Origin of the sequence: Anaerofilum hominis, from assembly GCF_014287275.1 — a bacterium.
Taxonomy (GTDB): Bacteria; Bacillota; Clostridia; order Oscillospirales; family Ruminococcaceae; genus Pygmaiobacter; species Pygmaiobacter hominis.
Map to the genome: position 1 here is coordinate 56,102 of NZ_JACONZ010000005.1, position 57,671 is coordinate 113,772.

Genomic DNA, 57,671 nt, shown 5'->3' on the forward strand with positions numbered 1-57,671 from the left:
AAACAATATATTTTAGTGAAGAGTTGCCTTATTTGTTGGGATCCGCACCACGTACTGGATATAGTCCCCTGTTTCGCTGCGCTCCATGCTGGCCGGTATCCCGGAGCTTTTCATCATATCCACCGCCCGGTTGACCGTGTTGACAAAAATGCGCACATCCCGCACCATGCCGCGGCGCTTGGGTTTGGAGCGTTTTTCTTTTCCTATCCGCTCCACCAGGCGCTCGGTCTCGCTCACAGTCAGTTTTTCGGCGCGGATCTTTTCCACGGCTTCCAACTGCTGGGCGCAGGTCTCCAGCCGCAGCAGCGCCCGCACATGGCGTTCTGTGAGTTCCGCTTCTTCCGCAGCCCGGCGCACCTCCGGCGCCACCGCCAGCAGCCGCAGCTTATTTGCCAGCGCGCTTTGTGAAAGGCCCAGGCGCTTGGCCCCGTCGGTCTGGGTACAGTTCCAAAGAGTAAGCAGCTGGCGCAGCGCCTCCGCCTCTTCAAAGGGGCCCAGCTGCTGGCGCTGGAGGTTTTCTTCCAGCGAGAGCACCGCTGCTTGTCCATCCTCATAGTCCGTCAGGATGGCGGGCACCTTCTCCATGCCGAGCATCCGCGCAGCCCGCACCCGCCGCTCGCCTGCCACCAGGGCATATCGGTTTTTGCCCAACTGCTGCAGGGTCACCGGCTGCAGCATGCCATTTTCCCGGATACTGGCCGCCAACGCCTGCATCTCCCGCGGGTCAAACCGGCGGCGCGCCTGCCAGGGGGACGGCTCGATCTGCTCCAGCGGCACCAGCACCACCTGCCCCGTCACCTGCAATCTGGATAAAAACATGGCTTGTCCCGCCCTTTCTCCCCGGCCGTCGGTTTTGCCTTTCACCCTCCCGGCCCGGGCCAAAAAAATCCTGTAACCGCCCCGAAGCTTTCGCTTTCCGGGAACAGTTACAGGATAACACAAAAGAATCTTAATTTCCATATATTTCCATTTACATGCTTCGACACCCCGCCGTCATTTCAGCGGGGATTTTGCGATTTTACCGCCGTTTCTGGGATATACCGTCGGGGTTTGCGATATTTTTTTAATGACGATGATGCCCCTTTCGTCACCAGCGGGCAGAGAGAAACGCCGCAGCTCCACCACCTGGCCGCCCAGTTTCTGGATCGCGGGCCGCGCCTCCTCCAGCTCTTCGGCGGCGGACTCCGCCTTCATGGCCAGAAAATATCCTCCCACCTTTACCAGCGGCAGACAATATTCCGACAGCTTGTCAAGGCGCGCCACCGCGCGGGCGGTGGCGGTGTCAAAGGTCTCCCGCCACTGCTTCCGAGCCGCCTCTTCGGCGCGCTCTTTCAAAAACTCCGCCTCCACGCCCAGCTGCCCACAGGCCCAGCGCAAAAAATCCAGCCGCTTGCCGGTGGGCTCCAGCAGCGTCAGCTGCAGCCCAGGGCAATAGATCTTTGCCACCACCCCGGGAAAGCCCGCCCCGGTGCCCACGTCCACCAGACGGCCCTGCACCTCCGGCTGGGCCGCCAGCAGCAGGGAATCGATAAAATGCTTTTCCTCGATCCCCTCCGCGTCGGTGATCGCGGTCAGGTTGACCTTTTCATTGTATTCCACCAGCAATGCGGCGTACCGATCCAGCAGGGCGGCCTGCGCTTCCGTCACAGGCACTTTGCAGCCGGCGGCCTTTGCGGCAAAACGTTTTGTGTCGATCATGATCTTTTCCCCTTTCCGTCCCGGGCGCGGCGGGCTGCCAGTTCCACCGAAAGCACCGCGATATCCGAGGGGCTGACCCCCGGGATGCGGGCCGCCTGACCCAGATTTTTCGGACGCACCTTTGACAGCTTCTCCCGCGCTTCCAGACGGATGCCCTCTATGGGCCCGTAGTCCAGCTCCGGCGGGATCTTCACCTTTTCCTGCCGGGCCAGCGCTTCGATCTTCTGCTGCTGGCGGCGGATATAGCCCTCATACTTGACTTCCGTCTCGATCTGGGCAGCCACGCGGCCGCCTACCCCCTCGCCCGGGCCGATGACCTGGACAAGCGCCGCATAGCTCACCGCCGGACGGCGCAGCAGTTCCAGCGCCGTTGCCCCGGTGACCAGTGCCGGCTCTCCCAACTGTTCCAGCATGGGGGCCGCCTCTGACGGGCGCAGAACCCTGCCGGCCAGCCGCTTGAGCTCCTGCTGTTTGACGGCCTGATCCCTCTGAAAGCTGGTCCAGCGCGCGTCGTCCACCAGGCCCAGCTCCCGTCCCAGCGGGGTGAGCCGCTCGTCCGCATTGTCCTGGCGCAGCGTGAGCCGGTACTCGCTGCGGCTGGTCATCATGCGGTAGGGGTCCAGCACCCCCTTGGTCACCAGATCGTCGATCAGCGTGCCGATATAGCTGGACTGCCGCTCCAGGATCACCGGCTCCTTTCCCTGCACGGTGCGGGCCGCGTTGATCCCCGCCACCAGCCCCTGGGCGGCGGCTTCCTCATACCCTGAGGTACCGTTGAACTGCCCGGCGCCGAACAGGCCGGGGATCCGTTTGAAAGCCAGCGAGGCATCCAGTTCCAGCGGGTCGCAGCAGTCGTACTCGATCGCATAGGCGGGCCGCATGATCTCCAGCTGCTCCAGCCCGCGGATGGTATGGTAAAAGGCGTTCTGCACCTCTTCGGGCAGAGAACTGCTCATGCCCTGCAGGTACATCTCGTCGGTGTCCTCGCCGCAGGGCTCGATAAAGATCTGGTGGCGGGGCTTGTCCCGGAAACGCATCACCTTGTCCTCAATGCTGGGGCAGTAGCGGGGCCCCACGCCCTCGATCTTGCCGCCGTAAAGGGGAGAGCGGCCGATATTGTCCAAAATGATGCGGTGGGTCTGCTCGTTGGTATAGGTGATATGGCAGACCACCTTATTGCGCAGATCGCCCCGGGTCATAAAGCTGAACGGCTCTACCGGCTCGTCTCCCGGCTGCACCTCCAGCGCGGAAAAATCAATGCTGCGGCGGTTGGCCCGGGCCGGGGTGCCGGTTTTGAACCGGCGCAGGCTCACCCCCAGCGCCCGCAGGCTGTCCGACAGTCCCAGCGCCGCGTGCTGGCCGTCCGGCCCGCTCTCGTAGCTGGCCTCCCCCACATAGATCTTTCCCGCCAGATAGGTGCCGGTGGCAAGGATCACTGCGCCGGCGCGATAGCCCGCGCACAGGCGGGTCTCCACGCCGGTGACCCTGCCGTCCTCGCTGAGCAGCCGCACCACCTCCCCCTGCTTGAGCTCCAGGTTCTGGGTGCGCTCCAACAGGCGTTTCATATACTCGTGATAGCGCTGGCGGTCGCTCTGCACCCGCAGCGAGTGCACGGCCGGCCCCTTGCCCCGGTTGAGCATGCGGCTCTGCAGAAAAGTGGCGTCGGCCGCCAGCCCCATCACCCCCCCCAGCGCGTCGATCTCCCGCACCAGATGCCCCTTTGCCGTGCCGCCGATCGAGGGGTTGCAGGGCATATTGCCGACGCCGTCCAAACTCATGGTGAACAGGGCCGTGCGGCAGCCCAGTCTGGCGGCCGCCACCGCGGCCTCAATGCCCGCGTGCCCGGCGCCCACCACGATCACGTCATAGCTTCCCAGCAGATCCATTCTCTTTCTCTCCCTTTTCCCCTGTCTTTCAGGCCCTCATCGCCGCGGACCGCCGCAGCCGCAGGGCGGCGCTTGTTTGCCCGGGCCGCAGCCGCGCACAGCCGCCAGAAGCGGGCTGTCCGACCAGATCTTTCAACCTCTCGGGTCTACTTGCCCACGCAGAATTTTGAGAACACCTCGTCGATCACCGCATCCGACGCATTTTCCCCGGTCAGCTCGTAAAGGGCGTCCAGCGCGTCGTCCACACAGACCGACACCGCGTCCAGCGCAAACCCCGCCTCGGCCGCGTCCAGCGCGTCGTCCAGCGCCTGCTTTGCCCGGGCCGCGGCCGCGCGCTGGCGCTCGTTTGCAAGCAGGGCCGCGTCCGGGTCCGGCTTTTCCGCTGCGATCAGGTCCAAAATGGCCCCGCGCAGCGCGTCGGAAAAGCCCTCTTCCCGGGCGCTGATCCGCACCAGGCGCTTGAAACAGTCCTCCACCCCGGCCGCATCGGCCCGCGGGGGGAGATCCGCCTTATTGAACACCGCGATCGCCAGCCGTCCCCGGCAGCGGGCGGCGAGAGCCAGATCATCCGGCGAGAGCGGCTGAGAAGCGTCAAAGACCGCCAGGATGAGATTGGCTTCCTCCATCTTCCGGTTGCTGCGGCGGATGCCCTCCGCCTCCACCGGGTCGTCCGTCTCCCGCAGGCCGGCCGTATCGGCCAGCAGCAGGGTGGTGCCCCCCAGCGAGACATCCTCTTCCACCACGTCGCGGGTGGTGCCCGCAATGGGGGTGACGATGGCCTTTTCATAGCCGCTCATCAGGTTGAGCAGCGTGCTTTTGCCCACGTTGGGGCTGCCCACGATGGCCGTGCGCACCCCGCGCCGCAGGATGCTGCCTCCCTCGTATCCATCCAACAGCTCTTTCAGATCTTTGCGGGCGGTCTCCAGCGCCTGCCGCAGCCGTTCGGCTGAAAGCTCCTCCACGTCCTCTTCGGGATAGTCGGTATAAGCGGCGATATGTCCCGCCAGAGCGGTAAGGATACCTGTCACCTGCTGGATGCGCCGGTACAGCGCCCCCTCCATGGCCGCTGCGGCAGCCCTGGCCCCATCCGCCCCGGTGGCCTCGATCATCTCCATCACCGCTTCGGCCTGGGTCAGAGAGATCCGCCCGTTGAGAAAAGCCCTGCGGGTAAACTCCCCGGCGGCCGCGGGGGCCGCTCCCGCCTCATAACAGGCGGCCAGAAGTTCCCGCACCACCGCCTCTCCGCCATGTACCGAAAGCTCCACCACGTCCTCGCCGGTGTAGCTTTTCGGCGCGCGGAAACAGAGCGCCACCGCCTCGTCCATGCGGCGTCCCCGCCGCTCAAAAAAGCCGTAAAGCGCGGTATAGCCCTTTGCATCCTCCAGCCTGCGGCCGGCCCGCGCCGGCCGAAAGACCTCCTGCGCCACCCGGTAGGCCGACGGCCCGGAAATGCGCACGCAGGAAATGCCCGCCTGCCCCGGCGCGGTGGCGATAGCGGCGATGGTCGACTGCTGCATGATCCTGTCTCTCCTCTCTCTGTTTTCAACCGCACGGTGCGGCGGATGTGGAAAACTTTTCTGCCGCGCAAACGGGTACCAGCGGCGGCCAGCGGGGTGACCGGGCGTTTCCCGTCCCGGACCCCGTGTCTCCGGGACAGGGCTGCAAAAGCAGTTCCTCCGGGGCGGACGCGGGCAGAACCCGGAAATTCTCTCACGCTGGCTGCGCACCGAGGTCTCTCTGTCTTGTTCCGCGCCGCACTTTCGGCGCACAGGGCCGCTTACCGGCGCGCACAGGCCCGGGGGCGGCGGCAGCTCCCAAACAGGGCCTGCTAAAATCCGCGTCCCTGCAGAGAGCGCAAAACAAAACGCGCTGCATGTGCCGCTTCTCACCGCCCCCGCCGGCAAGGGATGCTGCCGGGCCAGCCAAAAACCAGCGGGGTGACCGGGCGTTTCCCGCCCCCGAGTCCTCTTTCCTCCGCGGTAAGGCTGCAAAAGCAGCTCCTCCGGGGCGGACGCGGGCAGAACTCTGAGCATTCTCCCACGCTTATTCCGCACTGGGGCCCCCCCGCGCTTTTTTCCCGCCCTGTGCTCTGCAGCCCCGGGCGGGCAAGCCCCTGCGCTTTGGAACACGATACTATGGAACCCCTCCGGGCAGTCCTCAGCGGAGCGCCCCGGCCCCAATGCCGCTGCCCGCGGAGATCCCTTTGCGCCTTTGCCGGGGCGGGTCCCTCTGCGGCCGGGACAGTCTCAAAACAAAACGGGCGCCGGTACGCCCCGCGCCCGCGGGGACGATCCCGGACCGCCCGTTTTTGCTCTTCAGTTTACAGCTCGATCTTGCCGTACAGCGGCAGATCGAATCCCTCGTCCAGCGAGGAGGGCGCGCGCTCCGGCACCACGGGCGCATCCCCGGTGGGCTGGGGACGCGGGGGACGCTCGCGCGGTTCGCGGCGCGGGCCGCGGTCACGATCCCGGCCGCCCTTGCGGGGGCCGCCTTTTCCGCCGCCGCCGCGGCCGTAACGGTCCCCGCGCGGCGCGCGGGGCTTGTCCGGCAGGGCGTTGGGGCCGGTGGAGCGCACCACCACGCGGCGGTCGGCCCCCTCCCCTGTGGATTCGCTGGACAGCTCTTCCATCTCGCTGATGGCGGAATGGATGATCCTGCGCTCATAGGGGTTCATCGGCTCAAACATATGGCTGCGCCCGGTCTTCTGCACCTTGGCGCCCACGCGGCGGGCCAGCGCGTCCAGATCTTTTTCCCGCTTGCCGCGGTACCCGGCCACGTCCAGGCCAAACTTTTCATAGTCCCCGCCCGCGCGGTTGCCGGCAAGGCCCATCAGATAGCTCAGCGCTTCCATGGTCTCTCCGCGGCGGCCGATCAGGGCCCCTACGTTGGGACCATCCACCCGCAGGATGACCGCGCCATTCACCCGCACCGGCTCCACAGTGAAGTCCTCCACGCCCATCTGGGCGGCGACCGCTTTGAAATAAGCGACGGTGGCGTCTACCTTTTCACCGGCCGCTGGCTCTTCAGCGGGCTTTTCCTCCGCCTTTTCCGCCGCAGGGGCGGCGGGTGAGGTCTTTGCGGAGGCATCGGGCTGCGCTTTTTTCTCCTCCTGCGGGGCGGGCTTTTCCGCTGCGGGCTCCGGCTGCTGCTCCGCGGCGGCCGGGGCCTCTTCCTCGCTGCCATAGGTGACCTTTACTTTGGCAGGGGTGGACGAAAACAGGCGCCGGGTGGGCATCTCCAATACCTCGACGCTCACCTCGTCCCGGCTCAGCCCCAGCTGTGCGCAGGCTTTGTCGATCGCCTGATCCACGGTTTTTGCAGTTACGATCAATTCACTCATTGCCGTTTGCTCCTCTCCCGCGTTTATTCCTCGTCTTTGTGCAGTTTTTCGCTCTCTGCTTTCTCTTCCGCCAGCAGGCGCTCGGTCTGCTCCTCAGAATTCGCAGAGACCTTCTCCGGCTCCTGCTTCCCGCTCTTCTTTTTCTTCTTCTGTCCCTGCTCTGCCTCCAGGGCCGCCCGCTCTTCCTCTGTCAGCGGCTCGGTGCGCTCATCGGCATACCGCTCGGCGTCGATCTCCCGCGCGCGCTGCAGGCGGATGCTGGCCAGTTCGGACTCGGTGACCTCTTTTTTGATCTCCGCGCCGTCGTCGGTCTTGACGGTGACCTTCTTTTTGGCTTTCTTCGCCTTTCTCTTCTCTTCGATCTCGGCGGCAAGCTGCGCTTTCATCTTTTCGGGGTCATAGATCTTTTTGGCGATCAGGCTTTCGACGACCATCAGGATGTTGGAGACGGTATAGTAAAGGCTGAAGCCCACGGGCACGGTAAAGCCGACAAAGATGAACATGGCGCTCATGAGCCAGGGCATCCATTTCATGCTGCCCTGCATCTCCTGGCCGCTGGTCTTCTGGATGATGATCTGGCTGGCGACCATCGTCACCACCGACAGGACCGGGAAGATCAGGGTCATCCAGCCCGCAAGGCTGATGGTGGGCATGGCGGCCAGGTTCAGGTTGCCCCAGAACACATTGAAGCCCTGCACCGCGGACAGCGAGTCGCCCAGCGCGCTCATGACCGCGGAATTGCCCGTGACGACGGCGCTGATGATGCCGCTCTGCTGGGCATAGCCCGCGGCGATGGACCCCGCGTCGGCGGCGGCGGTGATGACCTCAGCGGGGATGTGCAGGATATAGGTCAGCGGGCGGTAAACGACCTCGATGATGCCGAAGATGACCACAAAGTTCAGCAGCATCGGCAGACAGCCGGCCGTGGGGGAATAGCCATATTCCTCCTGCAGCTTCATCAGCTCTTCCTGCTGCTTGTTTTTGTCCTTGGCATACTTTTTCTGGATCTCAAGGATCATCGGCTGATAGGCCGACATCCTGGCGGTCGATTTCTGCTGTTTGATGCGCAGGGGGAACATCAGCACCCGCAGCACGATGGTGAACAGCACCAGCGACAGGCCGTAGTCGCTGACAAGGAACTTGTAGATGAACTCCATGACGTACCCGAGCGGTCCGCCCAAAAATCCTAAAAACGACATAGTGACATCCTAACTGCCGCCTGCGGCGGCCTGATATTTTTGCCTCCTGGAGGGTCGCCCCTCTCAGCGGGGTTTTTTGAGATCGCGTTCGTCGCTGCGCCAGCGTCCCCTGGGGGGCACCGGGTCGTAGCCATAGCGGCCCAGCGGGTTGCAGCGCAAAATGCGCCACAGGCTGAGCAGCCCGCCTTTCAGCACGCCGTGGGTCTGGATGGCCTGCATGGCGTATTCGCTGCAGGTGGGCAAAAACCGGCAATTGTTGCCCAGTGCCGGGGAGATATACTTTTTGTAGCCGCGCAGCAGCGCCAGCAATGCCCGGCGGATCATCGGGACAGCAGGCCCGCCGCCGTCAGATGGGCGCGCATGGCCTTTTCCACCTTCTGCATCTTGACGCGGGTGGTGGCGGTGCGGGCCACAAAGACCAGGTCCACGCTCTGCTCCTCGTTCAGCCCCATGGCGTAATAGGCCTCGCGGATCACACGCCGCGCGCGCACCCTCTGCACCGCGCCGCCGATCTTTTTGCTGGTGGTGATGCCAAGACGCACCCCGCCGCGCTTGCGGCGCAGCACATAAGTGACGAGAAACGGGCTCACATAAGACTTTCCCCTGCGGTAGGCGCGGGAAAATTCCGTATTGCGGACGATGGATTCATAGCGCACGGTCTCTCCCCCCTCTGCCGCGTGTTCCGGCTGCGGCGCGCCCCGCGCATTCCCCCATGTAAGAGGAAAAGGCCACCTGCTGCGGCGGCCCTTTGAAAAAGCGGGATGAGGCGGGCGGCCGCCGATCCCCTATGCGGTCAAACGGCGAGCTTGGCGCGGCCCTTGCTGCGGCGCGCGGCGATGACCTTGCGTCCGCTTTTGGACTTCATGCGGCTGAGAAAGCCGTGCTCACGGGTGCGCTGACGCTTTTTGGGCTGAAAGGTTCTCTTCATTTTTATTTCCTCCATTTTAAGGTCTGCCCTGGCGGGCGTTATTTGTACGCCGAACAAAGGGCGTTACATCGCTTTGAGGCCGCGTATTCGAACTGCCGCTGAAAACGCACAGCCTTGCAACTTAAAAGTATAGCGTAAAGTTCTCGGCCATGTCAATAGTTTTTTCCAAGGTTCTGCGCCGCTGAAAGGCGCCTTTTTGCCTTTTGAGGCTTAGACCGTCCATTTTTTGGCAATGAATAAAGGACCCTCCTGCCAAACGCCTCTCTATAATGAATTTTCTTATATATTACTATATATAAATAGCCCGCTGGGTGTTGTACGGGCGTGTTTTTTATGGTATAATTGCTGCAAACATAACGGCCGCTATGGTGAAAAATCACCGAATACCGGCGGCCGCGGGCCTTGCCCGCCGCTCGGCGGCGGAAAACGGCCGAAAACCGGTTTTTAAGTTTTTGCAGGGGTGCGCCGCTGCTGTTTCCTCTCCCGGCGCGGGATTACTTAAAGACCTGTTTTTTTTTGTTTCATCCGGCCTGTTTCCCGGCGCCGCCGCGGACCGGGCCGGCCGCATCGCCCCCTTTCCCCGGGAAACAATCTGATTTATTGGGAGTGTGTCGTACAGTTATGGATTCTTTTGACGAGGTCTTTGCAGCCGTCAAAGACTACTGCAGGGAGCGGGTGGTGGAAGCCACCTACAATCTCTTTATCGACGGGCTGGAGCCGGTCTCCTTTGAAAACGGGACGGTCACCATCCTGGTGCGCAGCGATTTTATCAAGGGCATGATACAGGAGCGGTACGCCGATCTGCTGGGCGAGGCTTTCACCTCCATCCTCGGGTTTGGGGTAGAGCTGAAATTTCAGGTGCCGGAATCCGTCAAGCTGGAAGTGCAGGCCCCGGTCTCCACGGGCAGCTATGCGTTCACGTTTGAGAATTTTATCGTGGGCAGCACCAACAAGTTCGCCCACGCCGCCGCACAGGCGGTCGCGGCAAACCCCTCCGGCGCCTATAACCCGCTGGTGATCTACGGGGACTCCGGTCTGGGCAAGACCCACCTGCTCAACGCCATCCGGCTGGAGATCGCCAAAAACCACCCGGAGTTCAACATCGTCATGGTGGACGGCGAAGCGTTCACCAACGAGATCATCAGCGCCATCCAGACCAACTCCACCTCGGACTTCCACCAGAAATACCGGGCGGCCGACGTGCTGCTGGTGGACGACATCCAGTTCATCGCCGGCAAAGAGTCCACACAGGAGGAATTTTTCCACACCTTCAACACGCTGTACAACGCCGGCAAGCAGATCGTGCTGGCCACCGACCGGCCGCCCAAGGAGATCAAGAGCCTTGAGGACCGCATCCGCACCCGGATGGAGTGGGGCCTGATCGCGGATATCCAACCGCCGGATTTTGAGACGCGGGTCGCCATCATCCGCCGCAAGGCGGACCTTTTGGGCCTGGATATCTCGGACGATGTGGCCGAGTTCATCGCCAACCACCTGAAAAACAACATCCGCCAGCTGGAGGGCGCGGTAAAAAAGCTGAACGCCTACCGTCTGCTGGAGGGCATCCAGCCGGTGATCGGCGTGGCGCAGAACGCCATCAAAGACATTCTCAACGAAAACCAGCCCGTGCCGGTCACCATCGAAAAGATCGTCAGCGAGGTCGCGCGCACCTATAACATCACCCCGGTGGACATCCGCAGCCGCAAGCGCAGCAGCAATATCTCCTCGGCCCGCAAAACGGCCATGTATGTGGTGCACGAGATCACCGGCATGACGATGCAGGAGATCGGCAAAGAGTTCGGCGGCCGCGACCACTCCACCGTGGTCTATTCCATCTCGGAGGTGGAAAAAAAGATCGACGCCGACCCCCGGTTCCGCGAGATCGTGGAGGACATCGTCAAAAACGCGAGGGTCTGAAAAAAACGGGCCAGCCCGGCGCACTTTTTTCTGAACTTTTCCCCCGCTGCCCGCCCAAAAAGCGCCTCTCTTTTTTCCACATCTCTTTCCACATTCCACATCGTTTTTTCAACATCCCCTTTTGGAAACCGCCCAAATGTGGAAAACCACAAGTTGTCCACATTTTGCCCAACAAGATCCAAAGCCCGTTTTTTTCGGGCGCTTCAATGCATCGCGCATTTTTTTCCACAAATTCACAGCCCCTATTACTGCTACTATTTTTAAAGCTCAATAAGAGAGCTTTTTTGAAAAAAACACGATCACAGCAGCCGGACGGCTGCAAAGACAGATTGGGAGGACCCGTATGAAATTTGAATGCGAAAAAAGCAGTCTTGCCGAGGCCATTGCCGGCGTCTCCCGCGCGGTCACGATGCGCAGCAGCGTGCCGGCGCTGGAAGGGATCCTGTTCAAGGCGGAGGGCAACACCCTCACCCTGACCGGCTACGACCTGGAAATGGGCATCACCACCAAGATCGACGCCCGCATCCGGGACGAGGGGGCCGTGGTGCTCAGCGCCAAACTGGTGGGCGACATGGTGCGCCGCCTGCCCGCCGAGCTGGTGGAGATCGAGTGCAGCGAAAATCTGGTCACCACGGTAAAGGGCGGCATCACCGAATACAACATCACCGGCATCTCGGCCGCCGACTACCCCGAGCTTCCCGCCGTGGCGTTCCAGCAGGGCGGCGAAGAGAACAAAAACGGCGTGACGCCGGCCATCGCCATGGACGGTCCCATCCTGAAAGAAATGATCGAGACCACCATCTACGCGGTCTCTCAGGACGACAAAAAACCGGCCAACAACGGCGAAAAGTTCGTGCTGGAAAGCGATAAGCTGACCCTGGTGGCCCTGGACGGCTTCCGCCTTGCCATCTGCGAGCGCCCGGTCACCGCGGGGCGCGAGGTCTCTATCGTCATTCCCGCAAAAACGCTCAATGAGGTCGCCCGGCTGATCGGGGATTCAGACGAAGCCGTGGCCATCAGCGCCAGCAAGCGGTATGTGGTCTTTACGCTGGGCGGCTACACCGTCATCAGCCGCCTGCTGGACGACGCTTTCCTGGATTATAAAAAGACCATCAACCCGAGCCATCTCACCCGCGTGGTGGTCGGCGTCAAAGAATTTTCCGACGCCATCGAGCGCGCCAGCCTCATCATCACCGAGCGGCTGAAAAACCCGCTGCGGATCACCTTTGACGAAAACCTCACCGTCCGCTGCCAGACCGAACTGGGCAAGGTGATGGATTCCATCCCCTGCGAATTCGAGGGCGAAAAGATGGAAGTCGGCTTCAATAACCGCTATCTGCTGGACGCGCTGCGCAATTCCGGCAGCGACAAGGTGGCGTTCGAGCTCAACGGCCCTCTTTCCCCGGTCAAGGTCCTGCCGGTGGAGGGCGACGATTTTATCTTTCTGGTCATGCCGGTAAGGTTCAAAAACGATTGAGGTGACGGGAATGACGCAGGAAACGGTCCCCATCAAAACAGAGTTCATCAAACTCGATTCCCTTTTGAAATTTGCAAATATCCTGTCCACCGGCGGCGAGGCGAAGATGGCCATCCAGCAGGGCGCCGTGCAGGTCAACGGGGAGGTCTGCACCCAGCGGGGCAAAAAACTGCGCCCCGGCGACCGGGTGCGCATCGAGGATTTTGAACTGCAGGTCGTGCAGGCGTGATCTTAAAAGAGCACGCGGTGCGCGATTACCGCAACATCGAAGCCGCCTCGTTCCGGCCCGGCCCGCAGCTCACCGTCATCTGCGGCAAAAACGGACAGGGAAAGACCAATCTGCTGGAGAGCATCTGGCTGCTGTCCGGGGCCAAAAGCTTTCGCGGGGGCAAGGACGCGCAGCTGGTGCGGCGCGGACTTCCCTTTGCGGTGGTCGAGTCGAGGGCGCTGAGCGACGGCGGCGAAGAAAAGGCCTACCGCCTGGTGATCGGCGGCGAGGGCTGCGCCGAGGCCGGGGTGCGGCCCGGGCGCAGTGCGCAGCTGGACGGGGTGGATCTTGGGCGGGCCACCAATCTGGCGGGCAATTTTTATGCGGTGGTCTTTGCGCCCACCCACCTCAGCCTGGTCAAGGGCAGCCCCGAGGGGCGGCGCCGGTTTGTGGACGCAGCCCTCTGCCAGCTCTATCCCGGCTATATCGCGGTTTACCGGCGCTATATCCGGGCGCTGGCCCAGAAAAACGCCCTGCTGCGGGACGCGCGGCGCTTTGAGGGGCTGGAAGAACTGCTGGACACCTTCGACGCGGCGCTGGCGGAGGCCGGCGGGGAGATGATCCGCCGCCGCCGGGATTATCTTGAAAGCCTGTTTGCCATCGCGTCCGAGACCTACGACAGCCTGTCGGCCGGCAGCGAGAACTGCTCGTTTTTCTACGAGCCCAGCGCTGCGGATGGGGGCGACCTGCTGCAGCGCATCCGCGCCGCCCGCCCGGCGGACCTGCGGGCGGGGTGCTGTACGGTGGGCCCCCACCGGGAGGATGTGGGCATCCGCATCGGCGGCGAGGACGCGCGCGCGTTCGGCAGCCAGGGGCAGCAGCGCAGCGCGGCCCTTTCGCTGAAGCTCGCCGAGGCGCGGCAGATCGCCCTGGTCACCGGCAGCGAGCCGGTGATGCTGCTGGACGACGTCTTGTCCGAGCTGGACGGCGCGCGGCGGGAATTTCTGCTGGGCCGCATCGAGGGGCGGCAGGTGCTGCTCACCAGCTGCGACGCGGCGGCTTTTCACGACACGCCGGGCGCCATCTGGGAGATGGAGGGCGGCAGGCTGCGGCAGGTGCAGTGAGAGCGGGATAAAATACCCGGCAGGGGCAAAAAAACGGCTTTTTTTGGCAACACTAGCTGCAGAGGGCGGCCGCGGCCGGCCCTGAAAAAGGAGCGAGCGATGTATCTTCATCTGGGCACCGACACCATCATCCGCACCAAGGATATCCTGGGCATCTTCGATCTGGACACCTCCACGATCTCCAAGCGCACGCGGGACACCCTGCGCCGCGCCGAGCTGGAAGGACGGGTGATCAATGTGTCCAGCGAGCTGCCGAAAAGCTTTATCGTCATGGCCGGCAGGCGGCCCACCATCTACATCTCTCAGATCTCGGCCTCGACCCTGAAAAAAAGGTCCGGCTATATCGACGACATCAAAAATATCTGAGCGCGCCGCGGCGGGGAGAGCCTTTCCCCGCGGCGGCCCTCGCCCGGATTCTCATATAGGCTTACATGACGCGCGGCTGTCCCGCCGGGAGATCTCCCGGCAGGCCGCCCGCCGAAACGGGAGGAAAGCAGAAAGTTATGGCAGAGAACGAAAACAGGATCGAGCACGAGTACGGCGGTTCGCAGATCGAGGTGCTGGAGGGGCTTGACCCGGTGCGCAAGCGCCCGGGCATGTATATCGGCTCCACCGGGCCCCGCGGCCTGCACCATCTGGTCTACGAGATCGTGGACAACGCCATCGACGAGGCGCTGGCAGGGTACTGCAACCACATCGAGGTCACCATCAAAAAAGAAAATATCATCGAGGTGGTGGACAACGGCCGCGGCATCCCCGTGGATATCCAGCCCAAGCTGGGCATCCCGGCGGTGACCGTCGTCTACACGGTGCTGCACGCGGGCGGAAAATTCGGCGGGGACAATTCGGGCTATAAAGTGGCGGGCGGCCTGCACGGCGTCGGCGGCAGCGTGGTCAACGCCCTGTCCGAGTGGCTCACCGTGCGGGTGCGCCGGGATGGGAAAGAGTACGAGCAGACGTTCCATCGCGGCGTGGCGCAGGCCCCCCTCAAGGTGATCGGCGAGACCGGCACCACCGGCACCACCGTCATCTTCAAGCCGGACCCCGAAATGTTTGAGGAACTGGTCTTTAACTACGACACCCTGCTCACCCGCCTGCGGGAGGAGGCTTTCCTCAACGCGGGGGTGCGCATCACCATCACTGACGAGCGCGGCGACGAGCCGGTGCGGGAGAGCATGTGCTATGAAGGCGGCATCCGCAGTTTCGTCGAACACATCCACCGCCGCCGCCAGCTGGAGGTGCTGCATCCCGAGGTCATCTATCTCAGGGGCCAGCAGGACGACATCATCGCCGAGGTGGCGCTGCAGTACAACAGCAGCTATAACGAGCTGATCCTGTCCTTTGCCAACAACGTCAACACGCCGGACGGCGGCACCCACGAAGAGGGGTTCAAAAGCGCGATCACCCGCGTGTTCAACGATTTCGGCCGCGAAAAGGGATATCTGAAAGACAAGGATGAAAACCTTTCCGGCAGCGACGTGCGCGAGGGCCTGACCGCGGTCATCAGCGTCAAGCTCACCGAGGCGCAGTTTGAGGGCCAGACCAAGGCAAAGCTGGGCAACACCGAGGTGCGCGGCCTGCTGTCCAGTATCGTGTACGACAAGCTGAAAGAATTTTTTGAGGAAAATCCCGGCGTCGCCAAGGCGGTCTTTGAAAAGGCCACCCAGGCTGCCCGCGCCCGCGAGGCGGCAAAGCGCGCCCGTGAGCTGGTGCGCCGCAAATCTGCCCTGGAGACCAGCCGCATGCCCGGCAAGCTGGCCGACTGCCGTGAAAAAGACCCCTCCAAAACAGAGATCTATATCGTGGAGGGCGATTCCGCCGGCGGCAGCGCCAAGATGGGGCGCGACTCCAATATCCAGGCCATCCTGCCGCTGTGGGGCAAGATGCTCAACGTGGAAAAGGCCCGTCTGGACAAGGTCTACGGCAATGAAAAGATGATGCCGGTGGTCACGGCGCTGGGCTGCGGCATCGGGGAGGATTTCGATTTGTCCCGGCTGCGCTACCACAAAGTATTCATCATGGCCGATGCCGACGTGGACGGCTCGCATATCTGCACGCTGATGCTCACCTTCTTTTTCCGCTTCATGCGCCCGCTGATCGAGGGCGGCCACGTGTATATCGCCCAGCCGCCGCTGTTCAAGCTGGCCAAGGGGCAGCAGGTGAGATACGCCTATAACGAGGCGGAGATGTCTCAGCTGTCGGCGCAGATGGGACAGGGCGTCAAGGTCAGCCGCTACAAGGGCCTGGGCGAGATGAACCCCGAACAGCTGTGGGAGACCACCATGAACCCGGAGAACCGGGTAATCGTGCAGATCTCCATCGAGGACGCCGAGCGCGCCGACGAGACCTTTACCATCCTGATGGGAGACAAGGTGGGCCCGCGCCGCGAGTTCATCGAGAAAAACGCCCAATATGCGACGCTGGACGTTTAAGAGCAATGAAAAATAGAGCGTGAAGAACCACGGCGTGCCGCCGCGCGTCCCGCGGAAAACGGCTTTTTGCAGAGAGCGCAGAACCGGCCGCCTGCCCTGCGGGCGGGACAGCCGAAAGGTGACGCCCGGCATACCAGTCTTTTGTTTCTGATTTTTCATTCTTATTTTTCACTGAAAAAAGGAAGGCAGCTATGATAGAGAACTCGATTACCGAAGGGACCAAGCTGATCGTGCGCGACATCAAGGAGGAGATGGAGTCCGCTTTCATCGACTACTCGATGTCGGTCATCACGGCCCGCGCCCTGCCCGACGTGCGGGACGGCCTCAAGCCGGTGCACCGGCGCATCCTGTATGTGATGCACGAGCGCGGCAACGACCCCTCTCACCCCTATCGCAAATCCGCCGATACGGTCGGCGCGGTGCTGGGCGCTTATCACCCCCACGGCGACGCCTCGGTCTATGACGCCATGGTGCGCCTGGCGCAGGATTTTTCTCTGCGCTATCCGCTGGTGGACGGCCAGGGCAACTTTGGTTCGGTGGACGGAGACCCCCCTGCGGCCTATCGTTATACCGAGGCCCGCATGAGCAGGATGGCGGTCGACCTGATGACCGACATCGAAAAAGAGACCGTGGACTTTGTCCCCAACTTTGACGAGTCCAAAATGGAGCCCTCGGTGCTGCCCAGCCGCATCCCCAACCTGCTGGTCAACGGCTCCACCGGCATCGCGGTGGGCATGGCCACCAACATCCCGCCCCACAATCTGCGGGAGGTCATCGACGGCGTCATCTGCCTGATCGACGACCCGGAGGCCGAACTTCCCCAGCTGATGGAGCATATCAAGGGCCCCGACTTCCCCACCGGCGGCATCATCATGGGGCGCAGCGGCATCCGCGCGGCCTATGCCACCGGCCGCGGCAAGATCACGCTGCGGGGCCGCGCCGAGATCGAAGAAAAAAAGAACGGCCGTTTTCAGATCATCATCACCGAGATCCCCTACATGGTCAACAAGGCCCGCATGATCGAGCACATCGCCGATCTTGTCAAGGACAAGCGCATCGAGGGGATCAGCGACCTGAACGACGAGTCCAACCGCGAGGGGATGCGGGTGGTGGTGGAGCTGAAAAAGGACGCCAACCCGCAGGTGGTGCTCAACCAGCTCTACAGCTTCACCCAGCTGCAGGACACCGTGGGCGTCATCATGCTGGCGCTGGACAGCGGCGTGCCCAAGGTGATGAACCTGAAGACCATGCTGCAGCGCTATATCGAGTTTCAGGACGAGGTCATCCGCCGCAGGACCCAGTTTGACCTGCGCAAGGCCGAGGACCGCGCCCATATCCTGGAGGGCCTCAAGCGGGCCACCGACATCGTGGACGAGATCATCGCCGCGATCCGCGCCTGCAAGGGCGGCAAGGCGGAAGCGAAAGCCGCCATCATGGAAAAATTTGAATTTGACGACCCGCAGGCCACCGCCATCGTCAACTTCCAGCTGGGGCAGCTGGCCGGTCTGGAGATATTGAAGATCGAAAACGAATTGAGCGAGCTGCAGGCCAGGATCAACAACTGGAAAGAGATCCTCGCCGACGACGCCAAGGTGCTGGCCATCGTCAAGGAAGAACTGCTGGCCATGCGCCAGAAATACGGCGACGACCGCCGCACCGAGATCGCCGCCGTCTCCGGCGAAGTGGATATCGAAGATCTGATCCCTGTCGAGGACTGCGTCTATCTGCTCACCCATTACGGCTATGTCAAGCGCCAGCCCACCGGCGTCTACCACAGCCAGCGGCGCGGCGGGCGCGGCATCACCGGCCTCACCCGGCGGGACGAGGATTTTGTGGAGGAACTGTTCATCGGTTCCACCCACGACTATATCCTGTTTGTCACCGACCAGGGCCGGGTCTACCGCATCAAGGGATATGAGATCCCGGAGGGCAGCCGCACCGCCAAGGGTGTCAACATCGTCAATCTGCTGCCCCTGGCGCCGGAGGAAAAGGTGCAGACCATGCTGAAAGTCTCCGCCGAGAGCGACGAGGGCTATCTTGTCATGGTCACCAAAAACGGCGTCATCAAGCGCACCCCGCTGGCAAGCTACCGCAACATCCGCAAAAGCGGGCTGATCGCCATTTCAATGGACGAGGGCGACAGCCTTGCCTGGACCCGCATCACCAGCGGCAGCGATGAGCTGATCGTGGCCACCCACAATGGGATGGCGATCCGTTTCACCGAAGAGGATGTGCGGGTCGTGGGCCGCGTGGCGCGCGGCGTCAAGGCCATCACGCTGGACCAGGGAGACTATGTCGTGGGCATGGCCACCATCCGCGAGGGCGGCGAGCTGCTCACCGTCACCGAGCAGGGCCTGGGCCGCCGCACCCCCATCGGCGAATACCGCCTGCAGTACCGCGGCGGCAAGGGCATCCGGAACTACGGCGGCAAGGGCGGCGCGGTCGCCGGCGTCAAGGTCGTCGACCCGCAGGACGACATCATCCTCATCTCTCTCGAGGGCATCATCATCCGCATGCATGTGGAGGATATCAACGTGCAGAGCCGGTATGCCGGCGGTGTGCGCGTGATGCGGCTGGGCGAAAACGACCGGGTGGTCACCGTGGCCCGCACCCCGCGGGAGGACGAGGACCCGGACGACGGCGAAGAACTGCCGGAGGCGCTTTCGGCGGAAGGATCGTCCGATGGGGACGCCGCTGAGCAGAGCAGCGGCGATTGAGCCCGCCTTTTCACACATTCTTAACATGCACGGCTTATAATGAACTCTGTGATCCATCGCCGGGAAGCCCGGACAAAAAAATAAGGGAGCAACAATTTCATGAAAGTTAAAACCAACCGTTTGATCGCCTCCGGGCTGTTCAGCATTCTTTTCATCGGCGAGCTGTACCTCATCCTCTCGGTCATCAACCAGTTCGGCACCACCAATGTGGCGATCGGCCATCTGCTGGTGATCGGCGGCGTGCTGTTGCTGCCGGTGTTTGCGGTGCTCATCGCAAACCCCTGTTTCGAGCATCGGGCGGTCAAAAGCGCGGTGCTGTACAGCGGTGTGCTGTACGCCTGCGCCTGCGCGCTGCTGTTCAGCTCCGGCTCCATGCTGTACGCCACCGGCCTGCAGTCTGAGACGCAGACTGTCGGTTATTATGTCGTCGCCGCCAAGGTGGTGCTGGTCGTCGTGGCGCTGGTGATCGCCGCCTTTGAGCCCAAGGGAGTGGAGATGCTGAACGACTGCGCCGAGGAGACCGCCGCTGAGATCAGCGACGATGAAGCGGGAAAAATGGGCCTGTAAAAAACCGGGATATCGATAAAAAACCTCCGGCAGCGCTGAAAGCTGCCGGAGGTTTTTGCATGCAGAAAACGGCCCGCTGCACATTGCTCCCCGCGGGGCAATTGCCGGTTTTCGGCGAGGAGAGGTATGCACCGCCGGGTGCGGGCACAAAAGCCGCGTTTTCCCGCCCGGGCACAAAAAAGGGGTGAAAGGCGGGGCCAGGGCGCGCGGGGCAAAAAGATGTGGGCTGCGGCGCGGAGAACCGCGCCCCCCGCACCGCCTTTCCCGCCAAAACAGCCGCCTGCTGTCCCCGGGGAAGCATTGTTTTTTGCACTTCCCCCCGCGCACTCGGGATCCCCGCGCCGGGTCCCCAAAAAATTGCCGCGCCGTCGGTTTTGCGGGTTTTGCCGGTTTGGATACCCTGACCCGGGCCGCAATGCAGGAAGATCAGACAAAAGACCGGCCCCGGGCTGTCGCTTTCGCCCCGGGGCCGGTCTTTTGTCTGAAATGCTCAGTACTCGTTTTTGGCGCGGAAAGAAGCGCACTCGGTGCACTGCTTGTCGGTGGCCTTATCGGTGTTGCAGCAGCAGACCTCGATGGAATCCAGCGCGCAGCAGGGCTCGCAGTCGCAGTGGTTGGCGCACTCGTTGATGGTGCAGCGGATGCAGTGATTGGCATGATTTTTGTCCATGTTCAGTTCCTCCTGAAAGTGAGATCCGTTTTTGATGGGTTTCAGCAAAAATTTATTTTAAGAGCCCTGTTCCCCGCTGCGGTGCGGCGGCCGGAACAGATGGCCGAAAAGATCAGCCATGCGGCCCTCTCCGGACCGCGGCCTTAAAACCAAAAAGCGCGCCGAGACGTCTCTCTGCCGGCCGGACAACTTTTGCCCCGGGCCGGTCAGATCCCGCGTTTGATCTTAGTATGTCCCCGCACCCCCGGCGCTATTCCCGCAGGGAAGAATATCTGAAAAAATGCCGCCTGGCGCGGCGGGTAAGGTGCGGGGCCTAAAATCCCAGTCTACCTGCTATGGAAAATCACCGCAGGTGGGAAAAAGTGCCGTGGCTAGAGAAGCCCAAGATTTAAAACTGCGATTTGCCTGTTGTAGGGAGACACCGCAGATGGAAAAATGCTTCCACGGAAAAGGTTTTGGGTCTAAAAGCCGCGGTCCGCCCGCCAGGAGGAGGTGTCGCAGAGGAAAAAAGCGCCGTAGCGGGCGAAATGCAACATCTAAAACTGTGATCCGTCTGCCAAGGGAGACGCCGCAGGGGAAAAAATACTGTGCCGGAAGGGCGCTGCAGCGGAAGAGATGCGCGGTCTAAAAACCGCGGTCTGCCAGCCAGGAGAGCGCCGCAGAGGGAAAAAAGCTCCAGCGCAGAAGAGGCCGGCACCCTCCAAAAATACAGCAAAAGCCCGGCCAGGCGGAACTTTTTAACCCCTTTTCCCTCTTTGGGCCCTTGCGGCGCGGTGGTGCAGCGCCTCCCCACAGGCAAAATGAAAGTACGCACCCACCCCTTTTTGCCCCACACGCCGCTTTTTCCCGCGCGCGCCCGCAGCGGCGCAGTTTTTGACGATCGTCTCTGCAACATCTCTCCTGGAGTTTCCACTCGGGGAAATTTTATTTTATTTCCAATTTTTCTCTTTCCGCCTGAAACGTGCGGATAATTTTTCTAGGGCAAGGCAAAATGACCCCTTGTGCAGCCGCCGCAACCGAAGCAAAGAGTGCGACTTTTCAAACTAAAAATTTGAATAATAATAAAAAAATATCGAAAAACAATAAAAAATACTTGCTTTTCAATATCACATATGATATACTCAGCCACAGAAAGGGAAGGAGGCGTCCGGGATGCAGAGATGGGCGGCAGTTTTGTGTCTGTGCCTGTTGATGCCGGTCATGGTCTGTTTGCGGGCCGGCGGGCAAGAGGACGCGCCGCCCCAGCGGACCGAATGGCGTCGCGGGGTGCAGCGGGACGCGTGCAACACGGTCTGCTGCACCGCCGCGGTCCCCGATGGGGCGCTGGTGTCCGTTCTTCTGGTGGAGGGACGTCCCGCGGTGATCCGCGTTTCCGTCCCCAGGCAGGACGGTCCCTGAGGCCACCGTTCCCGCTCTTTTGCCGGCCGGGGCCGGAGATCTCATCCAAGGAGGAAATAGTACTATGTGGAACAAAAACCGCTCTCTGCTGCTCTCCCGCATCGCGGTGGGGATCTTTCTGGGGCTGCTGATCCTTGCGGCGGCGGCCGCGCCCACCCTCACCAAGCTGTTTCTCGATTTCAGCCGCGCCCCGATGGAGGGCATGAGCCGCCAGCAGGCGCTGCTCTGCTTTCTCATCACGGAATACGCCTCCGTGTTCCCCGCCGGGGCGCTGCTCTGGAACCTGCACCGTCTGCTGCAGCGCATCGGCAAAGCGCAGGTCTTTGTGCCCGCCAACGAGTCCGCGCTGCGTCTCATCAGCTGGTGCTGCATCGCCGAGGCAGCCATCTGCCTGGTAAGCGCCGCGTATTATATCCCTTTCCTGCTTGTGTCGGTGGCGGCGGGGTTCATGGCGCTGATCGTGCGGGTGATCAAAAATGTTTTCGCCGAGGCGATCGCGCTCAAGGCTGAAAACGACTATACCATTTAAGGGGGCCGGGAGCTATGCCGATCATTGTCAACCTGGACGTCATGATGGCCCGCCGCAAGATCTCGGCCGGGGAACTGGCCGAGCGGGTGGGCATCACGCCGGCCAACCTTTCCATCCTCAAGAACAACAAGGCGCGGGCGGTGCGGTTTTCCACATTGGAGGCTCTCTGCCGCGAGCTGGACTGTCAGCCCGCCGATCTGCTGGAATATCGAGAAGAAGATCTCTGAAGCGGCGCGGCCCCTGCAGCGGCGGGGCAGCTGTCCTGCAGTCCGCAGTCATTCTGTAACCTGTGGGAGTTTTATTGGCTGCAAGCATCCCATAGTCTGCGGCTCTTCTGATGCTCACGGACACTCTGCTGATCGCAGGCATCTTACTGCCCACGAAACATCATTGTCCAAAAGAATCCCGTGGTCTGCAGTTGTCCCATTACCCGCGGCTGTCCCGCTGTCCGCAGGTGCACTTATTGTTCATCAGCATCCTGCAGTTTCACCCCGTTTATCCGCGGCTCTCCGCTGCCGCAGCTATCCTGTTGTCTGCAGTCATTCCGTAACCTGTGGGAGCTTCATTGATGCAGGCGTCCCGTGGCCTGCGGTCATCCGCTGCCCACAGGTGCTCCGTTCCCCGCAGTTATCCTGCAGCCCACAGGCATCCTTGCTGCCCGCGGCCATGCCAGTGTCCGTCAGCACCCTGCAGTTTGCAGCTGCCCCATTACCCGCAGTTATCCCGCTGCTGTGCAGCAGCCCCCTGCCCCGCCCTTGTCCACAGGCAGGTGCAAAAGTTTTTCTCCCTGTTCTGCCGAGAGAAAAAACACAGATACCCCATGAAATGATATCCTTGAGAGGAGGAGAGCACGATGTGCCCTTCGCACCATTCAAACGACAGAGCGGCCGGAAGTGAAAAAAGGCCCCGCCCGGCCGCAAAAGAGGACAGGCGGAGCAGCTGTGCAGAGACCCGCCGGAGGGCGGCTGTTCTCCTGGCTGCCCTTGCCGCCGCTTTATGCTTTCTGTCTCTGGTCCTGCCCGGGTCCCTGCCGATGCAGTTCCATTTGCCGGCAGGCAGGCCTTTGCTTTTGGACACGGGGACCGCGCTGGCCTTTTCCACAGTCCTTGCAGGGGCCTTTCTCGCTGGGAGCGGTCTGTTTTATCCGGGACAAAAAACAGCGGCCGCAATATTTTGCGCCGCAGGCCCGCAGCCCGCTTCTCCCTCTCCGCGCCCGCGCCCGGAAAAAGGCTCGTCCGCCTCTGAACCGGTGAAACAGGGTACCGGGACGCCCGCGGGCGGAGCGGCTTCCCCCGTCCCTGACCCGCCCGCAGGCCCGCAGACCGCCTCTGACTCCCTGCCTGCGGCTGCCGCGGAACAACAGCCGCCCGCTTCCCCCATTCCTCACCCGAGCCCCAAAAAAAGCTCGTCCGCCTCTGAACCGGTGAAACAAGCTGCCGGGACGCCCGCGGGCGGAGCGGCTTCTCCCATCCCCAATCCGCCCGCAGGCCCGCAGACCGCCTCCGGCCCCCTGTCCGCGGCTGCCGCGGGCCCGCAGCCTGTCCGGCCGCCGCGGGTGTACGACCGGGTGGACGCTGTCTTTGCCCTGTGCGCATTTGCGCTGGGATATCTGTTCCTGCGTCTGGTCACGGTTTTTTATGCGGGTGCGGGGGTGACGATTTTTGCAGCTCTCTATGCCGTGCTGGTGCTGGCTTACGCTCATTGCTCCGGCGTGAGATGCTCCCGGGCAGGCTGGGGCTGGCTGGCATTTTTTCTCGCCGACAGCCTGCTTTTTCTGCGGGGGATCGCCGCGCCGCTGCAGCCCGCCGCCCTCCTTTTTCTGGCCGGTCTGGCCGTTTACTGGACGCTGGTGCTTTTCGGCGCGCGGCTTTCCGGCCGCGTGGACGGCTGCCTTGGCGGCGATCTGCGCAACGCTTTCTGGTGGGGCCCTTTCGGCAATTTTTCCGCCCTGCCCGGCGCGCTGGCCCACGGCCTGAAACGGCGCGGACCGGGGCAAAAACAGCGGGGGGCCGCGGCGCCCGCCGTGCTGCTGGGCATCCTACTGACACTGCTGCTGATGCCTCTGGTGCTCTTTCTTCTCGCCGGGGCCGATCCCTCGTTTGAACGGGCGCTCAGCGTCCTGTTCGGCTGGATCGATTTCGACTTTCCCTCCGTGTTCCTGCGTTTGGTGCTGGCAGTGCCGGTCTCATTTTATCTGTTCGGCCTTTTTTGGGGCGCGCGCCGGGGGGCCGGGCTGCGGAGCAGCGCCGAAAAACTGTGTCAGGCCGCCGAAAAGCGCCGCTCGCTGGGGTTTGCCGCCGCAGGCATCCCCATCGCCGCCCTGCTGGCGGTTTATCTGATCTTTTTCGCCGCCCAGCTGCCCTATTTCGTCTCGGCCTTTTCCGACCTGCTGCCCGCAGGCTTCACCTATGCCGGATATGCCCGCCGCGGATTTTTTGAACTGCTCTGGGTGACGGCGGTCAACTTGGCGCTGCTCTTTTTCCTCAAGCGCCGCGTCCGGCCCGGGGGCCGTGCCCGGCGGGTGCTGTCCGCCCTGCTCTGCGGGGCCACGCTGCTGCTGCTGGGCACGGCGGCGCGCAAACTGGGGCTGTATATCGGCATTTTCGGCCTCACCCGCAAGCGGGTCTGGGCCGCCTGGGCCATGGCTCTGGTGGGGGTGGTGGTGCTGCTGGCGCTGGCGGATGAGTTTCGGCAGCTGCCCCTGGCCCGCGCGCTGGCGCTGCTGTGCTGCGGCTGGTTCTTCCTGCTGTGCGCGGTGAACGCCGACAGCCTCGTGCTGCGGTACAACTGCGCCGCCTGGCAGGCGGGACGTATCGAGGAGATGGACGTCTCTGCCGTAGACCCGGTCTTTGCCGCCGGGGCGCTGTACGAGATCCGCTGGTCCGCGTCGGATGCGGGGCTGCGGCAGCGCTGCGAAGAGGCTTTGGGGCGCGCTGCAAACAGAGAGCGACTGCGCGCCGAGAGCGGGGACCGGGCGGCCGGGTTCACGCTGGCAGGGCTGCGGGCCTCCCGGCTGGCCGAAAAAACATGATCTCCCATTTCCATCACAGGCGCATCAGGCCAGCGGTTTCCACAAGGAAACCGCTGGTTTTTTGTGAGGAAAAGAGAGACTCTGCGCTGTTCGCGGGCTGTGGAAACTGCTATACTTAAAAACGGGAGCGGGAGGTGCAGGGAGACATGAGGACAAAAGAAAAATTTGCGGCGGCGCTGGCGGTCTTGCTGCTGTTGCTGCTGTTCACTGCGACCCTCCCGGCGCCCGGCGGGGTGCCCGAGGCGGTGCTGCGCGCCCGGAACGGCGTGGTGCGGATCTTCATCGGCCCGGACGAGCCCTCTGGCTCCGGGTTTGCCCTCTCCAGCGACAGCTCGGGGGTGTTGATCCTCACCAGTTACCATGTGGTAAAAGACCAGCCGAAATTGTATTGCTACTTTGACGGCGCGGGGCCGGTGCAGCTGGAGATCAAGGCGGTGTCGGAGGAGCAGGACCTGTGTGTGCTGCAGACCGGGTACGAGATCGAGGGGCTGGAACCGCTGCCTCTGGCGGACACGATCTCCGTCGGCAAAACGGTCTATGCGCTGGGATATCCAGGCGTAGTGGACGATTTTTCCGGGCAGACGGCGCTGAGGATACAGGAGATGACGGTGAGCGACGGCATCGTCAGCGCCCTCCAGTCCGCCCTCACGGTGGGAAACCGCATGCGTGCCGTCAAGATCATCCAGACCAACGCGAACATGCATAACGGAAATTCCGGCGGGCCGCTCGTCAATGAAAAAGGGCAGGTCGTCGGCGTCAGTACGATGGGGATAAAAGCGGGTCTCGCTTTCGGCTTCAACGGCGCGGTGCATCTGGACGAAGTGCGCCGTTTTCTTGAGGGGAACGGCATTGAGTATCGGAAAAGCGGCCCCAGCCAGCCGCTGATGCTGTCTGCGGCTGCGGTGATCGTGGCTGCGGCTGCGGCGGTGCTCCTGGCGGCCGCGCTGCGGCGCAGAAACTGCCGTGGCCCGGCCGGTGCGGGCCAGGATGCGCGCAGGCAGCCCCCCGCGCTGGCCGCGCAGACGCCGCCGGCCGTCTGGGCCGCTGCCTCGGCAGCAGCGCCGGTCTCGGGGTACGGCGTGTCGCAGCTGCCGCAGCATCCGTCTGCCCCGGGGGCGGTGCAGGGCGGCGCGCAGCCCGCCGCCTCCCCTGTCCCGGCCGGTGTGCAGCAGCGCCGCAAAAGCCGCTGGGGATGGTTTGCGGCGGCGGTTTTGCTGGTGGCCGGGGTCTTTTCGTGGTATACCCGGGAGACCTATCTCGAACTGCGGGACGCGTGGGAACAGGCGAATTATGCCCAGGTGGCGCTCTGCTACCAGCATGCGCCCTGGGTCCAGGTCTGGACGGGCCCCGAGAAGAAGCTGTACAGCGAAGCGAGGGTAAATGTGGAAAACTACGAGCTGCAAAAAGCGATCCGGCTTTTTCAACAGCTGGACGGCTACCGCGATTCCCGCAGACAGATCCGGATGGCGGAAACATATTTGAAAGTGATCAACGGTTTTCAGGAGGATCCCCTCTCAGAATATCTGGCGCTGCAGGAGATCAGGGGATATCTGGACAGCGAAACAAGGATGGAAGCCCTGTGGCCGCAGCTGTACCAAAAAGGGGTGGAAAAGCTGCGGGCCGGACAGTTTTCCGCCGCGGCGGAGTATTTTGAGCACCTGCCCGAGGGGTATGACGGGACAGAACTTTATTCTTCCCTGCTGAGCAGTTATGCGGAGGTGGAGCGCGGCGGCGGCCCAAAGAGCTGTTATGCGCTTGCAGTGAGCTGCGGGAACGCGGGCATCAAGCTCCCCCTTTTTTTGATCGACACCTATCTGAGCGAGTTTGTGCAGGGGATATGGGTCTCCCCGGACGGCTGGTGGTTTGAAAAGACCGAAGAGGGCTATGCCTCCAACCTCGGCATACAGGGCGATTATCGCTTTGAAAGAAGCGGGATGTACGGCGCAGATGTGGTGAAATTTGACTTTCAGGACGCCGACCACATGAGGCTGATCTACAACGGCCGCCAGTATGACCTGACCCGCCGCTGAAAAAATTCCGCCGCCGCATCCAGGCACCTGCCCGCGCCGGGCGGCATACCATAACTCAGGCGCGCGCCTTGGAATATGGGCGTCCCGCCGGTGCCCTGGCAGCGGCAGGGCCGTCACCAGAACGGGGCCGGAGGTTTTCCTCCGGCCCCGTTCTGCATGCGCTGCGGCAAAAAAATCGAACCGTGAAATTGAACAGGAAAAACAGAAAAAATTGTATCCGTTTGAAGGATCCCGGCCCTGTCGCAAATTTTGCAGAAATGCTATACTGAAGACAGCGACAAAAAAGGGGGAGGAACGGCGCGGATGAAAAGAAAAAAGAGATGGACAGCAGGCGTTTGCGCCCTGGTGTTTCTGCTGCTGTGCGCCACGGCCGCGGCGGCGGCGGGCGGTACGCCGGGCGCAGTGCTGCGCGCCAAAGACGGCGTGGTGCGCATTTTTACCTATGGGGCGGACGGCGATTTTTCCGGCACCGGCTTTGCGATCTCCAACGGCCGTTCCGGCGCGCTGATCGTCACCAACCAGCATGTGGTGGAGGGCTGCTCTGAATATGAGCTTTATTACGACGGCAACGGCCCGGTAAAACTGAAGATCGCGGCGGTCTCGGAAATACAGGATATCTGCGTGCTGAAAACGGATCACAAGCTGAAAGGCCTGACGCCCCTGCCTCTGGCAGACAAGGTGCAGTCGGGCGAGGCGGTCTACACGCTGGGATATCCCGGCAGCGCGGATTACCTCATCCATCAGACGGCGCTGAGCAAAGAGGAGATGACGGTGACCAACGGCATCGTCAGCGCCGTCCAGTCCGCCAACACGGTGGGCAGCCGCGCCCGTTCGGTCAAGATCCTGCAGACCAACGCGGACATCAATGAGGGCAACTCCGGCGGGCCGATGCTCAATGAAAAGGGACAGGTCGTCGGGGTCAACACCATGGGGATCGACAAGAGCGTCGCCTCCGGCATCAACGGCGCGGTGCATGTGGACGAGCTGCGCAGCTTTCTTGATCTTCAGGGCATCCGCTACAAAACCGGCTTTTCGCCGCTTTGGGCCGCGGCGGCGGTCCTCGCGGCGCTGGCGGCGGTGGGGGCCGCGCTCTTCTTTCTGCGGCGCAGAAAAAGGCGCGCACCGGTCCCCGCGCTGAGATGGGCGGAACAGGACGCAAGCGCCGCTCTCCCCTGCCCTCCCCAGCCGGATGAGGAACAGCTGGAGGGCCAGATCTCCCTGGCCGCGGCGGCGGAAGCGGGTGCGGCTCCCCCTGCGGCCCGCGCGTTTGCCCCTCTGCCCGAGGGGGAAGTGGAGGGCCAGATCTCCCTGTTTGGGCAAAGCGCCCCCGCCCCCATGCCCGCCCCCGCGCCCGCCGCAGCGTTCGCCGCGGACGCAGGGCCCGGCCCCCAGGGCGCGGAGAAAACCGCGCCGAAAAAGCGCCGCCGCTGGGTCATCCCGGCCGCGGCAGCGCTGGCGGTGCTGCTGGCCGCCGGAGGCTTTGCCTGGTATACCTGGGACGTCTATACCGATTTGGAAGACGCCTGGAATTACAAGAATTACGGCCAGGTGACGCTCTGCTACCGGCGCGCGCCCTGGGTGGAAGTCTGGGCGGGCAGCGAGATGAAGCTGTACAGCCAGGCGATGGCAAAGGTGGAAAACTACGAACTGGAGGAGGCGATCGAGCTTTTCACACAGCTGGACGGCTACGGGGATGCCGACACGCAGATCGCGCTGGCAGAAACGTATATAAAAATAGACACGTTCTCAGAGGAGACGCGGCTCATCGCAAAATATAACAAGTTCCAGGAGCTGGGAAATTATCTGGACAGTGAAAAAAAGACCGAGACTCTGCGGCGCAAGGTCTATGAAAGAGGAATAAAAGAGTTAGAGGGGGAACACTTTTCCAGTGCGGCAAGATATTTTAAGGCTTTGCCGCAGGATTATGAGGAGACAGAATTTTACTCTCTTTTGCTGAAAAAATATACTACTATGATGCATAGTGGCAGATCGAAGGACTGTTACGCATTTGCGGTGGGCTGCGATGTGGCCGGCATGGAAGTGCCCAGCATTCTGACAGATATTTATTTGCGTGAATTTATGGAAGGCTTTTGGACATCCTCCCGCGGCTGGTGGTTTGAAAAGACCGAAGGGTATTATGATTCCAACCTTGGCATACACGGCTCTTATAATTTCAGAGACGGCGGGATGTACAACGAGCAGAGAGAGAAAGTGGTGAGCTTCACCTTTTGGGACCCTGATCACATGAGACTGACCTATAACGGCCATTATTATGAAATGACCCGTATGAGCTGACCTGTCACTGCATTTGTTCCGCCGCGCCCGGGCGATCGCCGGAGCGCGCCCCGGCACCGGCCCTGGCCGGTACAAAACTGCACAACAAAGCCGCCGTCCAGAGAAAACCGGACGGCGGCTTTGTTGTGGAATACATTTGATGCCCGGTCTTTTGGCCGCGCTCAGTTTTTGGGCGCGAACTGCTTGACCACTTTGTTGATCTGCTTTTGCTCGGCGGTCTCGGTGGGGTACCATCCCTTGTCGGCCATTTTGGTGTAGAGTTCGTTCTGGATCATCAGGGTGTCGTCCAGCACATCGCCGAACGCCTTGTGCACCGACTTGGTGGCGGATTCAATGGTGCCGTCCAGATACAGGCCGCAGTTGCCCTTGACCACCAGCAGCAGGTCTTCCATCAGCGCTTTGTCATCCATCTTCATTGTCCTCCTCAACCTTTGTCCACGGTGTCGTAAAACACCTCAAAGTGTTCGCAGAAACGGTTTTCCAGTTTTTTGACGTAGTTTTGCAGGCTCTTGTCGGTCAGCTGCGAAGCCGTCTCCTGGCATTTCTGCTGCATGTGCTGCTCGTGGTCGAGCGCATCCTTGACGTAAAGCAATTCTTTCGGGGTCATCGTATCAATTCACCTCTTCCTGCTGAATGCGGGACGCAGGGCGCGCGGCCGTTCTGCCGCGCGCCTTTCCCGTTCCCTGCTAGTGTGCGCAGTTCCCGGGCCGGTATGCGGGGATCAAAAAAGAAGAATTTGCCGCGCGGCCAGGGCCGCCAAAAGCTGTTTTCTGCCGCGGGGCCGGGCGCCGCGCTTTTTGCCGGAGGGCACAAAAAAAGAAAGCCCCCCGGGGGCTTTCTTTTTTTCAGGAGAAAACGGGGACCTGCGCGCTGAAAAGCGCAGCGCCGGTCAGCTGTTGGAGGTCATCTCATGCAGTTTGGCATGGATGGTCACCGTCTCGCCCGTCCCCTTTTGGACGGTCAGCTCAATGGTGTCCCCCGGCTTGTAATTTTCCAGTTCTTTCAGCAGATCGCTGTTTTTTGACAGCGTCACGCCGCCCGCGGTCAAAAGCACGTCCCCGCGGTTGATGCCCTGGGCGTAAAGGTCGCTGTCCGCGCTGATCTGGGTGATGTAAAGGCCCTGGCTGGGCAGGCCCATCATGGCGCCGTTGGTGCCGTTGAGGGCGACCACGGTCACGCCCAGCGCCACCCGGTCTTTGACATAGCCGTAGTTGATCAGGCTGTCGATGATGGGTTTGGCGTCGTTGATGGGGATGGCAAAGCCCATCGAGTCGATCTCAGAGCCCGCCAGCTTGGAGGAGTTGATGCCCACGACCTGGCCGTACCGATTCAGCAGCGCGCCGCCCGAGTTGCCCGGGTTGATGGCCGCGTCGGTCTGGATGAGCTTGATGGAAATATTGGTGGACACCTCGCGGTTGAGGCCGGAAACGACGCCCTTGGACAGGCTGTTGTAATAGCCGTTGGCGTTGCCGATGGCCACCACGTCGTCGCCCAGCTGCAGGCTGTCAGAGTCGCCGAACTCCGCCGGGACCAGCTCCAGCCCGCTGGGGTCGATCTTGACGACCGCCAGATCGGTGCGGGTGTCATAGCCCACCACCGTGGCGGGCGCCTCGGTGCCGTCCGACAGCACGACGGTGGGGGAATACCCGTCCGCCACGACATGGGCGTTGGTGATGATATACCCGTTTTGATCGAGGATGATGCCGCTGGCCTCGCCCACCTTTTCCACCTGCTGGGGGGAATAAAGGTTGATGCCCACCACGCTGCTCATGGCCTTTGCCGCGATCTGGGTGGTGGTGAGCCCGGCGCCGGTGACCTCGGCCGAGCTGCCGTCGTCCGCCGCGGGGGTACCGTTGATGATCAGATGCTCGAGCTGCGGCTGGGAGACGGAGGAGGACGAGGGGCCGGACAGGGCAAAATGCTTGACCAGCATGCCGCCCGCCACCATGGAAAGGGCGATGGTGCAGATCATGCCCAGAGAGACCAGCGTGGCCACGAGGGCTATTTTTTTGCCTTTTTTTCTGGGAGGCTTGGGGGGCACGGCGCTGTAGCGCACCTCGGGGATGGGGCCGCCCGCAGATTCCGCCTGATAGCTGCCGGCAGCGCTGTAGGGGCCTGCGCCCGGCTGCGCGCCGCTGCCGTAGCTGCCCTGCGCGCCGGTGTAATGGTAGCTGGAACCCGCCTGAGAACCGCCGGTTTCGGGGGCGCCCGCGGCCGGTTCGCTGCGATCGCTGTTGGGATCGTTATAATGATCGGTCATAAACTGACACCTCTTTTTTGATTTTTGTAGTAGGAGCCTGCGGCCCGTTTTTGAGAGGGCTTTTTTCTCTTTACGGTTTTTAGTTTATCCGTCAATTGTGAAAAATGTTTGTCCAAAGGGAGAGAAGAAGATGAAGAAGCGCAAAATACGGCGCGCCGGGGCGGAAAGCCGCCGGGATCCCCCGCGGTGAGCGGCGGCGCGGGGGCCGCGGGGCACGGCCCGGGAGAAAGCCAGGCCGCGGCAGCCCGCAGGCGGCGCGCCCGGCATAGCCCTTTTTTGCGGGGGAGGGGCCCGTTTCGCGGCGGCGCAAAAAACGGGACGCCCGCAGGCGTCCCGCCGACCTGAAAAAAGAGAGCTGCATCCCACAGCCCCGGGCCTTTTGGGCCGGCCGCGCGGCGTGCCCGTCGGCCCTGCTGCGGTTTGCGCCGTCCCATCGGGCTCTACTTGGCACCCTGGCCCCCGCGGGCGTATTTTGAGCGCTCGGGCGGTTTGGGGTTGCCGCAGGGCAGCGTGAACAAAAAAGTGGCGTCCTGGCCGGGCGTGCTCTCGGCCCAGATGCGGCCGTCCGAGCGGTTGATCAGCTGCTTGCAGATGTGCAGGCCCAGCCCGCTGCCCTCCGCGTGCAGGCCCCGGCTCTTGTCCGCCTTGTAAAAGCGCTCGAAAACATAGGGCAGCGCGTCGGCCGGGATGCCCTCGCCCGTGTTGCGGATGGCCACGGTCACAAAGCCCTGCTTCAGGTTTTCGGTCACCGAGATGTCGATGGTGCCCCCGTCGGGGGTGAATTTCAGGGCGTTGTCGACAATGTTGTACAGCACCTGGTGGACAAGGTCCGGGTCGGCGTGTACCAGCATCTTTACCGGGTTGAAGCCGGTCAGGCGGATGGCGTGCTCGATGAACTGCTGCTCGCGGGCGAACAGGATGCTGCTCACCGTCTCCCACACGTCGTAATCCACCGCGCTGACCACATATTCGCCGGTCTCCAGCTTGGTGATGTCCAGCATGCTGTGGGTCAGGCGGGTCAGGCGGCCCACCTCCTGCGAGACGATCTGCAGATAGTGGTCGCGGCGGTCGTCGGGGATGGTGCCGTCCAGCATGCCGTCCACAAACCCCTTGATGGTGGTCATGGGGGTGCGCAGCTCGTGGGCGATGTTGCCCATAAAGCTCTGGCGCGAGGCGTCTACAGCCTCCAGCTTGTCCGCCATATCGTTAAAGGTGACGGCCAGCTGCGCCACCTCGTCGTCGCCCCCCACCGGGGCGCGGGCGGACAGGTCCCCGTTGCCGAAAGCCTGGGCGGCGGCGGTGATGCGGCGCAGCGGGTTGGCCAGCCGGTTGGTCAGCACGATGGAGAGGATGCTGGAGACCAGCAGCATCACGCCTGCCGAGATGATAAAGGCGGAGAAGATGCTCTCAAGAAAACTGGTCAGGGAGGCCGCGTCCCGCGAGGCGAACACATAGCCGATGATCCGGCTGCTGTCGTTGATCAGCGGGCAGCCCGCGGTGTAATAGCTGTGGCTGTAGATGCCGGACAGCTCGCCCAGCTCGGCGTATTCCCCGTCGGAAAAGGCGCGGTTGAGGATCTTGGAGCTCACCGCGCGGGAGGTGTCCACCGCGCCGCTGCTGTCGGAGCAGTAGAGGATCTTGCCGTAATTGTCGGTCACGAAAAAAATGCTGCCGGTGGCGTTGGCCACCACCCGCACCGCCTGCTCCACATAGGGGTGCTCTTTCATCTGCTCGGCGTCCTCCATCGAGACGGTGGAAAAATTGTCCCGCAGGCTGCGCACGTTGGTCAGCAGGGTGTTCTCGCTCTCGGTGCGGAAATAGCCCACGCAGAAGTACATCAGGATCAGCCCCAGCAGCGTGATGCCGGACACCAGCAGCAGCGCCGTGGTGCGGAAGTACCGGCCGCTGATGCTTTTATTCATCGTTACCATCGTCCTTTCGCCGGGCGCCGCGCGGCCGGGCGCCCCCGGCGGGCAGACCGGCCGCGGCTTTAAGCCTCGTCCTTGACCTCAAATTTATAGCCCACGCCCCACACGGTCTTCAGGCTCCACTGGCCGGATACGCCCTCCAGTTTTTCCCGCAGGCGCTTGACATGGACGTCGATGGTGCGCGAATCCCCATAATATTCAAACCCCCACACCTCGTCCAGCAGCTGGTCGCGGTTGAAGACCCGGTTGGGGTGGCTGGCCAGATAATACAGCAGTTCCAGCTCCTTGGGGGGCGCGTCCACGGTCTTGCCGTCCACTTTCAGCTCATAGCGGGTCAGGTCCACGCTGAGCTTGTCGTAGGCGATGACCTTCTGGACGTCCTCCTCTTTCTCGCCGCCCGCCGCGTACCGGCGAAGCACGGCCTTGATGCGGGCGACCACCTCTTTGGTGTCAAAGGGCTTGACGATGTAGTCGTCCGCGCCCAGCTCCAGGCCCAGCACCTTGTCAAAGGTCTCGCCCTTGGCCGTGAGCATGATCACCGGCACCTGCGAGGAGGCGCGGATGCGACGGCAGACCTCCCAGCCATCGATCCGCGGCATCATCACGTCCAGCAGGATCAGCCCCGGCTTGTCGGCTGCAAAGCGCTCGAGCGCCTGTTCGCCGTCGTAGGCGAGCTGGGTCTCATAGCCCTCTTTTTCCAGATACAGCCGCAGCAGCTCGCAGATGTTGCGGTCGTCATCCACGATCAGGATCTTTGTCTTGTCCATCCCTGTTCCCCCTCAAAATCGTCTCCGGGCGCTCCCGGCGGAAAATGCGTTACAGATATCCCTATTATACCGCAGGATTGTGAACAAAAAAAGCAGAAAGCGCCCCTGCGCTTGAAAGAGGCCCGCTTTTCTTCTATAATAGAAAAGCGCCCCGGGCGGCAGGCTGCGGGGGCGCTGAAAAAAGCACAGAAAAGACCGGCGCGTCCCCGGGAAGCTGCGTCTGCCCTCTGCGCCGGGCCGGGACGGCTGTTTCCCGGTGTGAAAGGATGAATAGAATTATGAAGCTTGGCATCGTCGGCCTGCCCAATGTGGGCAAGAGCACCCTTTTCAACGCCATCACCAACGCGGGCGCGCAGTCCGCGAACTATCCGTTCTGCACCATTGAGCCCAACGTGGGGGTGGTGGCGGTGCCGGACGCCCGGCTGGACCGGCTGGCCGAGATGTACCACCCCAAAAAGTATACCCCCGCCACCATTGAGTTTGTGGATATCGCGGGCCTGGTAAAGGGCGCGTCCCGGGGCGAGGGGCTGGGCAACAAATTCCTCAGCCACATCCGCGAGGTGGACGCTGTGATCCATGTGGTGCGCAGCTTTGATTCCACCGATGTCATCCACGTGGAGGGCAGCGTGGACCCGGCGCGGGATATCGAGACCATCGACACCGAGCTGATCCTGTCCGATATGGAGATCACCGAGCGCCGTCTGGAAAAGACCAAAAAGGCCATGAAAGGCGGGGACAAGGCGCTGGCGGCGGATGCGGCGTTCCTGGAACGGTTGCTGGCCCACCTGTCCGAGGGCAAAAACGCCCGCACCCTGGAGGTGGATGAGGACGGCGAGAAAGCGCTGTTCGACGATCTGCACCTGCTCAGCGCCAAGCCCGTCATCTATGCGGCCAACCTGTCGGAGGACGACCTGCTGTCCGGCATCGGCGAAAACCCGTATTACCCGGTGATCCGCGGGATCGCCGAGGCGGAGGGCGCGGGCTGCATGCCTATCTGCGCCAAAACGGAGGAGGATATCGCCGGCCTCTCCCCCGCTGAAAAAAAGGAGTTTCTGGCCGAACTGGGGCTGGAGGCCAGCGGCCTGGACAACCTGATCCGGGAGAGCTACGCGCTGCTGGGGCTGATCTCTTTCCTCACCGCGGGCGAGCCGGAGGTGCGGGCCTGGACCATCAAAAAGGGGACCCGGGCCCCCCAGGCCGCGGGCAAGATCCACTCGGACTTTGAGCGCGGCTTCATCCGGGCCGAGATCGTGGCCTACGAGGACCTGATGGCCTGCGGCAGCATGGCCGCGGCCAGGGAAAAGGGCCTGGTGCGCAGCGAGGGCAAGGACTATGTCATGCAGGACGGCGACGTGACCCTGTTCCGCTTTAACGTGTAAGAGAGAAAAAAGCGCGCTTTTGGCCGGCGGGGCCGGCGCAGCGGCAATAAAAAAGGACTGCGGCGGGCAGGGACGGCGGCGATGTCCACCGCAGTCTGTTTTCACCGCCCCTGCGGGAGGTTAAAGACAGCGCCGCCGCGCGGGACGCCTGCCGCCGTTTCCCCGAAGGGTTTTGCCGGCGCCGCCGCGCCGCGGGGCCGGGTCTTCAGCGAACCTCTGTTTTGGGCGGCCGCGGGACCCGGCGGGGGAAACGCGCGCTTTTCTGCCGGGGCTGGAACGAGCGTCCGCCCCCGTGTTTGCGCCTCCCCTCCAAACTGCTCTGCCTGCGGGCCGGAAAGCGGTGGGAATAAAGAGGGACCGGCGGCGCTTTTCGTTTTTTGTTTTTCCCTTTCCGCCGTTGCCGGCCCCGGGTCTTGCTTTTGGTTTTTTTGCCGGCGTGAGCGAAGATCTTTCAAAGGCCGGGGCCCGTCCCTTTTCGCGGAGGGCCCGTCTTTCTCCCCCAAAGCGGCGACATAGAAAAAAGGAGCGTTTTTATGATCGAGAACATCGGTGTGCTGGGCGCGATGCCCGAAGAGGTCGCCCTGCTGACAGAGCGGCTGGAGAATGCAGAGACAAAAACACTGGCAGGGGTGACGTTTCACTCGGGCTGCATGGCAGGCAGGCGGGTCACCGTCTGCTGCGCGGGGATGGGCAAGGTGAACGCGGCCGTTGCCGCGCAGCTGCTCGTCACTGTTTTTGGGGCCGGGGCTCTGCTTTTTTCCGGCATTGCGGGCAATATGACCACCCGGGTAGGAGTGGGAGACATGGTGATCAGCGACACGGCCTGCTACCACGACGCCGAGCTGCCGATGATCGCCCAGAGCTATCCTTTCCTCACCGAATACCGGGCCGACCCCGGCCTGGTGGCGGCGGCTCAGGCCGCCTGCCGCGAGCAGGGGGTGCGCTGCACCGTGGGCAGGGTCGCCACCGGCGACCTGTTCATCGGCGACAGTGAGACCAAACGACGCATCGAGGCGGCCTGTCATCCCGCCTGTGTGGAGATGGAGGGGGCGGCGGTCGCCCAGGTGGCGGCGAAAAACGACCTGCCTTTCGTCATCCTGCGCACCATGAGCGACAACTGCGACGAGGCGGCGCGGGAGAAGCTGGTGGAACAGCAGTTTGACATCAGCGGCTACTGCCGCACCGCCAGCGCCGTGACGGCGGCGGTGATCGAAAGAACCTGAAAGGCCCCGTCCCGCCGGGGTCTGTGCGGGAGAACGGCGGCAGCCTCAGCGCCGTGCCAGCGCCTGGCTTTGCGCCACATCGCATGGGCGGGCCCGTAAGCACAGCGGGCCGGGGCGCGGAAGAGGGCGCTTTTCCGGGTTGGAAAGCGCGTGCCTGCCGTGCCGGCCGCAAAAAAGGGAGTCGCATGGGGCCGAAAAACCGATGCCCCGCATCTGCTGACGCCTGTTTTTGCAAGACGGGTCCTGTGCGCCCCGCGCGCCTGCCGGAGCGAGAGATTTTTTTATTTTTTGACAGAGGAAAGACGGCCGCAGGGCCGTCTTTTTTGCGTTCCGGCCGCCCGCGCCCGGCCGGATGGAGCGGCCGCGGCGGAACTGCGGAGAAGAGCGGGGCAAAAGGGCAGAGCGCCTTTTTCCCGGGAAAAAGTCCCGGCCGGGCAGCCGGCTCCCCGCCCCGCCGGCAAAAGGCGCAGGGAGGAAGCAGCAGACGGCGGGGGTCGGGGCTCCCCTCTCCCCCGCCCCGACGGCAGAGGGAGGACCGCGCCGGCCGACGGAGCGGGACAAACACGCCCGCGTCTGCGCCCTTGGGAAAAAACGCGGAGAGGCATGGGAGCGGACGGAGCGGATTTAGCAAATAAAGATAATTTCAGTGCAAAAATTTGAAATCGACTGCGGGGGCGGCGCTGTGCTAGGATGAGAACGGAAACAAACCGCGGCCCTGCGCCGCGAAAGGAGAAAGGAAGCGTGGAAAAGTGAAATACCGCAGCGCCAATATCGACGAAAAGGGGATGCTGTTCGGCAAATGGTGCAGCATGCCCGGGGTCTGGACCCTGACCAACCGCTGGCAGAACTTTATGTTCCTGATCGTGGGCGAGGAGAAAGCGATGCTCATCGACACCGGCTACGGGGAGGGCGACCTGCGCGAGATCGTGGAGAGCATCACCGACAAGCCGGTGATGGTGGTGAATACCCACGGGCACTTTGATCACACCGGCGGAAACGCCTGGTGGACCGACGTCTGGATGGCGGAGGGCGCGGCGGCGGCCGCCCGCACCGCCTTTTCGCCGGAGCAGCAGGCATGGTATGACGCCAAACCCCATAGGGATTACCGCATCCACACCCTGAAAGAGGGGGACCTCATCGACCTGGGAGGCAAGCAGATCGAAGTGCTGTCCATCCCCGCCCATCAGGAGGGGAGCATCGCCCTGCTCGACCGCACCGACCGCCTGCTGTTCACCGGCGACGAGATGGAGTCGGGCCAGGTGCTGCTTTTTGTGCGGGACCGCAACCTGCCCCTGCGGGAGGTGGTCGCCGCGCACCGGGCCAATCTGCAGAAGCTGGCGGCCCGCCGCGCCGAGTACGATTTTATCTGCCCCGCCCACAACGGAACGCTGCTGCAGCCCGACCTCTACCTGAACGATTTTCTCGCCCTGGATCAGGAGATCTTGGACGGCAGGGCCCGCATCCAGCCGGATACCGCGGGCTTTGGCTACGCCCCCTATCAGGACGGGGAGGACGTGTTCTCCAAAATGGGCCGGCAGGAGCGGGCGGAGCACGGGCAGGCCTCCGTTGTGTATTTGAAGCAGGAGGCCTAAAAAATAGCCAGAGGCTATTTTTTCGGCCATTCGCCCGGTTGCCGCGCAGCGGCGAGGGCGAGGCCATTTAAGATAAATTATTTTTTATTGCGGAGCAATAAAAAATAGCCGTAAGACTATTTTTTAGCAGCCATGTGGCCTGTCCTCAGGCCGCGGCGAATAGAGAAAAGATCCGCGGCGGCTGGGGACCTCTTTCAAAAAGGGAACCGGCAGCGCGCACCGGGCCATCGCCGCGCAGCGGAGAACTGCTTCCAAACGCGCCGCGCGCCGCGTGACAACACGTTTGGGACGGTCGTCCCACACAGAAAAGGAGCTGTTTCGATGAAGAGCAGAACAGAGTATGACGGGCTGCTGAAAAGCCTGTCCGAAAACGCAAAGACCCTTGAACTGGACGGCCTGACGGTGGAGGTGCGGGACTGCGCCGACCGCCAGCCGGGCAGGGCGGACCCGCGCAGCGCGGCGGCGGCCCGGCTCACCCGGGCGGAGTTCACCGCCCGCCGCGCGGAGCTGGACCCGGAGCTGTGGGCCAACGAGGATCACCTGTTCGGGCCCGCAGACCCGCAGGGGTATTCCCCGCTGGAGCTGCTGCGGTTCCAGTTCGGCTGGACCAGCAGCGATCTGTCCACCGGCGTGCGCACGCTGCACCGGCAGGTCCCGGGCCCGCGCGGCCCCGTGAGCGTCTACCAGTACGAGGTGCTTTCGGCCCGCGCCGACCGCCCCTGCATGGTGTTTTTCCACGGCGGCGGGTTTTTCGGGGGAGTCATCCCCACTGTCGAGAACCAGTGCAAACTGCTGGCCCAGCTCTCGGGCGGTGTGGTGCTGTCGGTGGAGTATCCCCTCTGCCCCGAGCACAAGTTCCCCGAGGGCTTTGACGCCTGTTACGCCGCGGTGGAATGGGCGTGGGCCCGCGCGCAGGAGCTCGGCGTCAGCCGGGAAAAACTCGGCGTGTGCGGCGACTCGGCGGGCGGCAATCTCTCGCTGGCCTGTTCGCTGCGGGACCGGGACGAGGGAAAGGGCATGATCTCCTATCAGGCCCTGATCTATCCCACCGTCTCCCGGCTGGAAAAGGTGGGCGCCGCCCATTACTGGAAGCCGGAGCTCTATGAAAACCCGGACAGGGACCCGCTCATCGACGAGCAGATCAGGGTCATCGGCTCGATGGGCAGCGAGTGCAACGGCTGGTATACGGCGCCGGGCGAAGACCTGCAAAACCCCTATCTCAGCCCTCTTTTCGGAGACCCGGCGGGCCTGCCCAAAACGCTGATGATGACTGCCGAGTATGACTTTTTAAGGGCGGAGTGCGAGGAATATTCCCGCAGGCTCTGCGCCGCGGGGGTGGAAAACCGCCATATCCGCTATGGAGGCATCTTCCATGGCACCTTTGACCGCCTGGGCTATGCGCCGCAGGTGGAGGACATGCTGCGGGAGATCGCGGCGGACATGAAAGCGCTGTAGGCGCACCCCTAAAAAGGCCCGCCGCAGGGCGGCGCGGAAGAAAAGAGATCTCAAAAAGACGCTTGCCGACGGGACGACCGGTCGGGAAAGAGTCTTTTTTGTGCGGCCGCGGCGCGTCCGGCGGCCATTTTGCGGGAGGTCGGTCAAAACTGGTTTGGGTCCTTTCTATCTGCCCTGCTGCAGGTGGCAGAGGGGACGAATTCCCCGCCGGATCTCTCTGCTGCACCGGACTGTTTTTTCTCCCCGGGCCGCTCTCCCGCGTTGGAGATCTCTCCCGCTGAGGTGCTCCCTCTCCTGATAGGTGCCTCCGCCTCCCCCCTCGGGGCTTCCTCCCGTGCACACTCTCCCCTCACAGGGCTGCATTCTCCCCGGTGAGTGCCATCCCGGCGCGTGCTATCCCCGCGGCTCCGCCCCACCGGGCGGCCCTTTTCCGCCGGGCCGCTTTCTCTCCTGATCTGTGCTTCCCCATCGGGCCTCACTCCCGTGCGCGCCTCTCCACGGGGCTACTCCCTCCCCGCGGCCCTCCCCACCGCGCGCCTCCCCGCACAGAGCCGCTCTCTCCCTATGAGCGCCATCCCGGCGCGTGCCCTCCGCGGGGGTCCGCCCTCACCGGGGCCGCCCTCTCTTTCGCCCCATCCCCCTCCTGTGCGGTTACTCCTTCATTCCGCTGTCTGCGCGGGTCCGCCCTCTCCCCGGACGTCCTCCCCGCAAGACCTCTCTTCTGCGCTTCCCCGCCGGGAATACGGGCAAAAGCGCCCCTGTTTTCACCTCTCTTTTTTTGCGGACAGTTTGCAGATAGCAAGAAAAGTAAATAAAGTGCAAAAAAAGTATCGCCCACCACAAAAAATGTATCCTGTTAACAAAATGTTTGAATTTCCGGCCCGGCGCGCCGTGCCCTATAATAAGTCCTGCAAGCAGGGGGCGCACCGCTCCCCCGGGAAGAAAAGAAGAACGATCATTCATGGAGGAAAGCAAAATGAAAAAAGCATTGTCTCTTGTCCTGGCCTTTGCCATGGCGCTCAGCCTGGTGGCCTGCGGCGGCTCTGACAGCTCTTCGGCTGCTGCCGGCGGCTCCAGCGCGGCGGCGTCCGGCTCCGGCGCGGCGGCGTCCGGTGAGCAGCCTGTGGCCGGCGTGTGCTGGTACAACTTTGGCGACACCTTCATTGCCAACGCCCGCAATACGCTGAACGAGGCGGCAGCCGCCGACGGCACCATCAAGGTGATCGATGCGGACAGCCAGAACGATGTGGCCACCCAGACCAGCAACATGAACAATTTCTACACGCAGGGCGTCGACTACCTGGTGCTCAACAACATCAACAACAATGCCATCGCCGAGATCATCGAGCGGGGCAAAGAAGAGGACGTTACCCTGATCTTCGCCAACACCAACAGCCCCACGGATGAAGAGTTCGCCATGTATGACAAGGTCTATCACGTCTCCTCTGTGGCGACCCAGTCCGGCACCATCATGGGCGAGGCGCTGGTCAAATATTGGAATGAGCATCCCGAGATGGACCGCAACGGCAACGGCAAGCTGGATTACATCATGCTGCTGGGCATCCAGGGCCACTATGACACCGAAGTGCGCAGCTCTTACTCCCTGCAGGCCCTGGCCGACGCCGGCATTGAGACCGAGTGCGTTCAGGAGACCATCTGCAACTATCAGCGCGCCGACGCGCAGAACCAGGTCGCTTCTATTCTGCAGGCCCGCAAGGACGACGTGGATGCAGTCATCGCCTGCAACGACGATATGGCGCTGGGCGCCATCGAGGCTCTGAAAGCCGCCGGCTTCTTTGCCGATGAAGATTCCTACATCCCCGTGGTCGGCGTTGACGCCACCGCCAACGGCGTCGAGGCCATCAAGGACGGCACCCTGCTCTGCACCGCGCTGAACAACCCGGTCATCCTCGGCAACTCCGTCTACAAGCTGATGACCCTGCTGAATGAGGGCAAAGAACTCACTCAGGAGAACCTGGGTATGGACGGTGTCACCGTAGAGGGGCATCACATCAACATCAACTACATCGGCATCACTGCGGACAATGTTGAGGACGCAGCGTACTAAAACGCAAAAGCCTGACAGCCGGGCGCCGCTTCGGCGGGCCCGGCTGTTTTTTTGGAGCGGGCGCCCGCCGGGCGCCGGATATCAGAGATTGGAGGATCAGGATGGACAATTCTAGCATCGTCCTGGAAATGACCGACATCAGCAAGAGCTTTCCGGGCGTCAAAGCGCTGGACAAAGTGTCCCTCACAGTGCGCAGGGGCACAGTGCACGCGCTGATGGGCGAGAATGGCGCGGGCAAATCGACCCTCATGAAATGCGCGTTCGGTCTTTACCATCCCGATGAGGGAGAGATCCGCATCGAGGGAGAGACGGTCCGATTCCAGGACGCCAGGGACGCCATGGATAAGGGCGTCTCGATGATCCATCAGGAACTGCACCCCATCCGCACCCGCAACGTCATGGAAAACATCTGGGTGGGACGGGTACCCTATAAAAAGATAGGGCCGGTGCATTGGGTGGATGAAAAAAAGATGTATGAGGATACTCGGGCACTGTTTGAGGACCTGGAGATCCACATCGATCCGAGACAGTCGATGGGAGAACTGGCCGCGGCGCACTGCCAGCTGGTGGAGATCGCCCGTGCGGTCAGTTACGGAGCTAAGGTCATCATTATGGATGAGCCCACTTCATCGCTGACCGAGGGTGAGGTGGAGCTGCTCTTCCGCATCATCCGCAAGCTCACGGCGCAGGGCGTGGCTATCATCTATATCAGCCACAAGATGGACGAGATCCTCCAGATCTCCAACGAGGTCACCATCATGAGGGACGGGCAGCTGGTGGGCTGCTGGCCTGCAGAGGAGCTGACCCAGGACCTGATCGTGGCCCGCATGGTGGGACGCAAAATGGATAACCGTTTCCCGCCGCGTGAAAGCCATGTGGGGGAGCCCTGGCTGGAGGTAGAGCACCTCACCAGTGCCAACCCCCATTCTTTCCAGGACATCAGCTTCACGCTGCACAAGGGTGAGATCCTGGGCCTGGGGGGTCTGGTGGGCGCTCAGCGCACCGAGCTGATGGAGTCGATCTTTGGTCTGCGGCCGGTGGCCTCCGGCACGGTCAGGATCGGCGGCAAGCCGGTAAAGATCAAATGCCCGCAGGACGCCATCCAGCTGGGTATGGCGCTGCTCACGGAAGAACGCCGCGCCTCGGGCATCATCCCGATGTTGTCCGTGCAGGACAATGTGGTGCTGGCAAACCAGACTGCGCATACCCGCCAGTATACGGGAGGCAGGCTGTTTCTCAGCGAAAAAAAGCGTCGTGACGACGCGCAGCAGTACATCGATTCCCTTTCGATCAAAACGCCGACCCAGAAGACCCAGATCCAGAATCTGTCCGGCGGCAACCAGCAGAAGGTTTTGCTGGGGCGTTGGATGCTGACGGAACCAGAGATCCTGATCCTCGACGAGCCGACCCGCGGCATTGACGTGGGCGCAAAGTACGAGATCTATACCCTGATGACCCAGATGGCTGCCGAGGGCAAATGTGTCATCATGATCAGCTCTGAAATGCCGGAGCTGATGGGGATGTCCGACCGCATCATGGTCATGTGCGAGGGGCATCTGTCCGGTATCCTGGACGGCAAGACTGCCACAGACGAACAGATCATGATGCTTGCCAGCACCTATCAGGGCGCGGCTGAAGGAGGAGTTGTACAATGACCACCAAAAAAAAATTTAACGGTAAACAGTTTCTCGTCGACTATGCCATCTACCTGATCCTGCTGGCGCTGGTCGTGATCATCACTGTGATCTCCCCGAAGTTCTTGTCTTTCAGCGTGTTTAAGGACATCCTGATGCAGAGCTCGGTGCGCATCGTGGTGGCGATGGGATGTATGTTCATCATCATCTCCGGCTCTGCAGATCTGTCCGGCGGCCGCATGGTGGGCTTGTCCTCCCTGATCGCAGCCTCCCTGGCCCAGCAGGCCACGGCAAGCCTCAAATTCTGGCCCGGCCTGCCTGAGCTGCCTGCCATCGTGCCGGTCCTTGTCTCGATGGCCGTGGGCGTGTGCTTCGGCGTTTTCAACGGTCTGGTGGTTTCCAAGCTGAAAGTCCCCGCTTTTCTGGCCACTCTGGGCAGCCAGATGATGATCTTCGGCTTTTCCAGCCTCTACTTCAACAAAGCCCCCAACAATTCACAGCCTCTGGGCGGATTGGCAAAGGGCTTCCGCGATCTGGGCGGCGGCAGCATTGCCGGGATCCCCATCATCGTTATTATCGCGCTGACGGTGATGCTGCTGGTCTGGGTCATGCTCACCAAGACCTGCCTGGGCAAGGAGATCTTTGCTGTGGGCGGCAACCTGGAAGCCGCCCGTGTCTCCGGCATCAACGTGTTCAAGATCCAGATGATCACCTATTCCATCGCCGGCGCTTGCTACGGCCTTGCCGGCGCCCTGGAGTCGGCCCGCACCAGCAGCGCTACCAGCGCCTACGGGCAGGGGTATGAGCTGGATGCTATCGCAAGCTGCATCGTTGGCGGCTGCTCAGTGGCCGGCGGCGTGGGAACTGTGGGCGGTGTCTTTGCGGGCGTCATCATCTTCAACGTCATCAGCTACGGCCTGACCTTTATCGGCATCAGCCCGTACTGGCAGAACGTAGTCAAGGGCCTGATCATCATTGGCGCGGTGGCGCTGGATGTGCGTAAATACGCCTCCAAAAAATAAATCTCTTCCACTTGGCGAGAGCCGAATGGGGAAACAGGACCACAACGGGCAAGTGCGGTGGAAGCTCGCGGCTTTAGCGGCACAGCAAGCGGGCATCAGGGGCGGGATCCTGTGCGGATTGCCCCGCGGGATGCGGCCCATTGTGCGGTAGGACCGTTACGCCGCCCCTGTTCCCCCCTGCCCGGATCCGACATTTGCTGACCTCATCCTTTTTCATTGGGCGGGGCCCGGTCTCAGGCCGGGTCCCGCCTTTTTTAGCGGTTTGCAAAGAACCGGATTTTTCCGTACAATGATAGTGACAACGGCCCTGGCCGACCGCGGGAAGCCGGTTTTTTTCCGGCCTGGCCCTGCTGGGAAAAGGAGAGGAGATCCCAATGATGAGACGTTTTTTTGCGCTGGCCGGCGCTCTGCTGCTGGCACTTTCGCTGGGCGGCTGTGCCGGCGGCGGCGGTGCAGGGAGCGAAGACACGGGTACGATGCGCATTTCAGCCGTTTTGCCTCACAATGACTATGGCTATTGGACCACGGTGGCCGAGGGGGTCATGGAGGCAGGTGCGCGGCTGCCGGTGGACACCAAGGTGTATCTGCCCCAGTTGAACTACAATGTGTCTCAGATGACCGAGCTCATCCGCCAGCAGACGGCGGCACAGGTGGACGCGATCATCGTGCAGGGCATCGAAGATGAGACTTATCTGGCGGCCCTGGAGGAAGCGCGCGGCCAGGGTATCCGTATCGTCTTTGTCGATACCGACGTCCCCGACTTTCCGGATCATCTGTATGTGGGCACGGACAATTATCAGGCCGGGCGGCGTATGGGGGAGCAGCTTATTCAGGTCACCGCAGGCAAAGCCAGGGTAGCGGTGCTCTCCGGTGCGCCGGGATATCCCAATCTGGAGCTGCGGCTGGACGGGCTGCGGGACGCCGTGCAGGACGAGGAGGGCATCGTGATCGTGCGGGTGGAATACGACCAATATGACGCCCTGACCGTCATGGAAAAATATCATCTGATCCAGCAGGAGGCGCCCGATGTGGACACGTTGGTCTGTATTGAGGGTACCGGCGCACAGACGCTGGGACAGCTGGCGGGCGGCACCAGTTCTTTTCAGCATATTCTGGGGTTCGACGATTCTGATGACGGACTGGCGGGCGTGCAGTCGGGCCTCATTGACGGGCTGTTGATCCAGCAGAACCGGCTGATGGGGGCGCGCTGCGTGGAGGAACTGAGCCGCTGGAACGAGACCGGCGCTTATTCGGAGGAACAGATCCACACCGATGTGCGCTGGATCACGGCCCAGGATCTGGACGAGGAGGGCAACTATGAGGGCCGCTGAGAAAAATGCCGCCGCAGGCAACCGTTTTTTGGAGCGTTTCGGCCGAGGTTCGATCAGCGGCAAATACAGCCTGGGCTACCTGCTCATGCTCATCATTGTAGTGGTCATTTTTGCGGTCTCCTTTTTTACCGGGGAAGCCCTGTCGGCCCAATACCGGCAGGCTATGGGCGATCTGCTGGATCTCAACGGCCTGTTCATCGACGTGGAGAACACCAATCGCGCGGTCTACGACTATTACCTCTATCTGCGGCCGGTAAGCGGGGAGAACTACCGGCAGGAGAGCGCGACCACGCGCCGTGCGCTGGAGGAGATGTTCAGCCGGCTGGACGAGGACTATTCCCGCGAGGTCATGGACCTGTGCTGCATGATCGACACTTACCTGGGCCAGAGCGAAGCACTGGTAAACGCGCTCTCGGATTTCCGCAGCGAGGGCAGTGCCGGCGACAATGCGGCGCTGGCCGATGCATATCACGATACGCAGGATACGGTATCTTTCATCAACCAGAGCTTTCAGGAAGCCTATACCCTTAAACTTGCTACGACCCGGCAGATGCAGGGCCGCATCCACCGCATGCAGATGACGCTCAACATCTTTCAGATCGCGATGCTGGGGCTGGCGCTGCTGGTCTGTCTCGCTTTTTATCGAAAGGTGGTGCAGGGCATGACCCGCGCCGTGCGCCGCCTCACGGAGTTTGCGGCCCGCGTCACCCATCAGCCCACCCTGCAGGAGCACGTGCAGATCGACACCGGCGACGAGCTGGCCGTGTTTGCCGACGCTTTTAACGAGATGATCGACACCATCCAGCATCAGATGGGGCAGATCGAGGAGGATTCCCGGGTGCGCGGCCAGCTGCAGCAGGCAGAGATGGAAAACCTGCGCATCAGCGCGGCGCTGCAGGCCAGCCAGCTCAAGCTGCTGCAGTCCCGCATCAACCCGCACTTCCTTTTCAACACGCTGAACATGATCTCTCAGACCGCCCATATGGAAGATGCGGAGGAAACGGCGCGCTTGATGGAAGCCACTGCGGATTTCCTGCGGTATAACCTGGGCAAGGTGACCAAGGCCGTGACCCTGGCCGACGAGATCGAGAATACGCGCAACTATGTCTATATCCAGAGATGCCGCTTCGGCGAGCGGATCGGTTTCATCTTTGAGGTGGACGAGAGCCGCGCGGGCCAGGAGGTGCCCTGTATGATCCTGCAGCCGCTGGTGGAAAACTCCGTCACCCATGGGGTCGGCTCCATGATCCGCGGGGGCCGGGTGACGGTGCGCCTGTTTCCTGCCGGCGGCCGCAGCCTGCTGGAGGTGGAGGACAACGGCGCGGGGATCCCGGAAAGGAAGCTGGAGAAGCTGCGCGCTTCTTTTGATGAGGATGGAGACGACGGCGGCCACATTGGGCTGAGAAACGTTTATCAGAGGCTGAAGCTGTTTTTTGGCGAGGAGCTTCTCTTTGAGATCGAGAGCGCCCCCGGCCGCACGGTGGTGCGTATCGGGCTGCCGCGTGCCCTGGACTGCGGAGAGACACGGAAAGGAGAGCCGCTATGAAATATACGCTTGTCATCGCCGACGACGAGGAGATCGAGCGCAAGGCGCTGCGGCTGCTGGTGCAAAAGGAATTCCCGGAGATCGAGATCACCGCCATGGTGGACAACGGCACCGCGCTGGTGGCGCAGGTGCAGCAGCATCCGCCGGACATCGCCATCGTGGATGTGAACATGCCGGGCATCAACGGCATCGACGCCATCGATCTGCTCTGCGCCCGGGGCAGCCGCACGCATTTCATCATCAATACGGCCTACGACGAGTTCGACTATGTGCAGCGGGCGCTGGCCCTCAAGATCGACGCCTATATCCTCAAACCGGAGCGCCGCGACACCACCATCGGCACCATCCGCAAACTCTGCGCCCAGATCGACGAGGCGCGGGCCAATATCCAGAGCCAGCGCCAGATCCAGGAGCTGTTCACCCGCATCCAGCCGGTCATGGAAAGCGAGATCATGTATTCCCTGTTTATCGGCGAGCCCGCGGCCGCGAACTTCGAGGCCTACTGCGAGATGCACGCCGCGGAGTTCCAGTCCGGCGCGGTGGCCTCCCTCATCCCGGTGGAGGCGGGGCGCGACGGCCTGCGCGGCCAGGATAAGGCCGCGCTGCGCACGGCGCTGGACGCGGCTTTCGGCAACAGCTGCACCTATCTTGCCACGGTCACCGAGACCAATATCTGTCTGCTGATCTTCACGCCCGGGGGCGGCGCCGAGCAGCGCCGCTGGCTGTCGGACGTGCTGCGGGTGGCGGTGGACCAGCTCAACCACCGTCTGCGGCTGCCGCTGCGGGCCGGGGTGGGCGGCGTGTACGGCGAATTTGAAAAGATGTCCGCCTCTTATCAGCAGAGCCTGCTTGCCCTGACGGGGCCGGCGGGCGGCGGCGTCGCCTTTTACGAGCCCCAGGGCGAAAGCGCCGCCCGGCAGGAGGGCGCGGCGCAGGCCGAAGCGCTGGCCTGCCTTGTGCGCGAGGGCAACCTGCAGCGCATCGGGGCCGAAACGGCGCGGCTGCAGCCCCTGCTGCAGGGCGACCGGGCGGCGGCGCGGCTGCTGTGGGCCGGCGTGAGGCGGGAGCTGGACCGCGAGGCCGAGGAGAACGCGCCCCTGCGGGCCCAGCTGGAAAAAACAGCCGCCGAACTGGAGCGCAGAGACGCGGGCGCGGACTTTTCCGCCCCGCTGCGCGAGGGGCTGTACCAGGCGGTGATGCTGCTGGGCGCCCAGCCGGAGGACGGCGCCGGCGCCTATGTCCGCCAGGCGCTGCAGTATATCGGGGACAACTACGCGCAGGACATCTCCCTGGACACGGTGGCGGAACAGATCGGCATCAGCCCGTTTTACCTCAGCCGCCTGTTCAAGGCGGAGCGGGGAGAGACTTTTGTGGAGTACCTCACCGGGGTGCGGATGAAAGCGGCCACCCGGCTGGCAAAAGAGACGCGGCTGTCCATCCGCGAGATCGCCGAGCGCACCGGCTACGGCAACCCCACCTATTTCTGCCGTGTTTTCAAAAAATATACCGGCAGCACCATCGGCGACCTGCGGGAGCAGGGGCGCAAAAAGAGATTTTGATCCCGGGCCCCCCGCGCGCGGCGGGCCCGCATTTTGGAAAGAAGGCTTTGAAATGGCAAAAAAATTTGTTTGTACCCCGGACGAGCCGGTCGTGCAGACCGCGCAGGGAAAGCTGCGGGGCTTTGTGTTGGACGGCACCTACACCTTTTACGGCATCCCCTATGCCCAGGCGGACCGCTTCCAGGCGCCCCGGCCGGTCACGCCCTGGCAGGGCGTGCGGGACGCGCTCAGCTACGGCTATGTCTGCCCGCTGATGGAGCAGGATGTGCCCGACAAAGAGGTGCTGGTGCCCCACCGCTACTGGCCCATGGACGAGCATTGCCAGAACCTGAACCTGTGGACCCGCAGCCTGGACCCGGCCGCCAAACGGCCCGTCATGGTCTGGCTGCACGGGGGCGGCTTTTCCGCGGGCAGCGCCATCGAGCACGTCGCCTATGAGGGGGACCGCCTGTGCGAGTTCGGCGACGTGGTGGTGGTGTCGGTGAACCACCGGCTGAATCTGCTGGGGTATTTGGACCTGTCGGCGTTTGGGGAAAAGTACGCCAATTCCGGCAATGCGGGCAATGCCGACCTGGTGGCCGCGCTGGAATGGATCCGCCAGAACATCGCCGCTTTTGGCGGCGATCCGGACAACGTGACCCTGTTCGGGCAGTCCGGCGGGGGCGAAAAGGTGCTGACGCTGATGAACACCCCCGCGGCGGACGGCCTTTTCCACAAGGGGATCATCGAGAGCGGCGTCACCGACCTGAGCGCGGGTCCGGCGGCCGACGGCGCGCCGCTGGTGCGGGCCATGCTGGCGTGGCTGGGCCTGGACGAAAAAGAGGCGGACCGGCTGGAGACCCTGCCCTACCCGCGCCTGGTGGAGGCTTATAAAGCGGTGGTGGCGGATGTGGCCGCCGCCGGCGGCTATATCGGCTGCTGGCCGCTGGCAAACGGCTGGTATGCCGGCAACCCGCGCCAGGTGGGCTTTACCGAGCACGCCAAAACCATCCCGGTGCTCATCGGCACCGTGATGGGAGAGTTCTGCTTTGAGCCTGGGGTGCAGAACAAATACGGGATGGACGAGGCGCAGGTGCTGGGGCTGCTGCGGGAAAAATACGGCGCGCACACGGACCGCCTGAAAGAGCTGTTCCGCGCCGCCTATCCAAAAAAGCATCTGTCCGACCTGCTGTATCTGGACGCCTTTTTCCGCGCGCCCACCCGGCAGTTCATCGCCCTGCGCAGCGAGACCTGCACGGCGCCCACCTACTCCTATCTCTTCTCCTATGACTTCCCCATCGACGGGGGCAAGGTGGCCTGGCACTGCAGCGAGATCCCGTTTGTGTTCCACAACACGGCGCGCACCCCGCTTTTCAATGTGCCCGGGGAGACCGACCTGCTGGAACAGAGGGTGTGCGGCGCGTTCGTGAACTTTGCCTGTTACGGCGAACCTCAGGTCTGCTCTCTGCCGGCCTGGCCCGCCTGCGTGCCCGGGGACGAGCGCACCATGATCCTGGATGTGGTCTGCGAACTGCGGCACAATTTTGACGCGGCGCTGATCGAGGCCTTGAAAGAGAGCGGCGCGGCGCCGGACATGACCCTGCTGGAGGTGGTGGCCCCCGGCGCGGACACCGTCACCGTGCGCCATTGAGGCGCGGCCGCAGCGGTGAGAAAACAAAAAACAGCCGGTTTCCCGGCTGTTTTTTGTTGCATAAAGGAAACCACCCGCAGGGCAAGCGGTATAAAAGAAGCCTCATGGCGATCCTGCAGGCAGGAGCGCCCTCTGCAAAAATAGAAATGCAGCCTGCCAGCTGCACGAAAAGCGAAGATACGTCATCCGATAAACAACGTAAGCAGGCATCGCATAAGGGATCGGGAATTCCGGTGTCGGGGATATTGTGCGGATACCGCGGGGAAAATGCAGACAAAATAGAAGGGTCCATACGACGCCAGCGGGAACAAGAGCAAGCGGGCGAACAGCGGGCGACAGGAAATTTCCCATAAGCCCCTTTCCGGGCGGCAGGCAGACGCTCCCCCGCGGCGGACAGGCGGTGCCAACGCGGCGCGGCGCGTGCGCCGGCAGTCCAGCGCTTTACCAGTCTGTAAAGATCCCCCGGTTTTACCGGGGGATCTTTATGAGAAGCGCAGCCGATAAACGCAACGCGCGGTTTGTCTGCGCCGCGTGTTTTTGTGGCGGGAGACCGCCGTTTCAGCAGCGCTTTTCCGGGGAGGGTGGAAGTTCAGGACACGCCCTCGCCCGCGGCGTCGGCAATAGTGCGGCGGGCGGCCTCCAGCCCCGCGCAGACCGCATCGCAGAACCGATCGAACTTTTCGTCCCGCTGCTGCAGCTCGGGATGTGCCAGGAGATAGGCGGCAGCTTCCCGCGCCCCCTGGTCGAAGCGGGTGCGGGCGGCAAAGCCGGGCACCAACCGTTTGAGCTTTGTGTTATCGAACAGCACGCTCGCCGCTTTGTCCCCCAGCAGGCCGCCCTCAAAATCATAGCCCCAGGCCGTGCCGGCGCTGGCCAGCAGGCTGCTGGGCGCGTGGACCGCCCGCAGAGGAACCCCCAGAGCGTCCGCGATCACGCCGTAGATCTGGTTCCAGGTAAGGCTCTCGTCCGAGGTGATCTGCACCGCCTGGCCCAGGGCGTGGGCGTTGCCCACCAGGCCGCAGAACCCGAGGGCAAAGTCGCGGCTGTGGGTCAGGGTCCACAGCGAACTGCCGTCGCCGTGGATGACCACCGGCTTGCCCGCCAGCATGCGGGCAAGCACCTGCCAGCTGCCCTTTTCACCGTGCAGGGCCACCGGCATTTTGCGCTCGCAGTAGGTATGGCTGGGGCGCACGATGGTCACGGGGAACCCGTCCTCGCGGAAATGGCGCAGCAGCAGTTCTTCACAGGCCGCTTTCTGGCGGGAATAGTCCCAATAGGGATTGACCAGCGGCGTGCTCTCGGTGAGGGGCAGCAGCACCGAGGGCTTCTGATAAGCCGAGGCGGAGCTGATGAAGATGTACTGGCGCGTTTTGCCGGCAAAAAGACGAAAGTCCCGCTCCGCCTCTTCGGGGCGGAACGCGATAAAGTCGGCCACGGCGTCAAAGGTCTGCCCCTCCAGCAGCTTTGCCGCCCCCGCTTCGTCGCGGATATCGCAGGTCAGTTCCCGCACGCCGGGCAAAAGGCCCTTGCGGGTGCCGCGCGTGAGCAGCCACAGCTCGTGCCCCTGTGCCAGCAGCCGCTCGCTGATGGCGGTGCTGATGATGCCGGTGCCGCCGATAAAAAGAATTTTCATGTTATCACCTGTCTGCCTTTCCCATCTTGCTGTTTCGGCGCGGGGGGCCGCGCTCAAACGGTGGTCAGGTTGCTGCCCGGCCCGTGGATCTCCTCAAAATCGGCGGTAAAATCCTCAACGGCCTTGCGGATGGCGGGCTCGCAGAGGCCCTGTTCGATCACGCCCGGGGCCACGGTGGCGCTGTGCGCGCCGGCGGCATAGGCCCGGGCGACCTCCTGCGGCTCGTGGAAGCTGGCCGCCAGCACCTTTGCGTCGAAGTTGTTGTTGTCGATAAAGGCCACCAGCTCGCGAAGCACCCGCTCCGGGTCGCCGCCCATCTTTTCGATGCGGCTGAAATACACGGCGATGTACTTTGCCCCGGCCATAACGGCCAGCATGCCCTGCAGGCTGGTGTACACTGCCGTGGCGGTGACGTTGGCCCCGGTCTCTGAAAGGGATTTGATGGCCGGCAGGCCGGCCGGAGAGACGGGGATCTTGATATAGGTCTCCTCTCCCAGCTCGGTCAGGATGCGGCGGGCCTCCTGCAGGATCAGCGGGGTGCTGTCCGCGACCACCTGTACATGCAGGCTGCGCTCGTCCCCGCAAAGCGCTTTCACCTTGCGCAGGTGGTCCCAGAGATCGGTCCTGCCCTCTTTTTTCAGGATGGAGGGGTTGCTGGTGACCCCTGCGGCGGGGTAATCGGCGAGATACCGGTCCAGCTCTTGTAAATTTGCGGTGTCGAGCATCAGTTCCATCTGTCATTTCCCCTTTCTCGCGGTGCCCGTCCCACCCGGGGGAAAACGCCCCTCCCCCGGCCCGGAAAAGGGGACGCGCTGCAGGCGCCGCCAACTGCATTTTACCCAAAAGGGACGAGGATGTCAAAAGGCCCCTTTGCCGCTGCGCGTCCCCCTTGCGGCGGGGCTGGAAAACGGGGACGATCTGGGGCGGAATTTGTTTACAAAAAAGTCCAAAAAACGGCATGGCACCGTCACAAATTGGTACTATAGTACATATCAGGGCCTAAAAATCCATTTAAAATGCCAATGGAAAAGCGGCCTCTGATGGGCTATAATAAAGACACGGAAAGGAACTAAGGCAAGCGGGAAAGAGACGGCCGCAGGGTCTTAATAAAGATCTTGCCGGCAATGAAAGTCAAGGTCCCGACGCCGCGACTGAAAGGAAAGAGGTGAGACCGGTGCACAAAGTAGAACGCAGTGACCACGGAGAGCCCGGCCATTTCATCTGCAGGGCGGCAGCATAATTTAAGCAGGCGTTATTTTATAGTTTATAAAAACGACAGGCGCCTCTTGTATGCTGCAAGATCAGCGGCAAGAGTGTTGGCCAGATATACCGCAACGGCATAAATGAGTCCTCGCCGCCTTGCAGAGGCCGGATCCCAAATTTTCAGATAGATGAAGTTCGACGGAAGTTTGTGAGTTCTTTCACCAAGACGAAAAGGCATTTGTTCCAACGGTTTTAAGATCAGTCCATTTTAAAGCAATTGGTTCTGCTACCTGTAAGTTTTCAAGTGATCCCTTAACGAACGACCACGAAGTTTATCTCATGAAATCAGGAAAGGCTTAAACTCCAATGATGACTTAAGCAATCAGCCGCCCCGCGAAAGCCGGGCGGCTGATTTTTTGTGAAAAAAAGCGGCGTCCCCTCTCCGCCCGGAGACCGACGGGCGGCCCGAACTTTTGAGGACGCTGCGGGAGCGCCGCCGGACCCGCACAGGGCGGCAAAAGCGGCGCCGCATATTTTTGGCGCGGGACGGGCGGCCGCCGGCATGCAGCTGCGCTTTTTTCAAAAAACAGCGGCGTCCGTCCGCCGGGCCCGCGGCGCGGGAACTGCGTTCTCCCGGTGCGGTCCTGCGCCCGGCAGGAGGAAAACAAAAGATGGCCCCCTTGAGCGGACATCTAGCAAAGCTCGCAGTGCCAGACCTCGTGATACATGTCGCGGCTTTCGTCCCACAGGTTGTAAAACTCGCTTTCCACTTTGTGAAAACCGAATTTTGCATAGAGGTGCCGCGCCGGTTTCAGGATGTCCAGCGTGCCCAGCATAAGACGGAGATACCCGTTTTCTCGGCAAAAGCGGATCGCCGTCTCCAGCAGGCGGCTGCCCAGCCCCTGTCCCTGCAGGTCCGTGTCCACGCCGAACCAGCGCAGCTGCGCGCTGTCCGGTCCCCGTTTGATGACGGCGATATCGCCGACGATCCGGCCGTCGAGCTCGGCGACCCACATCTGGCTGCCCTCCGGGTCGTCGTAGAGTTCCGCCATTCCGCCCAGCATCTCTTTTTCGTACAGCCCGTTGAAGTGGTATTGCTTTTCATAGAGCTTATATTGAAAATAGCATACCCTGCTGGGATCCCCCGGCCGGTAGGTGCGGAGGACGATCTTTTCCTTCATGTTCAGTCACCTTTCCTTGTCATGGCAGCGCAGCGTTTTTTCAATAAAAGCCATTGCCTCGCAAAGCCGGCCGCAGGTCTCGTCGTCCAAAGGGGCCAGCTTGTCCCTGAGCTGCTGGTTCCCGCGCTGGTCGATCTGCTCCGCTTCCCTGCGGCCCGCCTGCGTCAGACGTATTTTTTTCAGCCCTTTACCGCCCGGCACGGGTTCCCTGGTCAAAAGCCCCTGTTTTTCGAATTTCCCCAAGATCCTGCTGACATAGCTTTTGTCCATATTCAGATGGCGGCACAGATCGGTGGCGCTGATCCCTGCGCAGAGATAAAGTTCAAACAGGACCCGCGATTCCGGCCACGCCCGCCCGGTCTCCAGGTAGCCCTTGTTCATCACATCCAGCCAAACAGTATAATAGCGGTTGAATTCCCGCATTTTTTTAATGGCGCTGTCGTTCAATCTCCCGCCTCCCTTGTTTCCCATGAGTTGACTTTATCAACACTATAACGATAATGCAAAGAGTTGATTTTGTCAACTGAAAAGACAAAAAAGAGATCGGCGCAAGCGCGCTGGCGGCGGAAAGGGCCGGAAACAGGAGACCGCGGCGCGCTTTTGCACCTGACCCCGAAGAAGCCGAAACGACGCGGGGAAAAGGGCTGCCGGTACGGAGGAAGAGGGAGTAAACACACAGACAAGGTGCGGCTGTTTGTGCCGGCCCTCTCTTTCGGTGGCCGCGCAGCGGCGGGAAATGGGAGCATGGAGATAAGATAGATATCTTTCTACTGCGCGGCAATGGACCCACAGCCGCAGTGTGGCTGTGGGTGGAAACCATCCGTTTCAAGAGGCGTGCAGCGGCGGGAAACAGGAGCATAGAAATAAAAAGTTTTTCTATTGCAAAACAAGGAAAAAACGGCCGCGGTGCGGCTATGTGCTTGGCCCTCCGTTCCGGCTGCCGCACAGCGGCGGGAAGCGCGGTCATGAAGATGCGCGTTTTTGTGCGCAGCAGCCTGCCTGTGTGGGCGGCTGCAACTGGTTTACCCGGCCAAAAGCACAAAAAAGGCCCCGGCGGCCGTTTTTGCCGCAGAGCCATAAAATAGGGAGGACGGCAAAAAACGCCGCCGCCTGCCTGCCGCGCGCGCCGCAGGCCCGGCGATTTCCCGGGACATATCCTGCCTATTCCTCCGCCGCAAGGCACAGCAGCTCGTCCCAGAGCTCCGGCCCGGCGGCGATCAGATCGCAATTTTTTGAAAAATCCGGTGCGCAGCCGCCAAAATCGCCGACGCGGCCCCCTGCTTCCCGCACCAGCAGCGCGCCGGCGGCAAAATCCCAGGGTTTCAGGTTGCGCTCCAGATAGCCCTCCACCCGGCCCGCGGCCACATAGGCCAGATCCAATGCCGCCGAGCCGGTGCGCCGCAGGTCGCCGCAGCGCTCAAAAAGCCGGCGGAACAGCGCAAAATTCGCGTCCGCCAGCTGGCGGTCATAGGGGGAGGTGCCCACGGCGATCACGCTGTCCGCCGCCGGCACCCCCGCGCTGACCTGGATCGGCCGCCCGTTCAAACGGGCTCCCCGCCCCCGTCGCGCGGTGAAAGTTTCGGCGAGAAAGGGCTGATAGACGACGCCGAACACGGGCTCTCCCGCCTCTACCAGCGCCAGCGAGACGGCGCTGTGCTGGAAATGATGCATCAGGTTGGCGGTGCCGTCCACCGGGTCCAGCACCCACACCGAGCCGGAGAAATCCGGCTCAGAGGCGGCTTCTTCGCCCAAAAACTGGACCTGCGGCCAGCGGGCGCGCAGCTCGCGCTGCAAAAAGTTCTGCACCGCAGTGTCGCAGCGGGTGACAAAATTGGCCCGCCCTTTGGCGGAGACCTCTGCCAGCAGGGTCTCGTCGGTGATGATGGCCCGCGTGCTTTCCACCAGGCGCACGACCTCGTCAAAATCGATCTCCAGAAAAATTCCCCCTTTTACTGTTTTTGATCGGATCAGGAGACAGAACTCCGTTTGCGGTCTTTCCTCAGCGCCTGCAGAGATGTAGCGAGACCCGTGCAGCGCGGGACTTTCGCCGTCTTTGCCTGCGGCCGGTCCCGTTTTTGTAAGCGCGTGCGCCTGAGAAACATCCGCTGGAAAGGCGCGGCGCGCATCAGAGACATTTTTTTGAAATTTGGCTGTCAGGCCTGTCCCCTCCTGTGCTGTTTGCTTTATAATGGAGAAGAGATCATCTTTCAGCACAGACGGGGAGAGATAGTTTATGAAGAAAAAGTTTTTGTGCTTTCTGGCTTTTCTGGTGATGGCTCTTTTTTGTGCGGCGTGCAGCGGGGGACGCGGAACCGCCTCCCTGCCTGTGACGGCGTCCGGTAGCGGGCAAAGCGCCGCTTCTGCGCCGCAGGAGGATAAAGCGCTTATCGGGAAAGAGCTTCAGCCCTCTTCTTCCGGCGATGGACTGTATGATAAAATTTGCCGCTGCCTTTATCCCTATCTCATCACACAGTCGGGCCACGGCTATGACCTGTTCTGCGAGGGCTCTTTTTCACAGGAAAACTATCTGTCTCTTTTAAATTATATCATTTTGCAGGAGCATAGGGATCAGGTAAAAAAAGAGGGGGCAACAGAGTTCGGGCAGCCGGTTTTTTATTTCGAAAAAGCCCAGTATGAAAAATGGTATGAGGATTATTTTATACACGCCGGGGCAGGGCCCCTCGATCTTGACTGCGAGATCGTGGGGGATGTGGAATGTGTGCCGGTAGCAGAAATGGGCTGGGGGTCCGTTCAGTCCTATACGATCAAAAGCATCGACAGCGAACCTCAAAATATTTATAGCATCAAGATCTG

Annotated in this window: 46 protein-coding genes (1 of these 46 cut by a window edge); 26 read left to right on the plus strand and 20 right to left on the minus strand. The window is 62.2% G+C overall.

The window, feature by feature from the left end; all coding sequences use genetic code 11:
* Positions 1–12: 12 nt before the first annotated feature.
* From H8S23_RS12440 to rpmH, 9 genes are all read right to left on the minus strand, one after another.
* Entirely contained in the window at positions 13–819 is an 807-nt protein-coding gene (locus tag H8S23_RS12440) for a ParB/RepB/Spo0J family partition protein (RefSeq protein WP_186888677.1), read from the minus strand.
* A 174-nt stretch (positions 820–993) separates the two neighbouring features.
* Complete coding sequence (rsmG, locus tag H8S23_RS12445) at positions 994–1,698, minus strand: 16S rRNA (guanine(527)-N(7))-methyltransferase RsmG (RefSeq protein ID WP_186888678.1); 705 nt, start codon at positions 1,696–1,698, stop codon at positions 994–996.
* The gene (gene mnmG, locus H8S23_RS12450; RefSeq protein WP_186888679.1) at positions 1,695–3,584 is read right to left on the minus strand and encodes a tRNA uridine-5-carboxymethylaminomethyl(34) synthesis enzyme MnmG; all 1,890 of its coding nucleotides are present in this window, start codon (positions 3,582–3,584) and stop codon (positions 1,695–1,697) included. The genes rsmG and mnmG overlap by 4 nt, the downstream gene beginning before the upstream one ends.
* 146 nt (positions 3,585–3,730) lie before the next feature.
* Entirely contained in the window at positions 3,731–5,101 is a 1,371-nt protein-coding gene (gene mnmE, locus H8S23_RS12455) for a tRNA uridine-5-carboxymethylaminomethyl(34) synthesis GTPase MnmE (protein WP_186888680.1), read from the minus strand.
* An 803-nt stretch (positions 5,102–5,904) separates the two neighbouring features.
* Positions 5,905–6,924: an RNA-binding cell elongation regulator Jag/EloR gene (jag, locus tag H8S23_RS12460; protein ID WP_186888681.1), complete on the minus strand. Its 1,020-nt coding sequence runs from the start codon at positions 6,922–6,924 to the stop codon at positions 5,905–5,907.
* A 23-nt stretch (positions 6,925–6,947) separates the two neighbouring features.
* On the minus strand, positions 6,948–8,123 hold the full coding sequence (locus H8S23_RS12465) for a YidC/Oxa1 family membrane protein insertase (protein WP_186888682.1): 1,176 nt from the start codon (positions 8,121–8,123) through the stop codon (positions 6,948–6,950).
* Positions 8,124–8,186: 63 nt separating this feature from the next.
* A complete protein-coding gene (gene yidD, locus H8S23_RS12470) occupies positions 8,187–8,447 on the minus strand; it encodes a membrane protein insertion efficiency factor YidD (protein WP_186888683.1) in 261 nt (86 codons plus the stop codon).
* Positions 8,444–8,779 (minus strand): ribonuclease P protein component, encoded by a 336-nt coding sequence (rnpA, locus tag H8S23_RS12475; RefSeq protein ID WP_186888684.1) that lies wholly within the window; start codon positions 8,777–8,779, stop codon positions 8,444–8,446. Before rnpA ends, yidD begins: the two co-directional genes overlap by 4 nt.
* 137 nt (positions 8,780–8,916) lie before the next feature.
* On the minus strand, positions 8,917–9,051 hold the full coding sequence (gene rpmH, locus H8S23_RS12480; protein ID WP_186888685.1) for a 50S ribosomal protein L34: 135 nt from the start codon (positions 9,049–9,051) through the stop codon (positions 8,917–8,919).
* A gap of 621 nt (positions 9,052–9,672) precedes the next feature.
* Between rpmH and dnaA the strand changes: the two genes are divergently transcribed.
* The 8 genes from dnaA (at position 9,673) to H8S23_RS12520 (ending at position 19,493) form a co-directional block, all read left to right on the plus strand.
* Positions 9,673–10,968: a chromosomal replication initiator protein DnaA gene (gene dnaA / locus H8S23_RS12485; RefSeq protein ID WP_186888686.1), complete on the plus strand. Its 1,296-nt coding sequence runs from the start codon at positions 9,673–9,675 to the stop codon at positions 10,966–10,968.
* Between the two features lie 343 nt (positions 10,969–11,311).
* Positions 11,312–12,445, plus strand: a complete 1,134-nt coding sequence (gene dnaN, locus H8S23_RS12490) for a DNA polymerase III subunit beta (protein WP_186888687.1) — start codon at positions 11,312–11,314, stop codon at positions 12,443–12,445.
* A 10-nt stretch (positions 12,446–12,455) separates the two neighbouring features.
* The gene (locus tag H8S23_RS12495) at positions 12,456–12,674 is read left to right on the plus strand and encodes an RNA-binding S4 domain-containing protein (protein WP_186888688.1); all 219 of its coding nucleotides are present in this window, start codon (positions 12,456–12,458) and stop codon (positions 12,672–12,674) included.
* Positions 12,671–13,777 (plus strand): DNA replication/repair protein RecF, encoded by a 1,107-nt coding sequence (gene recF, locus H8S23_RS12500; RefSeq protein WP_186888689.1) that lies wholly within the window; start codon positions 12,671–12,673, stop codon positions 13,775–13,777. The genes H8S23_RS12495 and recF overlap by 4 nt, the downstream gene beginning before the upstream one ends.
* 99 nt (positions 13,778–13,876) lie before the next feature.
* Positions 13,877–14,143, plus strand: coding sequence for an extracellular matrix regulator RemB (gene remB / locus H8S23_RS12505; RefSeq protein ID WP_186888690.1), 267 nt, complete (start codon positions 13,877–13,879; stop codon positions 14,141–14,143).
* Between the two features lie 137 nt (positions 14,144–14,280).
* Entirely contained in the window at positions 14,281–16,209 is a 1,929-nt protein-coding gene (gyrB, locus tag H8S23_RS12510; RefSeq protein WP_186888691.1) for a DNA topoisomerase (ATP-hydrolyzing) subunit B, read from the plus strand.
* A gap of 191 nt (positions 16,210–16,400) precedes the next feature.
* The gene (gene gyrA / locus H8S23_RS12515; protein ID WP_186888692.1) at positions 16,401–18,926 is read left to right on the plus strand and encodes a DNA gyrase subunit A; all 2,526 of its coding nucleotides are present in this window, start codon (positions 16,401–16,403) and stop codon (positions 18,924–18,926) included.
* 99 nt (positions 18,927–19,025) lie between these two features.
* Positions 19,026–19,493 (plus strand): hypothetical protein, encoded by a 468-nt coding sequence (locus tag H8S23_RS12520; protein WP_186888693.1) that lies wholly within the window; start codon positions 19,026–19,028, stop codon positions 19,491–19,493.
* A gap of 490 nt (positions 19,494–19,983) precedes the next feature.
* Here the strand turns inward: H8S23_RS12520 and H8S23_RS12525 are convergent, their stop codons facing one another.
* Positions 19,984–20,163 (minus strand): DUF1540 domain-containing protein, encoded by a 180-nt coding sequence (locus tag H8S23_RS12525; RefSeq protein ID WP_186888694.1) that lies wholly within the window; start codon positions 20,161–20,163, stop codon positions 19,984–19,986.
* A gap of 1,152 nt (positions 20,164–21,315) precedes the next feature.
* Between H8S23_RS12525 and H8S23_RS12530 the strand changes: the two genes are divergently transcribed.
* The 6 genes from H8S23_RS12530 (at position 21,316) to H8S23_RS12555 (ending at position 29,446) form a co-directional block, all read left to right on the plus strand.
* Positions 21,316–21,561 carry a hypothetical protein gene (locus H8S23_RS12530; protein ID WP_186888695.1) on the plus strand — a complete coding sequence of 82 codons (246 nt, stop codon included), beginning with the start codon at positions 21,316–21,318 and terminating at the stop codon, positions 21,559–21,561.
* Positions 21,562–21,625: 64 nt separating this feature from the next.
* Positions 21,626–22,090, plus strand: a complete 465-nt coding sequence (locus tag H8S23_RS12535; protein WP_186888696.1) for a DUF2975 domain-containing protein — start codon at positions 21,626–21,628, stop codon at positions 22,088–22,090.
* Between the two features lie 14 nt (positions 22,091–22,104).
* Entirely contained in the window at positions 22,105–22,317 is a 213-nt protein-coding gene (locus H8S23_RS12540; protein WP_186888697.1) for a helix-turn-helix domain-containing protein, read from the plus strand.
* A 1,340-nt stretch (positions 22,318–23,657) separates the two neighbouring features.
* Positions 23,658–25,121 carry a DUF4153 domain-containing protein gene (locus tag H8S23_RS12545; protein ID WP_186888698.1) on the plus strand — a complete coding sequence of 488 codons (1,464 nt, stop codon included), beginning with the start codon at positions 23,658–23,660 and terminating at the stop codon, positions 25,119–25,121.
* A gap of 146 nt (positions 25,122–25,267) precedes the next feature.
* A complete protein-coding gene (locus H8S23_RS12550; protein ID WP_186888699.1) occupies positions 25,268–27,151 on the plus strand; it encodes a S1C family serine protease in 1,884 nt (627 codons plus the stop codon).
* Between the two features lie 303 nt (positions 27,152–27,454).
* Entirely contained in the window at positions 27,455–29,446 is a 1,992-nt protein-coding gene (locus H8S23_RS12555) for a S1C family serine protease (RefSeq protein WP_186888700.1), read from the plus strand.
* Positions 29,447–29,607: 161 nt separating this feature from the next.
* Here H8S23_RS12555 and H8S23_RS12560 read toward each other — a convergent pair whose 3' ends face one another.
* The 5 genes from H8S23_RS12560 to H8S23_RS12580 form a co-directional block, all read right to left on the minus strand.
* Positions 29,608–29,856: a spore coat protein gene (locus tag H8S23_RS12560; RefSeq protein ID WP_186888701.1), complete on the minus strand. Its 249-nt coding sequence runs from the start codon at positions 29,854–29,856 to the stop codon at positions 29,608–29,610.
* A gap of 14 nt (positions 29,857–29,870) precedes the next feature.
* Positions 29,871–30,053 (minus strand): hypothetical protein, encoded by a 183-nt coding sequence (locus tag H8S23_RS12565; RefSeq protein ID WP_186888702.1) that lies wholly within the window; start codon positions 30,051–30,053, stop codon positions 29,871–29,873.
* A 282-nt stretch (positions 30,054–30,335) separates the two neighbouring features.
* The gene (locus H8S23_RS12570) at positions 30,336–31,706 is read right to left on the minus strand and encodes a S1C family serine protease (protein ID WP_186888703.1); all 1,371 of its coding nucleotides are present in this window, start codon (positions 31,704–31,706) and stop codon (positions 30,336–30,338) included.
* Between the two features lie 440 nt (positions 31,707–32,146).
* The gene (locus tag H8S23_RS12575; RefSeq protein WP_186888704.1) at positions 32,147–33,628 is read right to left on the minus strand and encodes a sensor histidine kinase; all 1,482 of its coding nucleotides are present in this window, start codon (positions 33,626–33,628) and stop codon (positions 32,147–32,149) included.
* Positions 33,629–33,696: 68 nt separating this feature from the next.
* Positions 33,697–34,401: a response regulator transcription factor gene (locus H8S23_RS12580; protein ID WP_186888705.1), complete on the minus strand. Its 705-nt coding sequence runs from the start codon at positions 34,399–34,401 to the stop codon at positions 33,697–33,699.
* Between the two features lie 278 nt (positions 34,402–34,679).
* On the opposite strand from H8S23_RS12580, the gene ychF reads away from it, so the two are divergent.
* The 11 genes from ychF to H8S23_RS12635 all read left to right on the plus strand — a co-directional run bounded on the left by ychF (position 34,680) and on the right by H8S23_RS12635 (position 50,840).
* Positions 34,680–35,780 (plus strand): redox-regulated ATPase YchF, encoded by a 1,101-nt coding sequence (gene ychF / locus H8S23_RS12585; protein WP_186888706.1) that lies wholly within the window; start codon positions 34,680–34,682, stop codon positions 35,778–35,780.
* Between the two features lie 533 nt (positions 35,781–36,313).
* Positions 36,314–37,003, plus strand: coding sequence for a 5'-methylthioadenosine/adenosylhomocysteine nucleosidase (locus tag H8S23_RS12590; protein ID WP_186888707.1), 690 nt, complete (start codon positions 36,314–36,316; stop codon positions 37,001–37,003).
* A gap of 749 nt (positions 37,004–37,752) precedes the next feature.
* On the plus strand, positions 37,753–38,595 hold the full coding sequence (locus H8S23_RS12595; protein WP_186888708.1) for an MBL fold metallo-hydrolase: 843 nt from the start codon (positions 37,753–37,755) through the stop codon (positions 38,593–38,595).
* Between the two features lie 321 nt (positions 38,596–38,916).
* The gene (locus H8S23_RS12600; protein ID WP_186888709.1) at positions 38,917–40,050 is read left to right on the plus strand and encodes an alpha/beta hydrolase; all 1,134 of its coding nucleotides are present in this window, start codon (positions 38,917–38,919) and stop codon (positions 40,048–40,050) included.
* Between the two features lie 976 nt (positions 40,051–41,026).
* Positions 41,027–42,118, plus strand: a complete 1,092-nt coding sequence (locus H8S23_RS12605) for a galactose ABC transporter substrate-binding protein (protein WP_186888710.1) — start codon at positions 41,027–41,029, stop codon at positions 42,116–42,118.
* Positions 42,119–42,219: 101 nt separating this feature from the next.
* The gene (locus tag H8S23_RS12610) at positions 42,220–43,773 is read left to right on the plus strand and encodes a sugar ABC transporter ATP-binding protein (RefSeq protein WP_186888711.1); all 1,554 of its coding nucleotides are present in this window, start codon (positions 42,220–42,222) and stop codon (positions 43,771–43,773) included.
* Entirely contained in the window at positions 43,770–44,774 is a 1,005-nt protein-coding gene (locus H8S23_RS12615) for a galactose/methyl galactoside ABC transporter permease MglC (protein WP_186888712.1), read from the plus strand. Before H8S23_RS12610 ends, H8S23_RS12615 begins: the two co-directional genes overlap by 4 nt.
* A gap of 374 nt (positions 44,775–45,148) precedes the next feature.
* The gene (locus H8S23_RS12620) at positions 45,149–46,105 is read left to right on the plus strand and encodes a sugar ABC transporter substrate-binding protein (protein WP_186888713.1); all 957 of its coding nucleotides are present in this window, start codon (positions 45,149–45,151) and stop codon (positions 46,103–46,105) included.
* Complete coding sequence (locus H8S23_RS12625) at positions 46,092–47,651, plus strand: sensor histidine kinase (protein ID WP_186888714.1); 1,560 nt, start codon at positions 46,092–46,094, stop codon at positions 47,649–47,651. The genes H8S23_RS12620 and H8S23_RS12625 overlap by 14 nt, the downstream gene beginning before the upstream one ends.
* Positions 47,648–49,210 (plus strand): helix-turn-helix domain-containing protein, encoded by a 1,563-nt coding sequence (locus H8S23_RS12630; RefSeq protein ID WP_186888715.1) that lies wholly within the window; start codon positions 47,648–47,650, stop codon positions 49,208–49,210. Before H8S23_RS12625 ends, H8S23_RS12630 begins: the two co-directional genes overlap by 4 nt.
* Before the next feature lie 52 nt (positions 49,211–49,262).
* A complete protein-coding gene (locus H8S23_RS12635; RefSeq protein ID WP_186888716.1) occupies positions 49,263–50,840 on the plus strand; it encodes a carboxylesterase/lipase family protein in 1,578 nt (525 codons plus the stop codon).
* Positions 50,841–51,429: 589 nt separating this feature from the next.
* Here H8S23_RS12635 and H8S23_RS12640 read toward each other — a convergent pair.
* The 5 genes from H8S23_RS12640 to H8S23_RS12660 form a co-directional block, all read right to left on the minus strand.
* On the minus strand, positions 51,430–52,473 hold the full coding sequence (locus tag H8S23_RS12640; protein WP_186888717.1) for an SDR family oxidoreductase: 1,044 nt from the start codon (positions 52,471–52,473) through the stop codon (positions 51,430–51,432).
* 53 nt (positions 52,474–52,526) lie between these two features.
* A complete protein-coding gene (locus H8S23_RS12645; protein WP_186888718.1) occupies positions 52,527–53,207 on the minus strand; it encodes a fructose-6-phosphate aldolase in 681 nt (226 codons plus the stop codon).
* A gap of 1,161 nt (positions 53,208–54,368) precedes the next feature.
* Positions 54,369–54,857 (minus strand): GNAT family N-acetyltransferase, encoded by a 489-nt coding sequence (locus tag H8S23_RS12650; protein WP_186888719.1) that lies wholly within the window; start codon positions 54,855–54,857, stop codon positions 54,369–54,371.
* 6 nt (positions 54,858–54,863) lie between these two features.
* Entirely contained in the window at positions 54,864–55,304 is a 441-nt protein-coding gene (locus H8S23_RS12655; RefSeq protein WP_186888720.1) for a MarR family winged helix-turn-helix transcriptional regulator, read from the minus strand.
* Positions 55,305–56,018: 714 nt separating this feature from the next.
* Complete coding sequence (locus H8S23_RS12660; protein ID WP_341479926.1) at positions 56,019–56,759, minus strand: inositol monophosphatase family protein; 741 nt, start codon at positions 56,757–56,759, stop codon at positions 56,019–56,021.
* Between the two features lie 331 nt (positions 56,760–57,090).
* Between H8S23_RS12660 and H8S23_RS12665 the strand changes: the two genes are divergently transcribed.
* On the plus strand, positions 57,091–57,671 hold the 5' portion of the coding sequence (locus H8S23_RS12665) for a hypothetical protein (RefSeq protein WP_186888721.1). The gene runs 106 nt beyond the window's last position; only the first 581 of its 687 coding nucleotides appear in the window; it begins with the start codon at positions 57,091–57,093; its stop codon lies off the right edge, out of view.

Coding starts and splice junctions, on each gene's coding strand:
- H8S23_RS12440 (WP_186888677.1), bottom strand. CDS start 819: ATGTTTTTATCCAGATTGCAGGTGACGGGGCAGGTGGTGCTGGTGCCG.
- rsmG (WP_186888678.1), bottom strand. CDS start 1,698: ATGATCGACACAAAACGTTTTGCCGCAAAGGCCGCCGGCTGCAAAGTG.
- mnmG (WP_186888679.1), bottom strand. CDS start 3,584: ATGGATCTGCTGGGAAGCTATGACGTGATCGTGGTGGGCGCCGGGCAC.
- mnmE (WP_186888680.1), bottom strand. CDS start 5,101: ATGCAGCAGTCGACCATCGCCGCTATCGCCACCGCGCCGGGGCAGGCG.
- jag (WP_186888681.1), bottom strand. CDS start 6,924: ATGAGTGAATTGATCGTAACTGCAAAAACCGTGGATCAGGCGATCGAC.
- H8S23_RS12465 (WP_186888682.1), bottom strand. CDS start 8,123: ATGTCGTTTTTAGGATTTTTGGGCGGACCGCTCGGGTACGTCATGGAG.
- yidD (WP_186888683.1), bottom strand. CDS start 8,447: ATGATCCGCCGGGCATTGCTGGCGCTGCTGCGCGGCTACAAAAAGTAT.
- rpmH (WP_186888685.1), bottom strand. CDS start 9,051: ATGAAGAGAACCTTTCAGCCCAAAAAGCGTCAGCGCACCCGTGAGCAC.
- dnaA (WP_186888686.1), top strand. CDS start 9,673: ATGGATTCTTTTGACGAGGTCTTTGCAGCCGTCAAAGACTACTGCAGG.
- dnaN (WP_186888687.1), top strand. CDS start 11,312: ATGAAATTTGAATGCGAAAAAAGCAGTCTTGCCGAGGCCATTGCCGGC.
- H8S23_RS12495 (WP_186888688.1), top strand. CDS start 12,456: ATGACGCAGGAAACGGTCCCCATCAAAACAGAGTTCATCAAACTCGAT.
- remB (WP_186888690.1), top strand. CDS start 13,877: ATGTATCTTCATCTGGGCACCGACACCATCATCCGCACCAAGGATATC.
- gyrB (WP_186888691.1), top strand. CDS start 14,281: ATGGCAGAGAACGAAAACAGGATCGAGCACGAGTACGGCGGTTCGCAG.
- gyrA (WP_186888692.1), top strand. CDS start 16,401: ATGATAGAGAACTCGATTACCGAAGGGACCAAGCTGATCGTGCGCGAC.
- H8S23_RS12520 (WP_186888693.1), top strand. CDS start 19,026: ATGAAAGTTAAAACCAACCGTTTGATCGCCTCCGGGCTGTTCAGCATT.
- H8S23_RS12525 (WP_186888694.1), bottom strand. CDS start 20,163: ATGGACAAAAATCATGCCAATCACTGCATCCGCTGCACCATCAACGAG.
- H8S23_RS12530 (WP_186888695.1), top strand. CDS start 21,316: ATGCAGAGATGGGCGGCAGTTTTGTGTCTGTGCCTGTTGATGCCGGTC.
- H8S23_RS12535 (WP_186888696.1), top strand. CDS start 21,626: ATGTGGAACAAAAACCGCTCTCTGCTGCTCTCCCGCATCGCGGTGGGG.
- H8S23_RS12540 (WP_186888697.1), top strand. CDS start 22,105: ATGCCGATCATTGTCAACCTGGACGTCATGATGGCCCGCCGCAAGATC.
- H8S23_RS12550 (WP_186888699.1), top strand. CDS start 25,268: ATGAGGACAAAAGAAAAATTTGCGGCGGCGCTGGCGGTCTTGCTGCTG.
- H8S23_RS12555 (WP_186888700.1), top strand. CDS start 27,455: ATGAAAAGAAAAAAGAGATGGACAGCAGGCGTTTGCGCCCTGGTGTTT.
- H8S23_RS12560 (WP_186888701.1), bottom strand. CDS start 29,856: ATGGATGACAAAGCGCTGATGGAAGACCTGCTGCTGGTGGTCAAGGGC.
- H8S23_RS12565 (WP_186888702.1), bottom strand. CDS start 30,053: ATGACCCCGAAAGAATTGCTTTACGTCAAGGATGCGCTCGACCACGAG.
- H8S23_RS12570 (WP_186888703.1), bottom strand. CDS start 31,706: ATGACCGATCATTATAACGATCCCAACAGCGATCGCAGCGAACCGGCC.
- H8S23_RS12575 (WP_186888704.1), bottom strand. CDS start 33,628: ATGAATAAAAGCATCAGCGGCCGGTACTTCCGCACCACGGCGCTGCTG.
- H8S23_RS12580 (WP_186888705.1), bottom strand. CDS start 34,401: ATGGACAAGACAAAGATCCTGATCGTGGATGACGACCGCAACATCTGC.
- ychF (WP_186888706.1), top strand. CDS start 34,680: ATGAAGCTTGGCATCGTCGGCCTGCCCAATGTGGGCAAGAGCACCCTT.
- H8S23_RS12590 (WP_186888707.1), top strand. CDS start 36,314: ATGATCGAGAACATCGGTGTGCTGGGCGCGATGCCCGAAGAGGTCGCC.
- H8S23_RS12600 (WP_186888709.1), top strand. CDS start 38,917: ATGAAGAGCAGAACAGAGTATGACGGGCTGCTGAAAAGCCTGTCCGAA.
- H8S23_RS12605 (WP_186888710.1), top strand. CDS start 41,027: ATGAAAAAAGCATTGTCTCTTGTCCTGGCCTTTGCCATGGCGCTCAGC.
- H8S23_RS12610 (WP_186888711.1), top strand. CDS start 42,220: ATGGACAATTCTAGCATCGTCCTGGAAATGACCGACATCAGCAAGAGC.
- H8S23_RS12615 (WP_186888712.1), top strand. CDS start 43,770: ATGACCACCAAAAAAAAATTTAACGGTAAACAGTTTCTCGTCGACTAT.
- H8S23_RS12620 (WP_186888713.1), top strand. CDS start 45,149: ATGATGAGACGTTTTTTTGCGCTGGCCGGCGCTCTGCTGCTGGCACTT.
- H8S23_RS12625 (WP_186888714.1), top strand. CDS start 46,092: ATGAGGGCCGCTGAGAAAAATGCCGCCGCAGGCAACCGTTTTTTGGAG.
- H8S23_RS12630 (WP_186888715.1), top strand. CDS start 47,648: ATGAAATATACGCTTGTCATCGCCGACGACGAGGAGATCGAGCGCAAG.
- H8S23_RS12635 (WP_186888716.1), top strand. CDS start 49,263: ATGGCAAAAAAATTTGTTTGTACCCCGGACGAGCCGGTCGTGCAGACC.
- H8S23_RS12640 (WP_186888717.1), bottom strand. CDS start 52,473: ATGAAAATTCTTTTTATCGGCGGCACCGGCATCATCAGCACCGCCATC.
- H8S23_RS12645 (WP_186888718.1), bottom strand. CDS start 53,207: ATGGAACTGATGCTCGACACCGCAAATTTACAAGAGCTGGACCGGTAT.
- H8S23_RS12650 (WP_186888719.1), bottom strand. CDS start 54,857: ATGAAGGAAAAGATCGTCCTCCGCACCTACCGGCCGGGGGATCCCAGC.